Genomic DNA, 57,067 nt, shown 5'->3' on the forward strand with positions numbered 1-57,067 from the left:
GTGGCGCTCCGGAGGTGGGGTTCGCCGAGGCGACCGCGATCGGGGCGCGGGCACCGGCGGTGTAGTCGATGCGGTAGACGCCGGAGTTGTCGTTGTTGCCGCCGAAGCCGCTGCCCCACTCGATCAGGTACAGCGCGCCGTCCGGGCCGAACTCGAAGTCCATCGGCCGGACGAAGGTCATCTGGTCGAGGATCCGGTTGATGTCGACGAGGGACTTACCGTCCCGGGTGACCTGCATGGTGTACATCCGCGACTGGTTCCACTCGCCGAACATGGCCTTGCCGTCGAAGTACGCCGGCCACTGGCGGCGCGACGAGATGGTCGGGTCGAACCGGTAGACCGGGCCGGCCATCGGTGCTCCGCCGCCGCCGATCTCCGGGAAACGGCTGTTGCCGCCGTAGCCGTAGTCGACCGTGGCCGGGATGGCCGCCGGCAGGTTGGTCAGACCTGTGTTGTTGGGGGAGTTGTTCACCGGCGCGGAGCAGTTGAACTTCGCCCCGCTCGGACCGGACGGGAACTGGTAGTCGTTGTACGCCTGGTTGTTGCCGTGGCAGTACGGCCAGCCGAAGTTGCCGGGCCGGTCGACGATGTTCCACTCCACCAGGCCCTCCGGGCCCCGGTTCGCGTTCGTGGTGGTGGCGTCCGGGCCGTAGTCGGCGACGTAGAGCACGTTGGTTACCGGGTCGATGCCGATCCGGAACGGGTTGCGCAGGCCCATCGCGTAGATCTCCGGCCTGGTCCGCGCGGTGCCCGGCGCGAAGAGGTTTCCGGCCGGAATGGTGTACGTGCCGTCGGCCTGCGGCCGGATCCGGAGCACCTTGCCGCGCAGGTCGTTGGTGTTGCCGGCGGTGCGCTGCGAGTCGTAGTCCGCCCGGCCGGAGCGCTCGTCCAACGGGCTGTAGCCACCGGACTCGAAGGGGTTGGTGTTGTCCCCGGTGGCCAGGTACAGGTTGCCGGCCGAGTCGAAGGTCATCGTCCCGCCCATGTGGCAGCAGGTGTTGCGCTGCGTGGGCACCTCCAGCACGACCCGCTCGCTGGACGGGTTGATCGTGTCACCGGTGACGGTGAACCGGGACAAGTTGTTGCGGGAACCGCCCGCGCTGGGGGCGTAGTAGAGCCAGACCCACCCGTTGCTGGCGAAGTTGGGGTCGAGGCGGATGCCCAGCAGGCCGTCCTCGTTGCCGGCGAAGACGCTCAGCCGCAGCGCGGTGACGGTCTGGCCGGTGTCCGGCTTGATGATCTGCACGCGACCGTCGCGCTCGATGTAGAACACCCGGCCGTCGGGTGCGATGTCCAACTCCATCGGGTTGCTGGTGTTGCTGTCCAGCGTCACCTTCTCGAAGCTGGCGGCCCGGCCGGCGCCGCAGTCGGCGTGCACCACCCCGGCCGCGGTCTGGATGCCACCGAGCAGGTGTTGCCGGAACTCGGCGTTGGTGAAGGACTCCTGGGTGTGCCCGCCACCGGTGTACCAGGACCGGCCACCGTCGAAGTTCTGGCACCAGGCGATCGGGTGGTCCTGCCCCATCGCCCCGCTGCCCGGGCTGTAGCTGCGCTCGTCGAGCGAGGCCAGCACCTGCACCTGACGGGTGCGGGGGTTGGTGCGGAAGTTGTACCACTCGTCGAACCGGGACCACCGCTCCGGCAGGTGCCGGGTCGACTCGTGGGTGGTGTCCTCGACCTTCACCGTGGCCGTCTGGTTGGCCGGGTGGCTGTTGAAGTAGGCACCGACCAGTTGGCCGTACCAGGCCCAGTCGTACTCGGTGTCGGACGCGGCGTGCACGCCGACGTATCCGCCACCGGCGCGGATGTAGCGCTCGAAGGCCGCCTGCTGGCTGCTGTTGAGTACGTCGCCGGTGGTGGACAACCAGATGACCGCCTTGAACCTGGCGAGGTTGGTGTCGGTGAAGGCGGCGCTGTCCTCGGTGGTGGTGACGGTGAACCCGTTCGCCGTGCCGAGTTGCTGGATTGCGGTGATGCCGGCCGGAATCGAGTCGTGCCGGAATCCGGCGGTCTTTGAAAAGACCAGGACGGAGTACGGCTCCGCCGCGGCCACCGGCGCGGCAGCCTGGGCGGCGGCCGGGCCGGCGATCGGGGCCGGTGCGGCGGCCAGGATGAGTACGAAGGCGAGTAGCGCCACGGTCACTGCGGCGAGCGGAGCTCGCCGCCGACTGGGTCGGGGCACGAGGATCTCCTCTGTCCGTGGGACGGTTCGGAGTGGACGGCGGTGGTCACTCCCGTCGGTCCGACCGCCCATACCTGACGAGCGAGGTCTGGGTGCCGACTCAGCCGATCCGATCACTCAATTTGCCGTAGTGAATCTAGTTTCGAGCAAGGTGGAGCCTTGTAACGTTTTGGTAACGGGGTCATTTTCTATTGGTGTGAGTCGCTGTATATCGGGGCCTTCTTCCGGCCGCGGTGCTGCCGCGAGTCCGTTCCGTAGGCCGTGGCGAGTCGGCATGACCGGGTGGCCCGCGCCGCCGCCGGCGGCGCGGGACGGGCTTGGCGGAGCCGGCGAAACGACGTACGGTGACACCCAACGAACCCACGGGAGCCCGGTGTACCGGGCTGAGAGGGGGGCTGTGAGCCCCCGACCGTCGAACCTGATCCGGGTAATGCCGGCGCAGGGAGGAGTGTTGCCGTGCCGTCCCTGGGACGACTGCATCTGATCACCGACACCCGACCCGGGCGGGATCCGCTCGCCGTGCTCCGCGCCGTGCTCCCGGTGGCCCACACCGAGCTGGTGGTGCAGGTCCGGGTCGAGGACACCGCGACCGACCGGCAGGCGTACGAGCTGACCCGACAGGTGCTTGCCCTCTGCGCCCCGTACCAGGTGCCCTGCCTGGTCAACGACCGGCTGCACGTGGCACTGGCGACCGACGCCGCCGGTGGTCACGTCGGCGCCGACGATCTGCCCGTGGCGGCGGCCCGGAAGGTGCTCGGCCCGGCCGCCGTGCTCGGTGCCACCGCCCGGGAACCGGCGAGCGCGCTCGCGGCGGTCACCGCCGGAGCCAGCTATCTGGGCGTGGGCCCGTGCCGCGTCACCGCCACCAAGGACGGGCTGCCGCCGCCGATCGGCGTGACCGGTGTCCGGGCGGTGGTCGAGGCGGTCGACGTGCCGGTGATCGCCATCGGCGGGGTGACGGCGGCGGATGTGCCCGAGTTGCGGGCCACCGGCGCGTACGGGGTGGCGGTGGTCGGTGCGCTCTCCGGAGCCACCGATCCCGCCCGTGCCGCCGCCGAGCTGGTTCGGGCGCTGACGTGTTGACCGGGCGCCCCGCCACCACCGGTCCGGTGCCGCAGCGCCGGCCCGATGTGGCCGTCGTGGGCGGCGGGCCGATCGGGTGGGCGGTCGCCTGGCGGTGCGCGGTGCGCGGGTTGCGGGTGGTCGTGCACGATCCGGCGCCCGGGTCGGGTGCCTCCCACGTGGCCGCCGGGATGCTGGCGCCGGTCGCCGAGGCGTACTTCGGCGAGCGGGAACTGACCGGCCTGCTCACCGAGTCGGCCGGGCGTTGGCCCGGGTTCGCCGCCGAACTGACCGAGGCGACCGGCACCGACATCGGCTACCGCACCGAGGGCACCCTGATGGTCGGGCTGACCGCCGACGACCTCGCCGAGGCACGTCGGCTCTGGGCGTACCAGCAGGGGCTGGGGTTGCCGGTGACCCCGCTGCGCCCGTCCCAGCTACGCGAGCGCGAGCCGGCGCTGGCGCCCCGGGTGCGCGGCGGCGCGCTCGCCGCCACCGACCACCAGGTCGACCCGCGCCGGCTGGTGCCGGCGCTGCGGCTGGCGGCGGAGCGGGCGGGCGCGGTGCTGGTCGCCGAGCCGGTGCGGCGGCTGTCCGACGTCACCGCCGGCGTGACGGTGGTCGCCGCCGGCTGCGGCGTCGCGGCCCTGACCGGCCTGCCGGTCCGTCCGGTGAAGGGACAGGTGCTGCGGTTGCGTGCGCCGGACGGCGGGCCGCCAGGCTTCCGGCACGTGATCCGGGGGTACGCCGACGGCGAGCACGTCTATCTGGTGCCGCGGGACAGCGGCGAGGTGGTCGTCGGCGCGACCGTCGAGGAGCGCTCCGACCTGGACGTCTGCGCCGGAGCGGTGCTGCGGCTGCTGCGGGCCGCCGTCGACCTGCTGCCCGAGATCGCCGAGTACGACCTGGTGGAGACGCTGGCGGGGCTGCGCCCCGGCACGCCGGACAACGCCCCGATCCTGGGGCCGTTGCCGGGGCATCCGGACGTGCTGGTGGCCGCCGGTCACCACCGGCACGGAATCGTGCTCACCCCGGTCACCGCGGACCTGATCACCGAGCTGATCACCGGCGACGGCAGCCCGCACACCCTGCTCGCGCCCTTCCGACCGGACCGGTTCGCCGACGCGTCGGGCGTCGTGGGCGCGGCGAGCACCTTTTCGCATCCGACGGAGGACGACTCGTGGAACTGACGGTGAACGGTGCCGGCCGCAGTCTGCCGGACGGGTTGACGGTGGCCGACCTGGTCCGCGACGTCACCGGCCAGCAGCGCGGCGTGGCGGTGGCGGTCAACGGTGAGGTGGTGCCGCGTACCGGCTGGCCGGCGACGGTGCTGCGCGGCGGTGACCGGGTCGAGGTGCTCAGCGCCGCCCAGGGCGGGTGAGCCGGATGGACGACGAGTCGACCGGCTTCGAGCTGGGCGGGGTGCGGTTCACCTCCCGGCTGATCCTCGGTACCGGCGGGGCGGCCAACCTGCACGTGCTGGAGCAGGCGATCCGGGCGTCCGGCACCGAGCTGGTCACCCTGGCGTTGCGTCGGGTCGAGACGGTGCCCGGCGGTTCCGGCGGTCTGCTGGACCTGCTCGACCGGTGCGGCGTCCGCCTGCTGCCCAACACGGCCGGCTGCTACACGGCGGGCGAGGCGGTGAAGGTGGCCCGGCTGGCCCGGGACGCGTTCGAGACCGACTGGGTCAAGCTGGAGGTGATCGGCGACGAGCGGACGCTGCTGCCCGACGGGGTGGAACTGCTGCGCGCCGCCGAGGAACTGGTCGACGACGGGTTCACCGTGCTGCCGTACACCTCCGACGACCCGGTGCTGGCGCGGCGGCTGGCCGACGTCGGTTGCGCGGCGGTGATGCCGGCCGGTGCGCCGATCGGATCCGGCCTGGGGATCAACAATCCGCACCACATCCGGCTCATCCGGCAGGACGTCAACGTGCCGGTCATCCTGGACGCGGGCATCGGCACCGCCTCCGACGCGGCGTTGGCCATGGAGCTGGGCTGCGACGCGGTGCTGCTGGCCAGCGCGGTGACCCGGGCCGCCGACCCGGTGGCGATGGCCACCGCGATGCGGTACGCGATCGCCGCCGGCCACCTCGCCCACGGCGCCGGCCGCATCCCCCACCGCTTCCACGCCCTCCCCTCCACCCCCGACGAAGGCCGCCCCGACCTGTGACCGCGCGGACTGATCTCGTCGATCTTGGCCGGGGAGCGCCCCGCCAGGGGCCGGTTGGTACCAAGATCCAAGTGCCCTCGGGGGTCGTGCTGCTGACGGATCGGCGGGTGGCGCGGGGAGGGCTCGTCCCGGTGGTGGCGGCGGCCGTGGCCGGGGGAGTGCGGTGGGTGGTGCTGCGGGAGAAGGATCTGCCGCGCGTCGAACGCCTCGTCCTCGCCGCCGAGCTGCGATCGATCCTCACCGAGGCGGGCGGAACCCTTGTCGTCGGCGGCCCCGACCCGCTGCTGGACGGCGATCCGGGCCGCACTCCGATCGCCCTCCACCTGCCGGCGGCCGGCCCCTACCCACCGCCCCCCGCCGACCTGGTCGGCCGCTCCTGTCACGACGTCGCGGAGCTGCGTCGACTCACCACGGAGGACTACGTCACCCTCTCGCCGGTCTTTCCCACCCGGACCAAGCCGGGCTACGGACCGCCCCTGCTTCCCGCAGGGCTGGCCGAGCTGATCCGGCGGAGCCCGGTGCCGGCGCTGGCCCTCGGCGGCATCGAGACCCCCGCCCAGGTACGTGCCTGCGTCCAGGCCGGCGCCTCCGGCGTAGCCGTCCTCGGCACCATCATGCGCGCCCAGGACCCACAACAGACCGCCGCCACCCTCACCGCCGCTTTCCACGACGTCACCGCCCCGACTCCCAAGCCGCCGACCCGGCACGTGCCGGCGGGGAATGGCCACGACGGGGCGGCGGCCGACCGTGCCCACGCAGGGATCAAGCCTGACCACCCGGAGTGGGCACGGTCGGCCGCAGCCCTCAACCGCAACCCCAGAGCAACAACCCCCGACCAGAAGGAACTGCCGTGACCCCCACCACCGTGCTGACCGTCGCCGGTTCCGACTCCGGTGGCGGCGCCGGCATCCAGGCCGACCTGAAGGTCTTCGCCGCGCTCGGCGCGTACGGCACGAGTGTGCTGACGGCGGTCACCGCGCAGAACACCCGGGGCGTGGACGCGGTGCTGCCGCTGCCCCCGCACCTGGTCACCGACCAGCTCGACAGTGTGCTGTCGGACTTCGCGGTGCGGGCGGTCAAGACGGGGATGCTGGGCACCCCGGCCGTGGCGGCCGCCATCGCCGATGCGGCGGCGGCCGGCCGGCTGCCGCAGCTGGTCGTCGACCCGGTCCTGGTGGCCACCAGCGGTCACCGGCTCGGCGTGGTGGAGGCGGTGGAGCGGTTGCTGCCGTACGCCCGGGTGGCCACACCGAACAGCGCGGAGGCCGCCGCGCTCACCGGGACGGCGGTGACCGACGTGGCGGAGATGACCGCGGCGGCGCGGGCCCTGGCTGCCGGTGGACCGGAATGGGTGGTCGTCACCGGCGGCGACGTGGACGCCGGTGCGGAGGCGGTGGACGTGCTGCACGGCCCGGAGGGGACGACGGTGCTGCGTGCCCCGCGTGTGCCGACCCGGCACACCCACGGCACCGGTTGCTCGTTCTCGGCGGCCGTGACGGTGCGGCTGGCGCTGGGCGACCCGGTGCCGGCGGCGGTCGAGGCCGCCAAGGAGTACGTGACCCGGGCGCTGACCGGCGCGCGGGACTGGGAGCTGGGCGCGGGCCGTGGGCCGATGGACCACTTCGGCTGGTCCGCCTGAACAGGGAGGCTGTCATGCAGACACGTCGCAAGGTGTACGTCGAGGGATCACGGCCGGACATCCGGGTGCCGTTCGCGGAGGTGGAGCTGACCGGGGACAACCCACCGGTACGGCTCTACGACACCTCGGGTCCGGGCTCTGATCCGGAGGTCGGACTAGCGCCGTTGCGGGGACCGTGGATCGCCGAGCGGGCCGACGTGGCGCCGGTACGCGGCGGCGGAACCCCACTGGCCGGCTCGGACGGCAAACGGCCCACGCAGCTCGCGTACGCCCGCGCCGGTGTCGTCACGCCGGAGATGGAGTTCGTGGCGATCCGGGAGGGGATGGCGCCGGAGTTCGTCCGGGACGAGATCGCGGCCGGCCGGGCCGTGCTGCCGCTGAACATCAACCATCCGGAATGCGAGCCGGCGATCATCGGCAAGGCGTTCCTGGTCAAGGTCAACGCGAACATCGGCACCTCGGCGGTGACCTCGTCGGTGGCCGAGGAGGTGGAGAAGCTCACCTGGGCCACCCGATGGGGCGCGGACACCGTGATGGACCTGTCCACCGGCAAGCGGATCCACGAGACCCGCGAGGCGATCGTGCGCAACTCCCCGGTGCCGATCGGGACGGTGCCGATCTACCAGGCGCTGGAGAAGGTCGGCGGTGATCCGGTGAAGCTGAGCTGGGAGGTGTTCCGGGACACCGTGATCGAGCAGGCCGAGCAGGGTGTGGACTACATGACGGTGCACGCCGGGGTGCTGCTGCCGTACGTCCCGCTGGCGGTGGACCGGGTCACCGGCATCGTGTCGCGGGGCGGTTCGATCATGGCGGCCTGGTGCCTGGCGCATCACGAGGAGAACTTCCTCTACACCAACTTCCGGGAGCTGTGCGAGATCCTGGCCCGCTACGACGTGACCTTCTCCCTCGGTGACGGTCTGCGGCCCGGCTCGATCGCGGACGCCAACGACGAGGCACAGTTCGCGGAGCTGCGTACCCTCGGCGAGCTGACGAAGGTCGCCTGGGAGTACGACGTGCAGGTGATGATCGAGGGGCCCGGGCACGTGCCGATGCACAAGATCAAGGAAAACGTCGACCTTCAGCAGGAGTGGTGCCACCAGGCGCCGTTCTACACGCTCGGTCCGCTGACCACCGACATCGCGCCCGCGTACGACCACATCACCTCGGCAATCGGAGCCGCGATGATCGGCATGTTCGGCACCGCGATGCTGTGTTACGTCACGCCCAAGGAGCACCTCGGACTGCCCGACCGGGACGACGTGAAGGCCGGGGTGATCGCGTACAAGATCGCGGCGCACGCGGCCGACCTGGCGAAGGGACATCCGGGTGCGCAGGCCTGGGACGACGCGCTGTCGAAGGCGCGGTTCGAGTTCCGCTGGGAGGACCAGTTCAACCTCTCGCTGGACCCGGAGACCGCGCGGTCGTACCACGACGCGACGCTGCCCGCCGAGCCGGCGAAGACGGCGCACTTCTGCTCGATGTGCGGGCCGAAGTTCTGCTCCATGAAGATCACGCAGGACCTGAAGGAGTACGCCGCCCGCGGCATGCAGGACAAGTCCGACGAGTTCGTCGCCTCCGGCGGACGGGTCTACCTGCCGCTGGCCTGACCGGTCGGGATGGGTGAGACCTGAGTGCCTCATGTCCGGGTGACGTGATCACGTCACCTGGACACGAGGCGCCGCACTCCTACCGTCCCCGGCAGTCACCGACGGTGAAGTCCGGACGCGGTGGATGGTGGCCGACGGGTGCGCGGGCGAGGGTCTCAGCGTCGGTGGTGCCGACCCGTCGACCGCAGGGAGCGGCGTGGTCCCTTCTGCGGAGTCGCCTCGTCGTCATCGAGCGGTCGGCTGAGCCCGGCTACCCAGTCGACGTACTCCTCGTCCTGAGCCGGCAGCGGTTCGTCCTGCTCGGTCGCGGCATGCTCCCCGGACCGGGACCTGCCACGCCGGAACAGTCCACGCCGGCCCTTCTCCGCTTCGGCGTCCGGTTGGACGTCCTCGGCCCGGACGGCGGGCGGCTTCGTGAAGGCGGCCGTGAGGTCACGGGCGGTGGCCGCCGGCTCGATGGAGACCTCCGGGGTGTCGGGGAGCGCCGCCGAGCTGCCCGGAGTCGACGGCGTCTCGGGCCCGGCCGTGGCCCGGGTGAGATCGGGCAACACGAACCGCTGCCGAGATCGTGGCAGCGCCTCGGGTGACACCTCCGCCGCCGACTGGCCTCCGGCATCATCCGCTGGCGCTGGCGCTGGCGCTGGCGCTGGCGCTGGCTCGGCGGTCGGCGCGGCCTGCGCCGTCGCGGGCGTCGGGTCCACCGACGGGGCCGGTGCCCGGGGCGTGGGGGTGCGGGGCGTCGGGGTTCTGCCGCTGGAAGCGACCGGCGACTCGGCCTCCACCGCGCTGGGTGCCGCCTGGGGAAGGTCGCTGCCGTCGCCCACCGGCGCCGGCTCTGTCGACGCACCGGGCTGCCCGTCGCTCCCCGCCACCGCCTGTCCGTCGAATACCGACCCGGCGGTCTCACGCGCCGGCTCGCCGCTCTGTGTTGGCTCGTCGCTCTGTGCTGGCTCGCGGCTCTGTGCTGGCTCACCGGCTTCGGTTCGCCGCGCGGCTCCGCCTGCTCGCTTGGCAGCGTCGGTTCGGCTTGCGGTGTCGCCGGCATGCGCGACACCGGCATCAGCAGGGCTGGTGTGGTCGGTGCGGTTGTCGCCGCGTGCGCTGTCGGCGGAGGGCCCGCCGTCGGGCGGCTGCCCGCCGTTGCCGGTCGCCGGTGCGGATGTCGTCGGTGCGGTGCCGGCGGTGGCCGGGCGGCGTCCAACCGCACCACCGGCGGTCGGTGTGGTCGTGACGGCGGACGGCTCGGTGTGCGCGATCGGCCAGTGCCAGTGCGGCGGTGACCCGTCCGACGTGACGTCGCCCCGGGGGCCGCCGTCGGAGCGGGTTCCGCCGGTGGGCCGGTCGGCCTCGGGGTCGCCGTCGACCACCACGACCGGGCGTGCCGGGCCGGCCGCCGGGTCCGCGGGTGCGCCGGCCGACCCGGGCAGCGCGGGGGTCGTCGGCAGCGGTTGCAGGATGGCGGTCGGTTCGATGGCGGTCCCACCGGGGGGTGCGGCGGCCCGATGGGCGAGTCGGCCGGTGGCCGGCCAGGGCAGCAGGGCTGCCGCGGCGGAGCCGAGCGCGCCGACCACCACCGCGATCAGCGCGGCGTAGTAAGGGGTCAACTGGTACCGATCGCTCGTGTCACCCGGTCCGGCGGCCAGGTAGGCGAACGCCACCAGCACCGGTCCGGCGACCCCACTGGGCCCGCTGACCAGTGGGGGATGGCCACGCCAACGGGCCACCGTCGCGGTCACCGCGCCGGCCAGCAGGGTCACCAGTGGAAGGATCAGCAGCGCCAGTTGCTGCGCGGTGCCGGCGGCGAGCCAGGCCGGCTCCAGCACGCCGAGGCGTACCGGGGTCAGTGGTCCGTTCGCCCCCAACGACGGGATCACGGACAGTAACGCGAGGAACCAGACCGCCGCGGCCACCGCTGCCATGTTCCAGGCGAACGGAGGCCGGACCAGGACGGCCAGCGCGGCACCGGCGCCGACCACCGCGCCGAGGCCGGCGCAGATGGCCACGGCCCATACCGGGTCGACCGAGACGAGTTCCGCGCTGCGGGCCGGCTGCATGCACAGCGGCGCCACGACCGTGGCACCCAGGGCGGCGCTGCCCGCGACGGCCAGTTGCCGGGGGGTGCCCGTGAGCTGCCCACCATGGCGGGCCAGCCGCTCGGTGAGCACGGCGCCGATCACGGCGGCGTTCGTGGCGAACCAGCCGGCCCAGACGAGCTGGGCGGGCCACTGGTTGATGCTCGCGCCGGTGAAGCTTCCGGTGAGCCGGACGATGCCGAAGCCGAAGGCGAGGCCGAGCTGACCGGCGCCGGCAAGGAGGCTGACGCCGAACGCGGTGAACAGTAGTCGGCTCGATGTCCGATGGGCCATGACGGGCACGTTACGGTCCGTCGCCACCGATCGCCACCGGCACGCCGTGGACGGACGTACGACCTGCTCGCGGCGGGTCTACTTGAGCTCGACCAGCCGGGCCAGGTATGTCGTGTCGCCGACGTTGGTGAGCATGTGCACCGCCCCCGGATCGCGATAGACCACCCCGCCGGTCGGCTCGTCGGCGTCGATCTTGACACCGTCGACCGTCTGCACGACGTTCTTCGCGCCCTGAACGGCCACCACCAGGTAGGGGAGGTCGTGCCGGTGCAGCGGCTGGCGCTCACCGGGCTCCAGCCGGATGTGCCAGACCCGTACCCGGTCGTTGTCGAAGACGACTTCCTGTCCGACCGGGCCGAGCACGGCTTCGGTGTCGGGCGTGGGAACGTCGGCTGTCGGCTCGGTCATCGGGTTCCGTCCATGTGGGGGAGCACCTCGGCGGCGATCAGCTCCAGGTGGTCCAGGTCGGTGAGGTCGATCAGGCGTAGATGCACCCGGGTGGTGCCGATCGCGGCGAACTCGCCGATCCGGTCGACCAGCTGCTGCGGTGAGCCGACCACCGGATCCTCCGGCGGTAGGGCGCTCTTGACGTGCAGCGGCGCCGCTCGCCGTCGGGCCTCGCTGTCGGTACGCCCGATCGCCACCACGATGCCGGCGGAGAGCGTCAGCGGCCGGCGCCCGCTGCCGGCGCGGTCGACCCGCTCACTCGCCTCCTGAACCCGCTCGTACGCCTCACGGGCCTGTTCGACGCTGGTGAAGGGGACGTTGAACTCGTCGGCGTAGCGGGCGGCGAGCTCCGGGGTGCGCTTGGGACCGCGCCCCCCGACGATCACCGGCGGGCCCGGGGTCTGCACCGGCTTGGGCAGGGCCGGCGAATCGGTGAGCCGGTAGTGGTCCCCGACGTAGCTGAACGTTCCACCGGACGGGGTGCGCCACAGCCCGGTGATCACTTCGAGCTGTTCGGCGAGCCGGTCGAATCGTTCGCTGGTGCCGGGGAACGGGATGCCGTACGAGATGTGCTCGCGGGCGTACCAGCCGGCGCCGATGCCCAGCTCGACCCGACCGCCGCTCATCTGGTCGACCTGAGCCACCATCACCGCGAGTGGACCGGGCAGCCGGAACGTCGCCGAGGTGACCAGGGTGCCCAGCCGGATCCGGTTGGTTTCCCGGGCGAGCGCCGCCAGGGTCAGCCAGGCGTCGGTCGGACCGGGTAGGGCCGGTTCGTCGCCCATGGCCTGGTAGTGGTCGGCTCGGAGGAAGGCGTCGAAGCCACCCTGCTCGGCGAGCCGGGCGAAGCGGAGCTGGTCGTCGTAGGTGGCGCCCCGGTGCGGTTCCGTGAAGACAGCCACCCGCATGTTCATCGTCCCTCCGTACCGGCTCCCGCCGGCTGTTCGCGTTCCATCAGCAGTTCGTGCAGGTCGGCACTGACCCGGGCGACGTCGGCCAGATGGGCGTTGCGGCCCAGGGTGCGCGGGCGCGGGATGGTCACCTCGACGACCTTGCGGACCCGGCCCGGGCGTGGGCTCAGCACCACCACCCGGTCGGCGAGCAGCACCGCCTCGTCGATGGAATGGGTGACGAAGACGACGGTCGCGCCGTTGCGCATGTGCACCCGCTGGAGTTCGCCGGCCAGTTCCTCGCGGGTGAGCGCGTCGAGCGCGGAGAAGGGTTCGTCCATCAGCATCACTCGGGGGTCGCCGATCAGCGACCGGCACAGCGAGACCCGCTGCTGCATGCCACCGGACAACTCGTGCGGCAGCCGCTTCTCGAAGCCGGACAGCCCGGCCACCTCGAGCAGGTCCCGCGCCCGGTCACGGTGGGCGGCCCGCTTCCAGCCGAAGATCTCCACCGGTAGCAGGACGTTGTCCAACACGCTGCGCCACGGCAGCAGGGCTGGCCGCTGGAACAGCATGGCGATGTCCCGGCGCGGCCGGGTGACCGGTTTGCCGGCGACGGTGACCTCCCCGGAGGTGACCGGGATCAGGCCGGAGATCAGCCGCAGCAGAGTGGACTTGCCGCACCCGGAGCGGCCGAGTACCGCGACGAACTCACCCTCGGCGACGTCCAGGTCGATGCCGCGCAACGCCTCGACCTGGCCGGCGCGGCCGTCGAAGGTGCGCGACACCTCGGAGAGTCGGATCATCGCCGACGGGCCTCCCCTGAGTGGAAAGTCAGGAACGGGCAAAGGCTATCGGCCTCGGTCCCGTATCGCACCGTCCGGGGTGGACATCACTTTGTATCCGTTCCGCAACCCGGTACGCCTGGCGTCGCAAAGGTGGGGTTCTCGTACGCTGTGCCCGCGAGAGTCCCCCTCGATACGCGGTGTCGGCTTCCATCCGGCTGCCGGTGCCGCCCCGACAACTCCCTTCCGGCGGCCCCGACGCCCCGGTTGGAAAGGACAAGGTGCACTGATGAGAAGGCTGACCCGTACGGTCGCCGCGGCCACGATGGCCACCGCGCTCGCCCTGGTCTCCGCGTGCAGCAGCGGCTCGGACGACGCTGACGGCAACGACGTCGGCTCGTCCCTGGAGCAGGTGACCTACCTCACCTCGTTCGGCAACTTCGGGCGCGACGCCTACGCCTGGGTGGCCAAGGAGAAGGGCTACTTCAAGGACGCCGGCTTCGACGTCGAGATCAAGCCGGGGCAGGGCACCGGCTCCGTGATCCAGACGGTCGTCGGCGGTCAGGCGCACTTCGGCCCGATCGACCTGACCGGTGGACTGCTCCAGCTCGGCAACGGTGACGCCAAGGACTTCGTCGCGGTGGCCGCGATCCAGCAGCGCACCATGGCGGCCATCGCCACCGTCGACGGCACGGGCATCACCACCCCGAAGGACCTGGAGGGCAAGACTCTCGCCGACACCCCCGGCTCGGTGGTCCGCAACCTCTTCCCGACCTACGCCCGGATGGCCGGCATCGACTACACCAAGGTGAAGTGGGTCAACGGCGAGGCGCAGACCCTGATGGGCACGCTGGCCTCCGGTTCGGTCGACGGCATCGGGCAGTTCGTCGTCGGTCAGCCGACCATCGAGGCGGTGACCAAGAAGAAGGCCGTCCTGCTGCCGTACAGCAACGTGATGCAGGACCTCTACGGCAACGTGCTGATCACCTCCAAGCAGTACGCCACCGAGAAGCCCGAGCAGGTCAAGAAGTTCACCGAGGCGCTGCTCAAGGGCCTGGAGTACGCCCTGGCGAACCCGCAGGAGGCGGCCGAGATCCTGGCCAAGAACGCCGAGGCGGTCGTGCCCGCCGCAGCGGCCGCCGAGCTGCAGTTGATGGCGGGCTACGTCCGTTCCAGCAACTCCGGCACGGCACTGGGCACGCTGGACAGCGGCCGGGTCGCCAAGAGCATCGCGATCCTGCGTGGCGCCGGCGCTCTCAAGTCGGACCTCACCCCTGACCAGATCATCGACTTCAACCTGGCACCGAAGGCCTGAGGCCGCTCGGTACCGCACGGAGTACGCCGCACCGCCTTCGTCGGTGCGGCGTACTCCGCTCCCCGCTCATGACGATGCACCGAACGCAGGAGGATCCGATGACCGACGTCCGTCCACGGCAGCCGGAGGCGACGCTCGCGCCCGAGCAGTCCCCGGCCGCACCGCGTGGCCGACGGTGGCGGGCGGGTGGCCTGCGCTCGGGTACCGCGGCCGCGCTGCTACCGGCCGCCGGGCTGCTGGTCGCGCTCGGTGGCTGGTGGCTGGTGGCCCGGCTGGAGCTGATCCACCCGGCCGCCCTGCCGCCGCCCGGTGACGTGCTCACGGCGTTCTCCGCTCGGCCGGCCCGACTGCTGGAGCACACCGTCGCCACCACCGGCGAGATCCTGCTCGGCTTCGCCCTCTCGGCGGTGGCCGGGGTGCTGATCGGCCTGGCGCTGGCGGCCTCCCGGACGGTCGAGCGGATGTTCACCCCGCTGCTGGTCGCGGTCAACGCCGTTCCGAAGATCACCCTGGGGCCGCTGCTGGTGGTGGCGCTCGGCTGGGGTCAGAAGCCGATCCTCACCATGGTCTTCCTGCTCTGCTTCTTCCCGATCGTGCTGTCCACCGCCACCGGGCTCACCACCACTCCGGCCGAACTCGCCGAACTGGTGCGGTCCTGGAACGCCTCCCGTTGGCAGGCGTTCCGCAAGGTCCGCTTTCCCGCCGCACTCCCGCAGATCTTCGTGGGCCTCAAGGTCGCCATGCCGCTCGCCGCGATCGGTGCCGTGATCGGTGAGTTCCAGGCCGGTGAGGGTGGTCTCGGTTACGTCATCCAGCAGTACGCCGGCATCGGCGACACCGCTACCGCGTGGGCCGCGATCATCCTGGTCGCCCTGGTCAGCATCGTGCTCTACGCCGCGCTGGTGCTCGTCGAGCGGCGTAGCCTGCCCTGGCTGCGGGAGACCACCTCCAGCCGCTGACCACACCAGCCATGCAAGAGATCACGGTCGATCGTCCCCCCGGTTCGCAGGTGTGGCCGCACCGCGACCGGCGGAGGGATCAAGCCTGACCGCCCGGAGCCGGTTGCGGTGCGGCCACACCCACCGCAACCGGCGACCGACCGATCAGCCGGCCAGACGCCACCGGCCGTTGCGGGCGATCAGGGTCGTCAGCGCCTGCGGCATCAGCCCGGAGTGGTTGTCCGGCGTCATCCGGATCGGACCGGACAGGCCGTCCAGCTGGGACGTCTCCAGCACGTCGCGCAGGCGTTTCCGGTCGACCTCGCCGATGGGGCCGCCAGCCCGCAGCTCCGCGTCGGCGATGAGCTGGATCGCGTCCGCGGCGAACGAGGCGGAGCCGTGGTAGCCGCCGTACCGGGCGGTGTAGTCCTGGAACCACTGACGGCGGGCGGCCTTCGCGGGGGTGGTGGCGATCACGTCGTCGATCACCATCGTCTGGGTGAAGACCAGGGTGGCCCGTTCGGCCGACCGGGCGGCCGAGCCGAGGAAGAGGTCGCCGGCGGCCGAGGCGTCGAGGAACAGGGCGCCGGTGTAGTCGGCCCGCTCGACCGCGCTGGCGGCGAGCATCGCCTGCTCCGGTGGGGTCCAGATGACCAGGGCGTCGGGATCGGCCCCGGTCAGCCTGCCGGCCTGCCCGTCCAGTTCCGTGTCGGTGCCGCGGACGGACGCCTCGGCCAGCACCCGGATGTCGACCTTGTCGAACTCGCGGCGCAGCGCGGCGGCACCCTCCTGGCCGTAGGCGTCGTCGCTGCGCAGGAGGCCGACCGTGTCGATGTTGCGGCGGCGCAGTTCGACGGTGAGGGCCGCGGCGTTGTCGTCGGCGTTCGGGGCCAGTTTGAACATGTAGCGGCGTTCCGCGACCGGGTTCACCACGGCACCGGCCGCCGCGAGTGCCACGGTCGGTATCTGGTTCTCATTGACCGTGCGCACCGCACCGAGGGCGCATTCGTTGCAGCCGCCCATGATGATGGCGGTGACCCGCTTATCGTTGCTGAAGTCGACGATGTTGCGCAGTGACTCACTGGCGTCGGAGCGGTTGTCCTTGAACAATAGTTCGACCGTACGGCCGTTGAGTGCGCCCGAGGCGTTCAACTGATCGCGCTTCAGTTCCAGGGCTTGCCGGTACGCCTCGCCGACCCCGGCCGAGGCGCCGGAGAGTTCCAGGTCGGCGGCGATCACGATCGGGCTCGTGTCCTGCTCCTCCCCGCCGAACTGGCAGCCGACGAGGGTGGTGGCGAGCAGGGTCGACACGAGCGCCGTAGCGGTCGCGGAGCGGAACGGGGTCAACTGGGTCCTCCTGATGCGGCACGGGCGGGGCCCGGTCACCGGCGGCTCATCCGTCCTCTGTGGATAATGAGACGGCTCTGCCGTACCGTGTGCGCGAAGCCTGCAAAACCTTGCCAATGCCGGGCTCTGCGGTCAAGCGGGTCAGCGAAGGCGTTTCGGGACACCGATCCCACATGTTGGTGTAACCAAATGTTTTCAAATGCTCACTGTGGCGACACGTGTGGCCACTCTGGAGTTACATGCCCTGTTCAGGGGCGCTGTGGAAATGTAGGTATTAGTTGACCGGATCACGGGTTGCGTGCCGTCCGACCGTTTCCTGCCCTCCTGCGGCTTCCCAAACACGATCTCGTCTGATGAAATCGCGGCCGTGCCGCGCGTGGCGCCGGCTGTCGCCCGGCGCCCGGGTCGGCGGTTCTGGCGGGAAGAAAACGACGGAGGCGATGTCGTGAGCACCGGACCGACGACCCTGCCCGCCAGTGGTGACGCCGCGCCGCGGAGCGGCGGTCGGCTGCCCCGGCTGCGCGACGCCCGGATCCGGTCCAAGCTGGCGCTGATCCTGGTGGTCCCGGTGGCGGCGGTCATCGCACTGGCCACGGTCCGCCTGGTCTCCGTCGGCGAAGGTGCCTACGACGCGAGTCAGTCCCGCGCCCTCACGGCGCTGTCCATCGACGTTTCCGCGCTGACGAACGACCTGCACGCCGAACGGATGGCGGCGGCGGCCTACCTCGCCGCACCGCAGCAGCGGGCCGACGCGTACAACCTGCGGGTCCGCGAGACCCAGCAGCGGATCGACGAGTACCGCGCGGAGCGGGCCCGGGTCGGCGACGCACCCGCGGCGATCCGCGACCGGCTCGCGGCCATCGACGCGCACCTGGACACCCTCGACGGCACCCGGCAGGAGGTGCTCGCCCGCCAGCAGATGGAGGTCGCCGAGGCGGTGCTGCGCTACGGCGTGGTCCTCGACGACCTGGTCGCCTACGGCGACGGGCTGGCCCAGCTCCCCGGCGGCGAGGAGGTCGGTGACACCCGGCGGGCGGTCGCCGCCTTCGCTCGGGCGAAGGCGGCCGTCGCCGAGGAAGAGGCGGTCGCCTTCACGGCACTCAGCGCCGGCCGGCTGGACAACGAGCAGTTCTCCGCCTTCGTGGCCACCCTCACCGGGCAGCAGGAGGCGCTGGTGGCCTTCTCGCTCGCCGCCGACCCGGTGCAGCGTGCCCTGGTCGAGAGCACCGTCTCCGGTGACGCGGTGGTGCTGGCCGACCGGATCGCCACCGACCTCAGCAGGTCGGTCAACCAGCGTGCGCCGTTCACCGCGCAGGAGGCCACGGCGGCGATCGGCGCGGTGAACGAGCTGATGCGGTGGGCCGAGATCGAGCTGCAGAACCGCCTGCTGGCCCAGGCCGAGCAGGCCCGCTCGGACGTCATCCTGCAGGCCGTCGTCGAGACCACGCTGGTGCTGCTCACCCTGATCATCGCGGTGACCCTGGCCGTGGTGCTGGCCCGCTCGCTCAACCACTCCCTGCGTCGGCTGCGCGAGGGCGCGCTCTCGGTGGCCAACCACGATCTGCCGGAGGCGGTGCGTCGGCTCCAGGGAATGGGCAACGTCAGCGACGGCAGCGTCGATGAGATCGTTCGCGAGGTACGTGACCCGATCCAGCTCAACAACCGCGACGAGGTGGGGCAGGTCGCCCTGGCCTTCAACGTCGTGCACCGGGAGGCGGTCCGGGTCGCGGCCGAGCAGGCGGCCCTGCGGAGCAGTGTCTCGGCGATGTTCCTCAACCTGGCCCGACGCAGCCAGACTCTGGTCGACCGCATGATCGGCGAGCTGGACGCGATCGAGCGCGGTGAGGAGGACCCGAAGCGGCTCGCGCAGCTCTTCGAACTCGACCACCTCGCCACCCGGATGCGCCGCAACGACGAGAACCTGCTCGTGCTGGCCGGGGCCGACTCGGCCGTGCCGCGCCGCGACGACGCCCTGCTCGTGGACGTGCTGCGGGCCGCGCAGTCCGAGGTGGAGCTCTACAACCGGATCGAGTTCGGCACCGTCGACACCGACGTGTCCGTGGCCGCCCACGCGGTGAACGACGTGGTGCGGCTGGTGGCCGAGCTGCTCGACAACGCCACCCGCTTCTCGCCGCCCAACACCACCGTGGTGGCCGACGGACGGCGCATCCGGGACTACGTGCTCATCCAGATCGAGGACCGTGGTCTCGGCCTCTCCGACGAGCAGTTGGACTCGCTCAACCGCCGGCTCGCCGCGCCCTCCGCAGTCGACGTCGCGGCGTTCCGCCTGATGGGTCTGGCGGTGGTGAGCCGGCTCGCGGCCCGCTACGGCATCCGGGTCGAGCTGCGTCGCAACGTCGAGGGCGGCACTGTCGCGCAGGTCACCCTGCCCGCCGCCACCGTGGTGCTGCCCAGCCTGCGCGGTCGCGACCAGGCGATCACCCGACCCCGGCAGCCGCTCGCGGTCGAGCAGAACCCGCTCGCGTCGGTCGGCCGCGGCGATCCGGCCGGCGTCACCGGGCGCAGCACCACCGCGACCCTGGTCGACCGGTGGCACAACGGCACGGGCGCCGGCACGCCCTGGCCGGGAACGGAGGCGGCCCCCGCCGACCCGCCGCCGACCCGTACGCCGCCGCCGGCCTTCAACGGGTTCAACGCGGGTTCGCCGACGGTCGCGCAGCCCACCCTCGACCCGCTGTCGCACCGAGGCGCCGGCAACCACGGCCAGCACGCCGATCCCGGCCTGCCGGTGGGACCGGTCGCGGGTGCGGGCGGCACCGCGTCGGCGGGATTCTCGCCGGCCGCCGGTCAGCACCCCGGTGGCGGCGATGTCGACGGCTCCGGCTTCCGTGGGCTCGGTGCCAGCCTGGCCGCCACCGCACCACCCCCGACGCGCCCGATCACCGTGCCACCCGAGCAGTCCTCCGATTCGCCGATCTTCCGGGAGATGGAGGCGGTCTGGTTCCGGTCGCACGGCAACGACGTCACCACGATCTTCAGCCGGCCGCAGTTCGACGAACCAGCCCCGCAGGCGGCCGCCAGCCCACCGGCGCCACCTGTCGAGCCGACCAGGGGACGGAGTCCGTTGCCCACCCGCACGCCGGGTGCGGCCGCCGCCGCGACGCCTGCGCCGCCACCGTCGTACACTTCCTCGTCCGCCAGCACGGCTGGTCCGGCGCCGAGCGCGCCGCCGACCTCGCCCGCGCCACCACCGCCGTCCGCGCCACCGCCGTCCACCCGGCAGCCCGAAACCGGCCAGCCGGAGGACGACGCCTGGCGGACGGCGGCCGACGAGGGCTGGTCACGGGCCAGCCGGGCGGCCGAGCCCACTCCCGCCGGCACGACCCGGTCGGGGCTGCCCAAGCGGGTGCCCCAGGCACAGCTCGTGCCCGGTGGCATCGAGCCGCGCGGGCGTGAGCACGGCCGCCGGACCCCCGACGAAGTACGCGGTCTGCTGTCGGCGTACCACCGTGGTGTCCAGCGTGGTCGGACGGCTGGAGCGAGTCAGAACAGCACCTCGATCAAGGAGACGAGCCGATGAACAGGCCAGCGGCCATACAGGACATGGGTTGGCTGCTCAGCAACTTCGCCGACAGCGTGGCCGGCATCGCCCACGTCGTGGCGGTGTCCGCGGACGGGCTGTTGCTCGCCTCCTCCCGGGACCTGCCGACGGATCGGGCGGATCAGCTCGCCGCGATCACCTCCGGCGTGGTGAGCCTGACCGAGGGGGCCGCCCGGATGTTCAGCGCCGGCGGGGTCCTGCAGACAGTTATCGAGATGGACAGTGGCTACCTGTTCCTGATGTCCATCAGTGACGGGTCGTCGATGGCGGTGCTCGCGGCGCGTAGCTGCGACGTCGGCCAGGTGGGCTACGAGATGGCACTGCTTGTGGAACGGGTCGGTGCGGCGTTGGTACCGCTGCCCCGGGACGCGGTGCGGTCGTAACGGGTGCACCGGACCGGCGGAAGGCGGAGGAGGTGATCGCGGATGGATCGGCAGCGTGACCCACGGGGTGCGCTGGTGCGGCCGTACGCGGTCACCCGGGGCAGGACCGAGCCGTTGCAGGACATCGCCCTGGAAGCGGTGTTGGTGGCCAGCCCCACGCAGATCGCCGAATCACGTTTCGCCGGGCACGACAAGCATCGCATCGCCACGGTCTGCGAGGGCCGGCCCGAGTCGCTGGCGGAGATCGCCGCGTACACCCGGCTACCGCTGGGTGTCGCCCGGGTGCTGGTCGCCGACATGGTGGCCGAGGGCCTGCTGACGCTACAGACGGCCGCTCCCGCCACAGGTTACGAGGAGCGGATGGAAATGCTGGGAAGGGTGCTGAGTGGACTTCGCGAGCTATGACCCCGCCGGGGCCCGCCAGAGCCGGGGAATCATCTCCGCGAAGATCGTCGTCGCGGGTGGCTTCGGTGTCGGCAAGACCACGCTTGTCGGTGCGATCTCCGAGATCACACCGCTGACCACCGAGGCGGTGATGACCTCGGCCGGCGTCGGCATCGACGACCCGTCCAAGGTGCCGGGCAAGGAGACCACCACGGTCGCCATGGACTTCGGCCGGATCACCATGGCGCAGGATCTGATCCTGTACCTCTTCGGCACGCCTGGGCAGACCCGGTTCTGGTTCATGTGGGACGAGATCATCCGAGGTGCGGTGGGCGCCGCGGTGCTGGTGGACACCCGCCGGATCACCGACGCGTTCGCCCCGCTCGACTACTTCGAGAACCGCAACCTGCCGTACGTGGTCGCGCTCAACCGCTTCGACGGCGCACCTCAGTACGAGTTGGACGAGGTGCGCGAGGCGTTGGCCATCTCGCCGGACGTGCCGTTGGTGATGACCGACGCCCGGCAGCGCGATTCGGTCAAGCGGGTCCTGGTGACCGTCGTCGAGCACGCCATGGCACGGCTGCAGGCCGAGCACGACCGCGGCTTCCCGACCCCGGTCGGATAGGCGGTGACCCGCCGGCCCGGTCGCGGCCGGGCCGGCGGGCTCAGTCGACGCGGAGGCGGTAGCCCCGCTTGACCACCGTCTGCACGACGCGTGGCGCCTTCAGGCCGGCCCGTAGCCGGGCCACCGCCATCTCCACCGCGTGCTCGTCGGCCCCACGTGGCAGCGTCCGCAGCAGGGCGGTACGCGACAGCACCCGGCCCGGCGTCTGCGCCAGCGCCCGCAGCACCGCCATCGGCGCCGGGGCCAGCGGTCGCAACTCGCCGTCGACCACCGCCGCGTGACCGCGCAGGGTGAGCAGGTGCCCGGCGACCTTGATGGTCACCGTACGGCGCGGCAGTTCGTCGACGATGGTGCGGACCAGCGCGCCGAGCCGAGCCCGGCTCGGCGCGCTCACCGGCACCCCGCGTCGGACCAACGGCTCGGCGGTGACCTGTCCGACGCAGCTGGCCAGCACGTCCGTGCGCAGCGCGTCCAGCACCGCCTCGGTGCGATCGCCGGAGGCGCGCAGCAGCGCCTCCACCGCCGGTGCCGAGGTGAAGGTGACCGCGTCGACCAGCCGCCCCGCCACCAGGTCGACGAGCCGGTGCAGCGGCGCCGGATCGGTCGGTGGGGCCCAGCGGTAGACCGGGATCTCGATGACCGTGGCGCCGGCCTCCTCCAGCGCGCGGGTGCACTCCGGTTGCCGCTCGCCGTGCAGCTGCATGGCGATCACCTGACCGGACACCCCCCGTCGACGTAGGTGATCGACCACCTCGTCGCAGCTCTCCGAGGCCGGTGACCACTGGTCGAACAGACCGGCCGCCCGGATCGCCCCCCGAGCCTTGGGCCCCCGGGCCACCACGTACGCGTCACCGAGGATCCCGCGCAGCGGCTCCGCGAGCCCCCAGCCCTCGGCAGCCTCCAGCCAGCCACGCATTCCGATGCCGGTGTTGGCCATCAGGATGTCGGGCGGCCGTTCCAGGCAGGCACGGGTGGCCTCGCGCAGCTCGGTGTCGTCCGCGAGCGGCACGATCCGCAGGGCGGGAGCGAGCACCACCCGCGCACCCCGCCGTTGGAGCAGCGCGGCGAGCTCGTCCCGCCGCCGGTCGGCGGTCACCCCGATGGTGAAGCCGGCCAGTTCCTCGCGCATCAGCCCTCCTGTCGCAGCCGCACCTCGACCATGCCGTTGTGGCAACGGATCTGGTGCCGAGCGACCGAAACGCCCGGCAGGTCGAGACAATCCCCCGTGCGCAGGTCGTACACCTGCTTGTGCAGCGGCGACGCGACCGTCGGCACCTCGCCCCGACTGCCCACGATGCCGCGGGACAGCACGTACGCCCCGGAGACCGGGTCGAGGTTGTCGATCGCGTACAGCCCGTCCGCGGTCCGGAAGATCGCCACCTGCACCCCGGCGACCAGGGCGGCGACGCCCCGGTCCCGGTCCAGGCGATCCAACGGGCAGACGGTGACCCAGCCCAGTGCCGTCGCGGCGGTCATCGGCGCACCTCCGGAAGGCCGAGCGCGACCGGTTGACGGCCCTGCGCCTCGGACGCATGCCCACCGACGGGTACCGGTTGTCCGCGCTCGGTGACGAAGGTGATCGACGGGTCGGGGACCTCCGGCGCGTTGACGAACGAGGTGAACCGGCGCAGCCGGTCCGCGTCGGACAGCACGTCGCGCCACTCGTCCGAGTACGACACCACGTGCCGGGCCATCGCGGCGTCGAGTTCGGCGCAGAGGCCGAGCGAGTCGTCCACGATCACCGCTCGGAGGTGGTCCAAGCCGCCGTCCATCGCCTCGATCCAGGCGGCGGTGCGTTGCAGCCGGTCGGCGGTGCGGATGTAGTACATCAGGAACCTGTCGATCAGGGTGACCAGCGCCTCGGTGGACAGGTCGGTGGCGAACAGGTCGGCGTGCCGGGGCCGGAAGCCACCGTTGCCGCCGACGTAGAGGTTCCAGCCGGTTTCCGTGGCGATCACACCGAAGTCCTTGCTGCGGGCCTCGGCGCATTCCCGGGCGCAGCCGGAGACCGCAGATTTGATCTTGTGTGGGGCGCGGAGACCTCGATAGCGCAGCTCCAGGGCGACGGCCAGGCCGACCGAGTCCTGCACGCCGTAGCGGCACCAGGTTGAGCCGACGCAGGACTTCACCGTGCGCAGCGCCTTGCCGTACGCGTGCCCGGACTCGAACCCGGCGTCCACCAGCCGACGCCAGATCTGCGGTAGCTGGTCGACCCGGGCGCCGAACAGGTCGATCCGCTGCCCACCGGTGATCTTCGTGTAGAGGTTGAAGTCGCGGGCCACCTCGCCGATGACGATCAGCTTCTCCGGGGTGATCTCCCCGCCCGGTATCCGGGGCACCACCGAGTAGCTGCCGTCGCGTTGCAGATTGGCCAGGAAGTGGTCGTTGGTGTCCTGCAACGAGGCCTGCTCGCCGTCGAGGATGTGGCCGTTACCGAGCGAGGCGAGGATCGAGGCGACCACCGGTTTGCAGATGTCGCAGCCCTGTCCCCGGCCGTGCTCGGCGATCAGCCGGGAGAACGTCCGGATGCCGCGTACCCGGACGATGTCGAACAGCTCCTGCCGGCTGACGTCGAAGTGCTCGCAGAGCGCCTTCGACTGGACCACGCCGGCCGCGTCGAGCAACTGCTTCAGCATCGGTACGCAGGAACCGCAGCTCGTCCCGGCCCGGGTACACGCCTTCAGGGCGGCCACGTCGGCGCAGCCGTCCGCGATGGCCGTGTCGATGTCCCCCCGGGTGACCGCGTTGCAGGAGCAGACCTGGGCGGTCGCGGGCAGCGCGCCGGCCGTGGCACCCACCGCGTCGTCGCCGGCCAGCAGGGCCAGCGGTGCGGCCGGCAACGGCCCGCCGACACTGGCGCGCAGCGTCGGATACGCGCCGGCGTCGCCGACCAGCACCCCGCCGAGCAGCGTGGACGCGTCGTCGGAGAGGACCAGCTTGGCGTACACCCGGGCGGCCGGGTCGGTCCAGGTGACGTCCAGGCAGCCGGGCGTCGCCCCGTGCGCGTCGCCGAAGGAGGCGACGTCGACGCCGAGCAGCTTGAGTTTGGTGGCGGTGTCCGCACCGGGGAAGGTGGCGGCGCCACCGACCAGCCGGTCGGCCACCACCTCGGCCATCGCGTAACCGGGGGCGACCAGGCCGTAGCAGGTGCCGTCGACCGCCGCGCACTCGCCGACCGCGTAGATCCGCTCGTCCGTGCTCCGGCAGGCGGCGTCGACCAGGACCCCGCCGCGCGGACCGATGTCGAGCCCGGCGGCCCGGGCCAGCTCGTCGCGGGGCCGGATGCCGGCGGCCACCACCACCAGGTCGGCGTCGAGCACCGCGCCGTCGGCGAGTTCCAGGGCGGCCACCGCACCGTCCGCGCCGGACCGCAGCGCGGTGGTCGCCACGCCCAGGTGGCAGGCCACGTCCAGGTCCTCGACATAGCGGCGGAGCATCGCGCCACCGGCGGTGTCCACCTGCACCGGCATCAGCCGTGGGGCGAACTCCACCACACTCGTGGTCAGCCCGAGCAGGCGCAGCGCGTTGGCCGCCTCCAGGCCGAGCAGCCCGCCGCCGATCACCGCGCCGGTGCGGCGGTCCTTGGCGTACCGGCGGATGGCCGCGAGGTCGTCGAGCGTGCGGTAGACGAAGACGCCGGCCAGGTCCGACCCCGGCACCGGCGGCACGAACGGGTACGACCCGGTGGCGAAGACCAGCACGTCGTACGGGTGCTCGCCGGTGGTCGTGGTGACCACCCGCCGGTCCCGGTCCACGCCGGTGGCCGGCTCGCCGAGGCGCAACTCCACCCCGTCGTGCGCGGTGTGCAGGTTCAGGTCCTGCTCGTCGGCACCGTCGAAGTACGCCGAGAGCCGCACCCGGTCGTACGCCGGGCGGCTCTCCTCGGCGAGCACCGTGACCCGCCACAGTCCCTGTGGGTCGCGGGCCCGCAGCGCATCCACGAACCGCTGGCCGACCATGCCGTTGCCGATGACGACCACGTTGCCGCCGGTCATCGCCCCACCTCCACGGGATCCGTTCTGGACAACCAGTCGACGATGCCGGCGACCGCGTCGCGGCAGCTGCCGCAACCGGTGCCGGCCCGGGTGGCCGCGACCACGGCGTCGACCGTGCGGGCTCCGTCCCGCCAGCAGCGCACGAGGGCGCCCTTGCTCACCGTGTTGCACTGGCAGACGGTGGCCGCGTCCGGCATCAGCGCCGGTGACGCGGCGGGTGCCGCGACCGCCCCGCCGACGGCGCGGCCGAGCAGCAGCGCCCGCCGGTCGGTGGGCACCGGATGGCCCCGGTCGAACAGCTGGATCACCGTGCCGACCGAGGGGTTGTCGCCGAGCAGGATCGCGGCGGCCAACCGTTCGTCGTGAATGCGCAGCCGGGCGTAGGTACCTCGGGCCGGGTCCGCGAAGGTCAACTCCTCGCCGGGGCCACCTGTCGGGTCACCCATCGCGGCGAGGTCGATGCCGGCCGCCTTGAGCCGGGTGACCACGGGTCGCGGCCGGTACCGGGCCTGTGGGTCCTGCCCGGTCACCAACTGGGCCACCACCCGCGCCTGCGCCCAGGCCGGTGCCACCAACCCGGTGAGCGTGCCGTCGTGCTGCGCGCAGTCACCGATCGCGGAGATCCGCCGGTCGCTGGTGCGCAGCCGGTCGTCGACCAGCACCCCCCGTTCCACGGCCAGGCCGGCCGCGGTGGCGAGGGCGGTGTCGGGGCGTACGCCGCAGGCGAGTACCAGCAGGTCGGCCTCGAGCGACCGACCGTCGGACAACTCCAGCCGTACCCCTGCGGCGTCGGCGCGTACCGCGGTCGGCTCCACCGCCACGTGGGTGGTCACGCCGAGAGCGGCGAGGGTGCCGGCGAGCATGGCACCGGCGGCCGGATCGAGTTGACGGTCCATCAGGTACGGCACCCGGTGCACCACGCCCACGTCGAGCCCGCGCAGTGCCAGCCCTCGGGCGGCCTCCAGGCCGAGCAGCCCGCCACCGAGCACCAGGGCGCGCCGGGCGGTGCCGGCGAGGGCGAGGATGCGTCGGCAGTCGTCCAGGGTGCGGAACGGGATCACCCGTTCCGGCAGGTGCTCCGGGTCGAGCCCGGGCAGCGCGGGCACCACCGCCCGGCTGCCGGTGGCGAGGACCAGGTGGTCGTAGGGGATCCGGTCGCCGTCGTCGGTGCGTACCTGGCCGGTGGCCCGGTCGATCGCGCTGACCGTCACCCCGGTGCGCAGGTCGACGCCGCGACCGGCAACCTCCGCCAACTCCACGTCCGACTCGCCGATCTTGCCGGTGAGCAGGGTGGACAGCATGATCCGGTTGTACGCGGGGTGCGGTTCCGCGCCGAGCACGGTCACCTTCAGGTCCTCGCCACGGGCGTGCAGTTCCGCCGCCACCCGGGCGCCGGCCATCCCGTTGCCGACCACCACGACCCGCTCGCTGTGCCCGGTCATGCCCGCTCCACCCGTACCGCGCAGATCTTGAACTCCGGCATCCCGGAGACCGGGTCGACGGCGTCGTTGGTGACGGAGTTCGCCCGTGCCGGCCCGCCCCAGTGGAACGGCGCGAAGACGGTGTCCGCCCGGATGCCCGGGCTCAGCCGGGCCGGTGCCTGGAACTCGCCGCGCCGCGAGAGCACCCGTACCGGCTCGCCGTCGGTGACGCCAAGCCGCTCGGCGAGATCCGGATGCAGCTCCACGAACGCCTCGGGCGCGGCCCGGCGCAGCGCGGCCACCCGGCGCGTCTGGGTGCCGGACTGGTACTGCGCGAGCACCCGGCCGGTGGTGAAGTGCAGCGGGTAGTCGGCGCACACCTCCTCGGCCGCCGGTCGGTGCTCCACCGGGTGGAACCGGGCCAGCCCGTCGGCGGTGGCGAAGCGCTCGGTGAACAGTCGGGGGGAGTCGGGCCCGTCGTCGTCGGGGCACGGCCAGAAGACCCCGTCCGCGGCGTCGATCCGGTCCCAGCTGATCCCCGCGTAGTCGGCGATGCCGCCGGCCGAGGCCCGGCGCAGCTCGGCGAAGACAACGCGCGGGTCCGCCGCCTTCGCCTCGCTCGGTTGGCCGTCCGCCGTCGAGTCGGTGGGCCGCTCGCGCGCCGGGCGATCAGCAGGTGTCGACCCTCGCAGCCGGGCGGAGAGGGCGGCCAGGATCTCCAGGTCGGTGCGGACGCCGGCCGGAGGCGGACGCAGCGCCCGGCGGCGCAGCACCCGTCCTTCCAGGTTGGTCATCGTGCCGTCCTCCTCGGCCCACTGGGCGGTGGGCAGCACCACGTCGGCCAGCGCCGCCGTCTCGGAGAGCAGGAAGTCGGCGACGACAAGCAGGTCCAGGTCGCGCAGGCGGCCCTCGACCCGGGCGGCCCGGGGTGCGGAGACCACCGGGTTCGAGCCGAACACCAGCAGCGCCCGTGGCCCCTGGTCGGTGCCGAGCGAGTCGAGCAGCTGATACGCCGGCACGCCCGGCCCGGGCAGCTCGTCGGCGGGCACCCCCCAGACCCGCGCGACGTGGGCGCGGGCCTCCAGGTCGTCGATCTTGCGGTACCCGGGAAGCTGGTCGGCCTTCTGCCCGTGCTCCCGGCCACCCTGGCCGTTGCCCTGCCCGGTCAGGCAGCCGTAGCCGGAGCCGGGGCGGCCGGGCAGACCGAGCGCGAGGGCGAGGTTGACGAAGCCGGTGACGGTGTCGACGCCCTTGGCGTGCTGCTCGGCGCCGCGGGCGGTGAGGATGATCGCCCGCGCGGCGGTGCCGAGGGCTCGCGCGGTCTCCTCCAAATCGGCCACGGGCACCCCGGAGAGCGCTTCGGCGCGGGCCGGCCACCAGCCCGCCACGGTGCGGCGCACCGCGGTGAACCCGGTGGTACGGGTGGCGACGTAGTCACCGTCGACGTAACCCTCGGTCAGGGCGATGTGCAGCAGCGCGTTGGCCACCGCCAGGTCGGTGCCGGGCAGCGGTTGCAGGTGCAGGTCGGCCTGCCGGGCGGTGGCGGTCACCCGTGGGTCGATCACGATCAGCTTGCCGCCCCGCTCCCGATGCTCGGTCAGCCAGCGCACCAGCGGCGGCATGGTCTCCGCCGGGTTCGCGCCGACCAGCAGCAGCGTGTCGGCCCGACCCAGGTCGGACAGCGGGAACGGCAGCCCCCGGTCCACGCCGAAGGCGCGCATGCCGGCGGCCGCGGCCGAGGACATGCAGAACCGTCCGTTGTAGTCGATGTGCCGGGTGCGCAGTGCCACCCGGGCGAACCGACCCAACGCGTACGCCTTCTCGTTGGTGAGCCCACCGCCGCCGAAGACGGCGACCGCGTCGCGGCCGTGCTGCTCCTGCACGTCGCGAAGGCCGGTGGTGATCCGGTCCAGCGCGGCTTCCCAGGTGGCCGGGCGCAGCTCGCCGGTGGCCGGGTCGCGCAGCAGGGGACTGGTCAACCGTTCCGGATGGCTGAGCAGCTCCGGCGCGGTCCAGCCCTTCTGGCAGAGACCGCCCCGGTTGGTGGGGAACTGGCGAGGTAGCACGCTTACCGCGTCGTCCTCCTCGCGCAGGACCATTCCGCACTGGAGGGCGCAGTACGGGCAGTGGGTCGCCACCTCGCGGGGCTCGCGCCCCGGTCGCGTCGCCGGCCGTGCACCGTCTGTCATGTCGGCAAAGCGTGCCGTTGGGCAGTTTCCGGTCCGCGTCCCGTTTGTTTCGGTCCTGTCAAGAGCCGCTCACACCGCACCTCGGCTGGGGGATGGCTCGCGAGGTCTACAATGTGGAACGGATATCCTGGATTGTGGGAGGATGGCATGAGTGTCGCTCAGGCGTTCGACGGCGGCGGATGGCTACGACGCCGCCCGCCGCAGCCTCGTGCCCTGCTTCGACGCGTTCTACACCACGGCCGTCGAGGTGGCCGCGCCACCGTTGCGGGCCGCCCTGGCAGCGGGGCGTACGCCCGAGGTGCTCGATCTCGGCGCCGGGACCGGCCTCCTGTCGTCGCTGCTCTCCGCCGCCGTGCCCGGCGTGCGGCTGACCCTGGTGGACGCCGCGCCGCAGATGCTGGCCGTCGCCGCCGAGCGGTTGGCCGGCCGGGGCGTCGCGCATCGGGTGGTGGTGGCCGACCTGGTCGATCCACTGCCGGCCGGGCGGTACGACGCGGTGGTCAGCGCGCTGGCCATCCACCACCTGGACGACCCCGCCAAGCGCGACCTCTACCGTCGGGCGGCCGCGGCGTTGGTGCCCGGCGGAGTCTTCGCCAACGCCGAGCAGGTGGCCGGCCCGACCCCCGAACTGGACCGGCGTTACCACGACGCCTGGCTGACGCAGGTCGCGGCGCTCGGTTCCGACGCCGCCGAGGTCGCCGCCGCCGAGCGACGAATGGCCTACGACCGCCCCGCCCCGGTGACGGAGCAGTGCCGCTGGTTGACCGAGGCGGGCCTGGCGGACGTCGACTGCTTCTTCAAGGCGTGGCGCTTCGCCGTCATCGGCGGCCGCGCCCTGGGCTGAACCGGCGCCACGAGGTCGCAGATACATGTTCGGCTGTGGGCTCCGGCGGCGAGGAACACTTCGGGGATGACTAGTAGTCATACCAGCGGGTAGTCTGCTGGAATGACAGCCAAGGTGACTCTGTCGTTCGCCGACGACACGATCGCGGATGCCCGGCGGTTCGCCAAGCGGGAAGGGCTCTCGCTCTCCGCCTGGATGGACCAGGCGGCCCGGGAGAAGGCGTTGCGCGAGGTCTTCGCCGCGCACGCCGCCGCGGTCGGCCGGGCCGGGCTGGACCTGGAATCCGCCTCGCTGGCCGATGCCCAGGAGGTCGGCATGGTCGACGACCTGCTCTTCGGTGGTCCACCGCGTGCTGCGTAGGGGCGAGGTCTGGCGGATCGAAGGGGCCCGGGAGCGCCTCGGTCTGGTGATCAGTTCCGATGTCTACAACTCCACGGCGGTGCCCATCGTGATCGTGACGGAGGTGGTGGAGACGGCGCTGCTGCGCGACTCGCCGCTGGCGGTGTCGATGGGCGACCGGGTGGTGATGCCGGACCGGATCTCCTCGCCGATGAAGAAGTGGTTCACCGAGTGCGTGGACGTCGCCGACGCGGAGACGATGCGCCGGGTGGACCGGGCGTTGCGCATCCTCCAGCAGCTCTGAGCCGACCCGTTCCTCACCGCCGTCGTCGGCACGTGGTGCGATCCCCGTTGCCGGGCCGACCCGAACGGCGAACGCCGCGGTAACGGCGGCTCCCTAGCTTCTGCGGCATGACCACCACGAGCGAGCAGCCGACGGTAATCGAAGAGGAGAGCCTGGACCGCCGACCAGGTCGGTGGATCGGGCACTGGGCACCGGAGGATCCGGCCTTCTGGCGGCGGATCGGTCGCGGTGTCGCCCAACGCAACCTGATCTGGTCGATCTTCGCGGAGCACATCGGCTTCTCCGTGTGGTTGCTCTGGAGCATCGTCGTCGTCCGGCTCGGCGACGCCGGATGGCAGCTGACCACCAGTCAGGCGCTCTGGTTGACCGCCGTGCCCAGCGGGGTCGGCGCGCTGCTGCGACTGCCGTACACCTTTGCCGTACCGGTCTTCGGCGGTCGCAACTGGACCGTCATCTCCGCGCTGCTGCTGATCGTGCCCTGCGCCGGGCTGGCCTGGGCGGTCGAGCATCCGGAGATCGGCTTCGTGTCGTTGCTGCTGATCGCCGCCACGGCCGGGTTCGGCGGTGGCAACTTCGCCTCCAGCATGGCCAACATCTCCTTCTTCTATCCGGAGCGGGAGAAGGGGTGGGCGTTGGGGCTCAACGCCGCCGGCGGCAACATCGGGGTGGCCGTCGTGCAGTTCGTGGTGCCCCAGGTGATCGTGCTGGGCGGCGGGCTCGCGCTGGCCCGGGCCGGTCTGATGTACATCCCGCTGGCGGTGATCGCGGCGGTCTGCGCGTACCTGTTCATGGACAACCTGGTCGAGGCGAAGGCCGACGTGGGGCCGGTCTGGTCGTCGCTGCGGCACCGCGACACCTGGATCATGTCGCTGCTGTACATCGGCACCTTCGGCTCGTTCATCGGCTATTCGGCGGCCTTCCCCACCCTGCTCAACTCGGTGTTCGGCCGGCCGGACGTCGCACTGGCCTGGGCGTTCCTCGGCGCGGGGGTGGGCTCGCTCTGCCGGCCCTTCGGCGGCCGGCTGTCCGACATCGTCGGCGGGGCCCGGGTCACGGTGGCCAGCTTCGTGCTGATGGCGGTCGGTGCCCTGGGCGCGCTCTGGTCGGTCGAGCAGCGCAACATGGGTCTGTTCTTCGTGGCGTTCCTGCTGCTCTTCGTGGCCACCGGCGTGGGCAACGGCTCGACCTACCGGATGATCAGCAGGATCTTCCAGGTCAAGGGCGAGGAGCGGGGCGGCACGCCGGAGATCATGCTGGCGATGCGCCGGCAGGCCGCCGGTGCTCTGGGCATCATCTCCGCGGTCGGTGCCTTCGGCGGTTTCCTGGTGCCGATCTGTTACGCCTGGGCCCGGTCGACCTACGGTGGCATCCAGCCGGCGCTGCGCTTCTATGTCGGATTCTTCCTGGTGCTGCTCGTGATCACCTGGGTCGCGTACCTGCGTCCCGGCAGTCGGATGGCGCGCGCCGGGGTGTGACGGTCGTCATGCCGGCCTCCGCGCGCCCCGCCGGTCGGACCCCGTTTTGACCGGCCGGCGGGGCTGCGGGTATCGTTGCCTGCTGTTGTACGACATCTGTGGGCGTGCCGCCTGAGGTACGCTTGGTCGTTCGTGCGCGCTGGTCCGGCTGGGATGTCCTGGTCACCTCGGCGCGCTACCCCAGACCGACGACGAGACAAGGTAGACCTGTGCGTACGTACAGCCCGAAGCCGGGTGAGATCGAGCGTCAGTGGCACGTCATCGACGCCTCTGATGTCGTGCTGGGCCGCCTGGCCACCCACGCCGCCACGCTGCTGCGGGGCAAGCACAAGCCGACTTTCGCGCCGCACGTCGACACGGGCGACTTCGTCGTCGTCGTGAACGCGGGCAAGGTCGCGCTGACCGGCAACAAGCGCCAGCAGAAGATCGCTTACCGGCACTCCGGTTACCCGGGTGGCCTGAAGCAGGTCGGCTACGAGGAGCTGCTGGCCAAGCGCCCCGAGCGGGCCATCGAGCTGGCGGTGAAGGGGATGCTCCCGCACAACAAGCTCGGCCGTCAGCTCATCAAGAAGCTGAAGGTCTACGCCGGTGCCGAGCACCCGCACGGCGCGCAGCAGCCGGTGCCGTTCGAGATCAAGCAGATCGCGCAGTGAGCGCGGGCGAAGGAAGCAGCATGACCGACATCACCGCCACCGAGGTCGCCCCTGAGGCCACCGAGGCGCCGGCGCCCGTCGCGCGCGCGCCTCGTGGTGACCGCCCGATCCAGACCGTGGGTCGGCGCAAGGAGGCCATCGTCCGGGTGCGCATCGTGCCGGGCACCGGCAAGATCACTTGCAACGGGCGTGACCTGGAGGCGTACTTCCCGAGCAAGGTGCACCAGCAGCTGATCAAGGATCCGCTGGTGACCGCCGAGAAGCCCGAGGCGTTCGACGTCATCGCCAACCTGCGCGGCGGCGGCACCACCGGCCAGGCCGGTGCGCTGCGGCTGGCCATCGCCCGGGCGCTGATCGTCAGCGAGCCCGACGACCGCCCGGCGCTGAAGAAGGCCGGCTTCCTGACCCGGGACGCCCGGGTCAAGGAGAGCAAGAAGTACGGCCTCAAGAAGGCCCGTAAGGCTCCCCAGTACTCGAAGCGCTGATTTCCAGCCGCACCTTGTACTTCTGACGGACGGCCGGTCCGCCTCCCCTCGACGGGGAGGTGGGCCGGCCGTTTCCGTTGCCGCACGACAAGGCGTTTCTCCTAGCATCGGCAGTTCATCGGAGGTTTGTGGGTATGGGCCGGTTGTTCGGCACGGACGGCGTACGCGGGCGGGCGAACGCCGACCTCACCCCGGAGTTGGCACTCTCGGTGGCCGTCGCGGCCGCCCACACCCTCGCCGAGTCGGATCGTGGCCGCGCTCCACTGGCCGTGGTGGGCCGGGACACCCGGGCCAGCGGCGAGATGCTCGAGGCTGCCGTGGTGGCCGGCCTGACCAGCGCGGGCGCGACGGTGATCAGGGTCGGCGTGCTGCCCACCCCGGCGGTGGCGTTTCTCACCGCGGAGACCAAGGCGGACCTCGGCGTGATGCTGTCGGCCTCGCACAACCCGATGCCGGACAACGGGATCAAGCTGTTCGCCGCCGGCGGGCACAAGCTGCCCGACGAGATCGAGATGCGGATCGAGGCGGCCATCGAGGCCAACGCCACCACCGCCTGGGCGCGCCCGGTCGGCGCGGGGGTGGGCCGGGTGCACGACCTGCTCGACGGCGCGAGCCATTACGTGCAGCACGTCGCCGGGACGGCGCCCCACCGTCTCGACGGGATCAAGGTCGTGGTCGACTGCGCCAACGGCGCCGCCGCCGAGGTGGCCCCGGCGGTCTACCGGGAGGCCGGCGCCGAGGTGATCGCGATCAACGCCGAGCCGGACGGGCTCAACATCAACGACGAGTGCGGCTCCAACCACATCGAGGCGCTGCGCCAGGCGGTGGTGGAGCACGGGGCGCATCTCGGCATCGCCCACGACGGTGACGCCGACCGGTGCGTGGCGGTGAGCGCCGACGGCGAGGAGGTCGACGGCGACCAGGTGATGGCGATCCTGGCGCTGGCCATGCGGGAGGCCGGCACGCTGACCGGTGACACCCTGGTCGCCACCGTGATGAGCAACCTCGGTCTGCGCCTGGCCATGTCCGCGGCGGGCATCCGACTGGTCGAGACCAAGGTCGGTGACCGGTACGTGCTGGAGGAACTGCGCGCCTCCGGGCTGGCCCTCGGCGGCGAGCAGAGCGGGCACATCGTGATGCCGGCGTACGCCACCACCGGGGACGGGGTGCTGACCGGACTGCACCTGATGGCCCGGATGGCCGCCACCGGCCGTACGCTGGCGGATCTCGCCAGTGTGGTGACCAAGCTCCCGCAGGTGCTGATCAACGTGCCGGTGGGTGACCGCACCGTCGGTGCCGCCGCACCGGCGGTACGCGCCGAGGTCGAGCGGGCCGAGGCCGAGCTGGGCGAGACCGGCCGGGTGCTGCTGCGCCCGTCGGGTACCGAACCGCTGGTCCGGGTGATGGTCGAGGCCGCCACCGAGCAGACCGCCCGCGACGTCGCCGAGCGCATCGCCGCCCACGTCCGCACCGCCAGCCCGGCCTGACCCTGACCGCCCGCCAGTGATCGGCTCCACCGTGGTCGGACGGACGTCCCCCTACTGTGTAGGGTGCCGTGGGACGATGACCGCCGGCCGCCGTAGGAGCGGACACCACGTATCACGGGGGTGACTGTGTCCCACCCAGGGTCTCCTGGTTTCGTCGGGCAACCCGTCGACAGTGCGGTGGACGAGGCGCCGCCCAGCGCACCGCAGACCTGGCTCGGGGCCCGCTGGGGCCGGCTGCTCATGATCTTGATTGTCCTGGGGCTGATCATCGGCTCCGTGGCGACACCGTGGTCCGAGGTGACAATCGAGGTACTGGGCAGCAGGGCCGGCTCGCTCCTCTACCAGGACTCCACAGTCGGGCTCAGCGTCACGGATATCGGCGGGTGGGGATGGGCCTATCTGCTCCTGGTTGGGCCGTTGGTGCTGCTGACGGTGGCCTCGGTGGTGTTGCCCGGGTACGCGGGACGGGCCGCCACGGTCGCGGCGGGTGGCGCCCTGCTGGCCATGTCGACGGTCCTGGTCGGTGCCGCTTATCGCCTCTCGTCGACGCCGGACGAGGGCGCCGCCCGCTGGGCTGAGGTGGTGCGCCAGGTGGCGCCCGTCCTGGACCGGGACTACGGGGCCATCTGGTTCGGCTACGAAAGCTCCGGGCTGACGTTCGCGGTGCTCGCCGTGGCGGCCCTCACCGCGGTGGTGCTGACCGGCTGGTGGCCGGGCTCCGGTCGGATCGTCGCTGCCGCGGCCGGCACCCTGGCGCTGCTCGCCGGCCTCGCGCTGCCCTGGCTGACCGTGTACGGCGCGACCGCGAACGAACTGGACCGGCGCAACGTCTGGTGGCCCACCTTCGGCACCGCGTCGGTGCTCACCATGGTCGGCACGCTGGCACTCGCCGCCCTGACCTGGTGGGCCGCGCTACGCCGGTCGACCCGGGGCCGGCTGCCCCTGCTGCTTGTCACGGTGCCGGTGGCCGGCGCGCTCGTCCTCATGCACGACTACCTCGGGCTGGACCCTGAGGAGTGGCAGGACGCGGCCGAGCGTGCCCGCTACCTCGCGGTCGCCGACGACATCCGTTCGGCAGCCGAGCTCGCGCAGCTCGCGCCCATGCTCTTCCTCGCGGCGATGGTGCTGGCCTGGTCGGCGGCGCGGCGGCGGGCCCGAGCCGCACGGTCACCGGTCGTCGCGGTGCCGACCGAAACCCGCCCGGCCCACGGTCCGGGCTGACGGCGCGTCGGTCACCGGACCTCGGGCAGCCGCCGCAGCCGGGTCACCGCCTCGGCCAGCACCTCCTGGCGTTTGCAGAAGGCGAACCGGATGAGCCGGCGACCGGCCTCGGGGTCGTCGTAGAAGACCTGCGTGGGTACCGCCACCACGCCGGACCGCTCGGGCAGCGTACGGCAGAAGTCGACGCCGTCGGTGCCGCCGAGGGCGGTGATGTCGGCGGTGACGAAATACGTGCCCTCCGGGGTGTACACGTCGAACCCGGCCGCGGTCAGCCCGTCGATCAGTTGGTCGCGGCGGACCTGTAGGTCGGCCCGGAAGGCGGTGAAGTAGTCGTCGGGCAGGGCGAGTGCCACCGCCACCGCGGGTTGCAGGGGCGCGGCGTTGACGTAGGTGAGGAACTGCTTGACCCGCAGCAGCGCCGACACCAGCGCCGCCGGCCCGCTGGCCCAGCCCACCTTCCAGCCGGTGCAGGAGAAGGTCTTGCCGGCCGAGGAGATCCGCAGGGTGCGCTCACGCATCCCGGGCAGCGTGGCCAGCGGTACGTGCCCGCTGGTGGCGTCGGTGAAGGCCAGGTGCTCGTACACCTCGTCGGTGACCGCGTACGCGCCGTGCTCCTGGCAGAGTTCGGCGACCAGGGTCAGCTCGTCCGGGGTGAACACCTTGCCGGTCGGGTTGTGTGGCGAGTTGAGCAGCACCAGCCGGGTCCGGGCGCTGAACGCGTTCCGCAGGTCGTCGGGGTCGAAGGCGTAGCGCCCGTCGACGCCGGGACGGAGGGTCACCGGTCGCCGGGTCGCGCCGGCCAGGGCGATCGAGGCGGCGTACGAGTCGTAGTAGGGCTCGAAGCAGACCACCTCGTCGCCGGGTTCGCAGAGGGCGAGGATGGCCGCGGCGACGGCCTCGGTGGCGCCGGCGGTCACCACCACCTCGCCGTCCGGGTCGTACTCCAGGCCCCAGAAGCGGCGTTGGTGCGCCGCCACGGCCGCCCGTAGTTCGGGGATGCCGGGGCCGGGCGGGTACTGGTTGTGGCCGGTGTTCAGGGCCTGCGTCGCGGCGGCGAGCATCTCGGGTGGGCCGTCGGTGTCCGGGAAGCCCTGCCCGAGGTTCACCGCGCCGGTACGCAGGGCGAGAGCGGACATCTCGGCGAAGATCGTCGTCCCGAACGGGCGCATCCGGGCCACCAGCGGGTCGACATCGTGGCTCGTCACGCCCGTCAGGGTACGGGTGTGACGAGCCGAACCGCCTGCCACCCGAGCGCGTGCTTTGTCGCTCCGATGGCCACGATCGCCGGGATCGCTCAAGTTCAGTGATTGTTTAACCCAGTTTCGAGCAGACATCGTGAGCGAAACTGGTTAGGCTGCGACCCATGTGTGGAATCGTGGGTTACGCCGGTGCCCGACCGGCGCTCGGCATCGTGCTCGACGGCTTGCGGCGGCTGGAATACCGCGGCTACGACTCGGCCGGCGTCGCCGTCGTCTGCGACGGGGCGCTGTTGACCGAGAAGAAGGCCGGCAAGCTGGCGAACCTGGAGAAGGTGCTCTCCGAGCGGGCGGCCGAGGACCCGGCCGGTTGCGGAGCGAGCCCGATCGGCATCGGCGACGGCACCACCGGCATCGGACACACCCGGTGGGCCACCCACGGCGGCCCCACCGACCGCAACGCCCATCCGCACCTGTCACCCGACGGGCGGGTCGCGGTGATTCACAACGGCATCATCGAGAACTTCGCCAAGCTCCGTGCCGAGCTGGAGGACGAGGGTGTCACCTTCACCAGCGACACCGACACCGAGTGCGCCGCGCACCTGCTCTCCGCCGCCCTGACCGATCTGCGAGCGGCGGGTCAGCCGGACGGGCCGCAGCTGTTGACCGCCGCCATGCGGGTGGTCTGCCAGCGACTGGAGGGCGCCTTCACGCTGCTCGCCGTCGATTCGGCGATCCCCGGCGCGGTGGTCGGTGCCCGCCGCAACTCACCACTTGTCGTCGGTCGGGGCGACGGGGAGAACTACCTCGCCAGTGACGTCGCCGCGTTCATCGAGCACACCAGGGACGCGGTCGAGCTGGGCCAGGACCAGATCGTGCTCATCACGGCCGAGAGCATCGAGATCACCGACTTCGAGGGGCAGCCGGCCAGCGGCAAGGACTTCCACATCGACTGGGACTCCTCGGCCGCCGAGAAGGGCGGCTACGACTGGTTCATGCTCAAGGAGATCGAGGAGCAGCCGCAGGCGGTCGCCGACACGCTGCTCGGACGGTTGACCGAGACCGGCGAGATCATGCTCGACGAGGTCCGGCTCAGCGACCAGGACCTGCGTGACGTCGACAAGATCTTCATCGTCGCCTGCGGCACCTCCTACCACGCCGGGATGGTGGCCAAGTACGCCATCGAGCACTGGACCCGGATTCCCTGCGAGGTGGAGCTGGCCAGCGAGTTCCGCTACCGCGACCCGGTGCTGGACCGGTCCACCCTGATCGTGGTGATCTCGCAGTCCGGCGAGACCATGGACACCCTGATGGCGCTGCGGCACGCCAAGGACCAGAAGGCCCGGGTGCTGGCCATCTGCAACACCAACGGCTCCACCATCCCCCGGGAGTCCGACGCGGTGCTCTACACCCACGGCGGGCCGGAGATCGCCGTCGCCTCCACCAAGGCGTTCCTCACCCAGGTCATCGCCTGCTACCTGATCGGGCTGCACCTGGCCCAGGTGCGCGGGGTCAAGTACGCCGACGAGGTGGCGGCCGTGGTCGACCAGCTCCACCAGGTGCCGGACAAGCTGCGCGAGCTGCTCGGGCGGATCGAGCCGGTCCGCGAGCTGGCCCGCGAGCTGCGTGCCGAGTCGACGGTGCTGTTCATCGGCCGGCACGTCGGCTACCCGGTGGCGCTGGAGGGCGCGCTGAAGCTCAAGGAACTGGCGTACATGCACGCCGAGGGCTTCGCCGCCGGTGAGCTGAAGCACGGCCCGATCTCGCTCATCGACGAGGGCACCCCGGTGATCTGCATCGTTCCCTCTCCGGTGGGTCGGGGCATGCTGCACGACAAGGTCGTCTCCAACATCCAGGAGGTACGCGCGCGGGGCGCCCGCACCATCGTCATCGCCGAGGAGGGCGACGAGTCGGTGGTCCGCTACGCCGATCACCTGATCCACGTGCCGCGTACCCCGACGCTGCTCGCGCCGCTGGTGACCACCGTGCCGTTGCAGGTGTTCGCGGCCGAGATCGCCGCCGCCCGGGGACACGACGTCGACCAGCCGCGCAACCTCGCCAAGTCCGTCACCGTGGAGTAGCCGGCGACCGGCACCGGCGGTCGACCCCGGCCGTCGGTGCCGGTCTCAGCGTCCCAGCATGACCCGGGCCATGCCGTCCAGCGCCGGATTGTCCGGATGCCAGTAGCCGGTGTGGCCGTACCGGCCGCTGGGGAACGTCCGACCGCCGAAGCCCGGCTCGGCCGGGTCGCGCCCGAACCACCGCTCGTCGCCCGGCCCGGTCAGCCAGCCGGCGATCATGCCGACCGGTGAGGCGCTGAGCGCCGCCCGCAGGGCGAGCTCGTCCGGCGGGCGGGTCAGCCGGATCACGTCGTCCGGTGCGGTGCTGGCCCACACCTGCCCGGTCGGCATGCCCAGCTCGGCGGCGTGCCCCACGCCGACCCCGGGTGAGCCGACGAAGACCAGCGCGTCCGCGGCGAGGCCATGGTCGCGAGCGGCGGTGCCCACCACCAACGAACCGTAGCTGTGCCCGAGCACGGTCTGCCGGGCCGGCGGGCCGTCGTGGGTGGCCCGCAGACCGTCCTGGAACCGGTGCAGTGCCTCCCCGGCCGCGCGGGCCTGCCCGTCCCAGGCCGCCTCGTGCAGGAAATCCGGGGCGTCGTAACCCAACCAGAGCACTGCCGAGGTCTGTGTCTCCGGGGCCAGTTCGGCGCCACGGGCCAGCACCCGCGCCGCCCGGCCCAGCTCGCCGGTGGCGTCGTCGAGCCCGGCGGTCATCCCGGGTACGTAGGTGAGCACGTCGGTGGCTCGGTCCGGGTTGCCCAGCGCCACCACCGCCCGTCCCTCGCCGCCGACGTCCAGACCCAGCAGGTACGCCCGTGGCTGCTGGGTCGACTCCAGCCGGGCGACGAGTCCGTCCAGCCCGGACAGCGCGGCCTCGACACCACGCAGCCCGGCCGCCTCCAACGGGCCTCGGGGCACCCGGGCCAGCAACTGCTCCCACCGTTGCACGAGGGTCGCGCGCCGGGCCGTGAGCAGCAGCCGGTTGGCCTGGTCACGGGCCTCGGCCGGCACCCCGTCGAGCCGCCCGGTCAGCTCCGGCTCGTGCACCACCAACCAGCGACGCTCGGCCGGGGTGAGCCCGGCCCACCAGCGCCGCACCGCGCCGGGCTCGGCGTTCGGCGGTGGACGGTACGACGGTGGCCGGGCCGTCCAGCCGGCACCAGCGGCCTCGGTCAGCCGGGCGAGGCGCTTCGTGGCCTCCCCGTCGGCCGTGGCGGCCAGGTCGAGGGCCTCCCGCAGGGCCGAGGCCACCTGAGCCACCGCCGGGGCGGTGCCGGCGGACGGCACCCGGGCGGGATCGGCGCGTACGCCACCCCTGCGGTCGATGAGCACACCGGTGGTGGCGGCCAACGTGACAGCCGCCGTCAGCCGGGCCCGGGCAGCCACCAACCGCGCGGCGAACTCGGCCAGCACCTGATCGGTCTCGATCGCGGCCGGAACCAGTGCGGCCAGTTCCTCGCGCAGCCCGGTCAGCCGGGCACCGGCCGACCCGGCGGCACTGCCGGACCAGCCGGTACGCAGGGCGGTGCCGCTGTCGGTGAGTTCACCGGCCCGCCGCTCGGCCACGCCGGCCAGGCTGGCCCAGGTCGATCCGGTGGCCCGCCACGCGGCCGGGTCGACCGTGGAGAGCTGGGCGTAACCGACAACCGGCCCGGGTGCGCTCATCGGGGCAGGACGGAGAGCCGGGCGGCGGCCCTGGCGTCCACCGACTCGTACGCCCCGGCGGCGGCGCGTACCGCGTCGCCGGTCTCGGCGACCCGGGCAGCGAGCCGACCGGACCAGGTGTGCACGGCCGCCTCCAGGTCGGCGAGCGCCCGCGCCGTCGACCATTCCCGGGCCGGTGCGCTCAGCCCTCGCCCACCGGACATCCCGTGCGCCAGCCGGTAGCTGGTGTCACCCAGCGACCGACCCACCCGGTGCAGCAGTTCCGGCCGGACGGCCAACGTCTCCTCGGCCATCGTTCCTCCCACCTGGCGTCGACACGACGCCGACGACGCTAGGCGGTGACGGTGTCGACGGTCGTGCCCTGTGGACAGCCGGCGTCCGGCGTACCCCTGGTTCGTCCACAGGCGTTGCCGCGGGCGCGGCCGACGGCTATCTTGCGGCCCCCGCGCCGGTAGGGTTGACCGGGTGATCGGGAAACGGGGTGCGGCATGAGACCGGTCTGGCGGGTGGCGGACGTACGGGCGGCGGAGGCCGCCCTGATGGCCACCGTGCCGCCCGGCACGCTCATGCAACGCGCCGCCGCCGGGCTGGCCCGCCGCTGCGCGTTGCTGCTCGCCGGGCGGGGCGGGGTGTACGCCGCGCCGGTGCTGCTGCTCGTCGGCTCCGGTGACAACGGCGGCGACGCGCTGTACGCCGGTGCCCGGCTGGCCGGGCGCGGTGCCGCCGTGTCGGCGTTGCTGCTCACTCCGGATCGGGTGCACGCCGAAGGGCTGGCCGCGTTGCGTGCCGCCGGGGGACGGGTCGTGTCGCGACCGCCGGCCGTGGTGGACGTGGTGCTCGACGGGATCGTCGGCATCGGCGGTCGCGGCGGCCTGCGGGAGACCGCCGAGCAGTTGGCGGCCAGTCTGCTGCGACACCGGGGGCGGGACGGCGAGCGGGCGACGGTGGTGGCGGTGGACGTGCCGAGCGGTGTCGCGGTGGACACCGGGGCGGTGCCGTTGACGCCGTCCGGCCGTCCGAACGCGGTGCGCGCCGACGTGACGGTGGCCTTCGGAGCCTTGAAGCCGGCCCTGGCGGTCGGTCCCGCCGCCGCGTTGGCGGGCGAGGTGGACCTTGTCGACATCGGCCTGACGCCGTGGCTGCGTGGCAGCCCCGCGTGGCACGTCGTGGAGTGGTCGGACGTGGCCGACTGGTACCCGAGGCTCGGATCCGCCTCGGAGAAGTACACCCGGGGTGTGGTCGGGGTGGCCACCGGCTCCGCGACGTACCCGGGTGCGGCGGTGCTCTCCGTCGGCGGGGCGCTCGCCGGTCCGACCGGCCTGGTCCGCTACGCCGGGGGCGCCCGGGAGGAGGTGGTCCGCGAGCATCCCTCGGTGATCGCCACCGGCCGGGTCGCCGACGCCGGCCGGGTGCAGGCCTGGGTGTGCGGGTCGGGGCTCGGCACCGACGAGCGGGCCGCGACCGAGCTGCGGACCGTGCTCGCCGCCTCGGTGCCGGTGGTGCTGGACGCCGACGCGCTGACCCTGCTTGTCGACGGCTCCCTGGCGGACCAGCTCCGGCGACGGGACGCGCCGATCGTGGTCACGCCGCACGACCGGGAGTTCACCCGGCTCTGCGGGGAGGAGCCGGGCGCCGACCGGGTCGCCGCCACGCTTCGACTGGCCGCCTGGATGAACGCGGTGGTGCTGCTCAAGGGCGATCGCACGGTGGTCGGCACGCCGGACGGGCGGGCGTACGTCAATCCGACCGGCACCCCCGCGCTGGCCACCGGTGGCACCGGCGACGTGCTGGCCGGACTGCTCGGCTCGTTGCTCGCGTCGGGGTTGCCGGCCGAGCGGGCCGCGGCGGCAGCGGCGTACCTGCACGGGCTGGCCGGCCGGGAGGCGGCCCGGGGCGGCCCGGTGACCGCGCCGGACGTCGCCGTCGCGCTGCGTCCGGTGGTGGCGCGGCTGCCCTGAGTACCCGCCGCGGTGATCAGCATGGAAAGTAGGGTGGGGGGCATGTGGCAGGCCGAGGTACGTGTCGACCTTGATGCGATCCGGGAGAACGTGGACCGGCTCCGCGCCGGCACCAGCGCGGAACTGATGGCGGTGGTGAAGGGTGACGGCTACGGCCACGGCATGGTCCCGGCGGCCCGGGCCGCGCTTGACGCGGGAGCGGACTGGCTCGGCGTCTGCACCCTGGACGAGGCGCTGGCGCTGCGCGCCGCCGGTATCGACGCCCCGGTGCTGGCCTGGCTGCTCGCCCCTGGGCTACCCCTGCACACCGGCGTGACCGCCGGTGTCGACCTGGGAGTGGCGAGCCTGCCCCAGCTCGACGAGATGGTGGAGGCGGCCCGCCAGGCCGGCCGCCCGGCCCGACTGCACCTGAAGATCGACACTGGACTGGCTCGGGGTGGTGCGACGGTCGCCGACTGGCCGGCCCTGCTCGACGCCGCCGCCAAGGCACAGGCCGACGGGCTGGTCGAGGTGGTCGGGGTGTGGAGCCACTTCGTCTACGCCGACCTGCCCGGTCACCCGACCACCGACCGGCAGTTGGCGGTGTTCCACGAGGGCCTGGCCATGGTCGAGCGGGCCGGATTGCGCCCGCGCTACCGGCACCTGGCCAACTCGGCGGCCACGCTGACCCGGCCGGACACCCACTTCGACCTGGTCCGTCCGGGGCTGTCCGTCTACGGCCTCTCCCCGGTGGCGGGCGAGACGTACGGCTTGCGTCCGGCGATGACCGCCCGTGCCCGGGTGATGCTGACCAAGCGGGTGCCGGCCGGTGCGGGCGTCTCCTACGGCCACACCTACACCACCGAACGCGAGGCGAACCTCGCCGTGGTGCCGCTCGGCTACGCCGACGGGGTGCCCCGACACGCCTCGAACCGTGGCCCGGTACAGCTCGGCGGGGCCCGGCGGACCATCTCCGGCCGGGTCTGCATGGACCAGTTCGTGCTCGACTGCGGCGACGATCCGGTGGCCGCCGGCGACGTGGCGATCCTGTTCGGCGACGGATCCGAGGGAGCGCCCACGGCCGACGACTGGGCCGAGGCGGTCGGCACCATCAACTACGAGATCGTCACCCGGTTCGGCAGCACCCGGGTCCCACGCGTCTACGACGGCGATCGGACATGACCGGTCTGCGCATCCCACGCCCCCGGACCACCGCCGGAAAGGCCGCCGGACTGGTCGGTGCGGCGCTGGGGGTGGCCGCGGCCGGGCTGGCCGCCGGGGTCGCCACGGAACGCGCCCTGGTCCGTCGGCTGAAGGCGGACCCCACCGACGCGCACGCCGACGAGGTCTTCGGCGACCAGCGGTACGACGAGGCGTACCGGCTGGAGATGCCCGACGGCACCGACATCCACGTCGAGGTGGTCGAGCCGACCCGGCCGGTCGACGGCAACCCGACGGTGCTGCTGGTGCACGGCTTCTGCCTGGACGTGGGCACCTTCCACTTCCAACGCAAGCTGCTCGCCGAGCGGGGTGAGCACCGGATCGTCGCGTACGACCAGCCGGGGCACGGCCGGTCGGGGCGACTGGAGAGCGGCGAGTACGACCTGACCGCCCTCGGCCGTACGCTGCGCCGGGTGATCGACGAGGCGGCTCCGGAAGGGCCCCTGGTGCTCGTCGGTCACTCGATGGGTGGCATGACCATCATGGCCCTGGCCGAGCTGTATCCGGAGATGTTCGGCGACCGGGTGGTGGGTACCGTCCTGATGGCCACCTCGGGCGGGCTGCTGGCGGAGACGAAGCTGGTCGCGCCCGCCCTGCTGGGCCGGGTGGGTGCGCCGGTGCTCTACATGGCGGGCAACGTCACCCGGTACGGCGGGGCGGTCATCGACCGGGCCCGCCGCTCGACCACGAACGTGGCCTGGTTGCTGACCCGCAGGTACGGCTTCGGCACCCGGTCGCCCAGCCCGGCACTGGTGTCCTACGTGGAGGAGATGAACTCCCGCACCTCCGCCGACACGGTGACCCGCTACCTGCGTACCCTGGCGACCCACTCCCGGTTCCCGGCGCTGGCCGCGCTGGCCGGCACGCCGGTGCTGGTGATCGTCGGAGACAAGGACATGATCACACCGCTGACCCACTCGGAGGAGATCGTCCGGCGGCTGCCGCACGCCGAGTTCGTCAGGATCCCCGACAGCGGTCATGTGGTGATGCTCGAGCACGCCGACGAGGTGAACGCCGCGTTGCTCCGCTTCCTCGACAGCTGCGGGCGGGACGGCCCGTGACCGGGTTCGTGCTGCCGACGGTCGCGGACACGTACGCCTTCGGGCAACGGCTGGCCGGGTTGCTGCGCCCCGGTGACCTGGTGCTGCTCACCGGCCCGTTGGGTGCCGGCAAGACGGCGCTGACCCGGGGAATCGGTGCCGGCCTGGGGGTGCTCGGTGACATCACCTCACCGACCTTCGTGATCGCCCGGGTGCACCGTCCGGACCCGACGAGCGGACGGGGTGTGGCGTTGGTGCACGCCGACGCGTACCGGCTGGGCGACGCGGCGGATCCCCGGGCCGAGATCGACGACCTCGACCTGGACGCCTCCGTCGACGAGTCGGTGACCGTGGTCGAGTGGGGCGAGGGCCTGGTCGAGCAACTGGCCGACGCGCACCTGCGGGTCCGCCTGCACCGGCACGACGACGACACCCGCACGGCGGAGCTGGAGCCGGTCGGCGGCGACTGGGCGCAGCGTCTCGGTGCCCTCGCCGCCCGGGGCTGAGCGCTGTCGTACCCGGTGCCTACAGTGCCCGCAGACGTTCCGACCGGTGAGAGGTTGCCGATGCCCGACGACACCCCCGCTCTCGACCTGCTGGCGCTGCTCCCCGACGAGTGGCGGGCGGTGCTGACGCCTCATCTCGACCCGGCGCGGATGTCCGCGTTGAGCGAGTTCGTCGCCGCGGAGTACGTTGCCGGCCCGGTCTTCCCACCGGTGGAGGACCTGTTCTCGGCCTTCCGGCTCTGCCCGCCGTCGGCCTGCCGGGTGCTGATCCTCGGGCAGGATCCCTACCACCGCGCCGGCCAGGCACACGGGCTCAGCTTCAGCGTGCGCGAGGGGGTGTCGGTGCCGCCGTCGCTGCGCAACGTGTTCAAGGAGCTGGGCGAGGATCTGGGCGTGCCGAAGCCGGGCAGCGGCAACCTCGACGGCTGGGCGGCACAGGGTGTGCTGCTGCTCAACTCGGTGCTGACCGTGCGGCAGGGTGCCCCCGGGTCACACGCCAACCGGGGCTGGGAGGAGTTCACCGACGCGACCATCCGGGCCCTCGACGCGCTGGAGTCGCGGGTGGTGTTCCTGCTCTGGGGCGGGTACGCCCGCAAGAAGGCGGCGCTGGTCGGCAACCCGCAGCACGTGGTCCTGGAGGCCGGGCACCCCAGCCCGATGAACCCGCGCGGTTTTCTCGGCAGCCGCCCGTTCAGCGCCGCCAACAAGGCGCTCGCCGACGCCGGCCTGCCCACCATCGACTGGGAGCGCTCGGCCGGCTGACCCGTGTGCTCCTGCCGCCACGCCGCCCGCACGTACCAGGTGGCGGCATCCGCTTGGTTGGTCGGTCGAGCCAGTCGGACGGCTCGCCTTGACTGACGTCGATCGTTGGATAACGATATCGAAAACATAGACGCCGGCTTACGTCTTCAGTCTGGGGGTCAGTGGCGACGCAAAGTGGCAGCGAAGCACCCATACAACCGACAATCCGGCAATCCGTGCAACCATGGCGCGGCATTGACGCGTGGTGACCGTCCCTCAACCACACGCGAGCCGCCGATCACGTCACACTCACACCGCCTCTCGCAAGGAGAAGTACACCACCATGAACGAAGTCCCCACACACCGTAAGAGTCGCCGACGCGGCCGCGTCAGGATGCTGGCTGCCGCCGCCTTCGCCGCCGTGTTGGCCACCACCGGCACCGTCGCGATCTCGGCCAGCCCCGCCCAGGCCGAGGCCGACCGGCAGGTCTGCTCGAACACGGAGGGCACCCACAACGGGTTCTTCTTCTCGTTCTGGAAGGACAGCGGCGACGCCTGCATGGTGTTGCGTGAGAACGGCCGCTACTCCAGTTCGTGGAGCAGGAGCACCAACAACTGGGTCGGTGGCAAGGGTTGGAACCCGGGCACCCGGCGCACGATCACCTACTCGGGTAGCTACAACCCGGGTAACAACAACAGCTACCTCGCGCTGTACGGGTGGACCCGTAACCCGCTGGTCGAGTACTACATCGTCGAGAACTTCGGCAGCTACAACCCGAGCAGCGGTGCCACCCGGCTGGGTAGCGTCACCACCGACGGGGGCACCTACGACATTCTGCGGAGCCAGCGGGTCAACCAGCCCTCGATCGATGGCACCCAGACGTTCTACCAGTACTGGAGTGTCCGGCAGCAGAAGCGCAGCAGCGGGACCATCACCACTGCCAACCACTTCGACGCCTGGGCGCGTGTTGGTCTGAACCTGGGCAACCACTACTACCAGATCATGGCGACCGAGGGTTACCAGAGCCAGGGCAGCTCGGACATCACCGTCCGGGAAGGCGGCAGCTCCGACCCGGGCAACCCGACCACCCCGCCGCCCAGTGGCGGGTCCGGCCAGATGATCGTCGGTCAGCAGTCCGGCCGGTGCCTGGACGTGCCGAACTCCAGCACGAGCAACGGCACCCAGATCCAGTTGTACGACTGCCACGGTGGCTCGAACCAGCGGTTCACCCACACCTCGGGCCGGCAGCTGACGGTGAACGGCAAGTGCCTGGACGTGCCGAACTCCAGCACGAGCAACGGCACCCGGATCCAGTTGTATGACTGCCACAGCGGCGCGAACCAGCAGTGGAACATCAACTCCAACGGCACGATCACCGGAGTGCAGTCCGGGTTGTGCCTCGACGCCGGTGGCACCGGTAACGGGGCGATGATCCAGCTGTACAGCTGCTGGGGTGGAGCAAACCAGCAGTGGAGCCGACGCAACTGATCGGTCGATTCGGGGCCAGGCGCTGACGCGCCTGGCCCCGAACCTTCGTGAGAACCACGACCCGGCGGCTATGGCGGGCGGGCGTTCAGGGGCCAAAGGCGATACGGCTAGGCTGGGTCATTGTGCTCGTACTGGTGGTGGACAGCTCGACCCCGGCGGTGACCGCGGCGCTCGTCGAGGTCACCGCGAGCGGCGTCACGAATCGGGCGCACCGGTGCACCGTCGACGCTCGGGCGCACGGCGAACTGCTCGCCCCGCAGGTCGACGCGGTGCTCGCCGACGTCGCCGCCAGGCCGGCCGACCTGCACGCGATCGTCGCCGGGGTCGGCCCGGGGCCGTTCACCGGGCTGCGGGTGGGGCTGGTCACCGCCGCCACCATGTCCCAGGTGCTCGACATTCCCGCGTACGGTGTCTGCTCGCTCGACGCGATCGGCCACCCGGCGGCGGCCGGCGAGCCGGTGCTGGCGGCGAGCGACGCGCGGCGCCGGGAGATTTACTGGGCGGTTTACGACGGTGCCGGCCAGCGCCTGGTCGGGCCGGAGGTCGGCGCGCCCGCGGTAGCCGCCGAGCGGGCCCGCGCGTTGGCCGTCACCGTCGCGGTCGGCGACGGCGCACACCGGTACGCCGATGCCCTCGGGCTGCCGCTGCGACCCGAGCCGCGCTACCCGGACGCGACCGCGCTGGCCACCCTGGCCGCCGAGCGGATCCGCACCGGCGCGCCCGGTGATCCGTTGACACCGCTCTACCTGCGTCGCCCGGACGCGGTGGCGGCGACCGCGCGCAAACCGGTCCTGCCGTGAGCCGCGGGCAGAGCGGTCTTGTGGTGAGTGAGGTGCGACTCGGCCGGTTCCGCTGGTGGCACATCGACGAGGTGTTGCCGATCGAGGCGGACCTCTTCGGTGCCGAGCAGTGGTCGGCACCGATGTTCTGGAACGAGTTGGCCCACGGGCATTTCTACCGGGTCGCGACCGACGGCGAGGGCGCGGTGCTCGGTTACGCCGGGCTCGCGGTCGCTCCGCCCGACGAGGCATGGGTGCAGAACATCGCGGTCCGGCGGGACGCCCAGCGCCGGGGGATCGGCCGGCTGCTGCTGGAGGCGTTGCTCGCCGAGACCACCCGGCTCGGGGTACGCGCCGTGCTGCTGGAGGTCGCCGCCGACAACGGACCGGCCCAGCGGCTCTACGCGACGTACGGTTTCGAGCCGATCGGCGTGCGGCGCGGCTACTACCAACCGAGCAACACCGACGCGCTGGTCATGCAGCGCACCCAGGACTGAGACCTGCCATGGCTGACGAACCACTGATCCTCGGCATCGAGACCTCGTGCGACGAGACCGGCGTCGGTGTCGTGCGCGGGCACACCCTGCTCGCCGACGCGCTCGCGTCGAGCGTGGACCAGCACGCCCGATTCGGTGGGGTGGTGCCGGAGGTGGCCAGCCGGGCGCACCTGGAGGCCATCGTGCCGACGATGCGGCGGGCGCTGACCGAGGCGGGGGTGACGCTCGCCGACATCGACGCGATCGCGGTCACCGCCGGCCCCGGTCTGGCCGGGGCGCTGCTGGTCGGGGTGGCTGCGGCCAAGGGGTACGCGGTCGCCGCCGAAAAGCCGGTCTACGGGGTCAACCATCTCGCCGCGCACGTCGCCGTGGACACGCTGGAGCACGGCCCGCTGCCCGAGCCGGCGATCGCGCTGCTGGTCTCCGGCGGCCACTCGTCGCTGCTGTTGGTCGACGACCTGGCCCGGGGCGTCACCCCGCTGGGCGCCACCATCGACGACGCGGCCGGCGAGGCGTTCGACAAGGTGGCCCGGCTGCTCGGCCTGCCCTTCCCCGGTGGGCCGTACATCGACCGGGAGGCCCGGGCCGGCGACCCGGCGGCGATCGCCTTCCCGCGTGGCCTGACCGCCGCCAAGGATCTCGTCACGCACCGCCACGACTTCTCCTTCTCCGGGTTGAAGACCGCGGTGGCCCGGTGGGTGGAGGCGCGCCAGCGGGCCGGCGAGCCGGTCCCGGTCCCGGACGTCGCCGCGTCCTTTCAGGAGGCGGTCTGCGACGTACTCGTCAACAAGGCGCTGGACGCCTGCCGTGGCCAGGGTGTCGAGACGCTTGTGATCGGCGGGGGAGTGGCGGCCAACTCACGGTTGCGGGCGATGGCCGAGCAGCGGGCCGCCCGGCACGGCATCCGGGTCCGCGTGCCCCGGCCCGGCCTGTGCACGGACAACGGCGCGATGGTGGCGGCCCTCGGCTCGCACCTGGTCGCCTCGGGTGTCGCACCGAGCCGGCTCGACCTGCCCGCGGATTCGGCCATGCCGCTGACCACGGTCAGCGTCTGAGGGGACGGCGACGTGATCGTACGGATGTGGGAGGCCCGGGCGGAGCCGTACGCCCTCGCCGACCTGATCACCTGGGTCTGCGACAGCGCGCTGCCCGAGTTCGAACACGACCCGCTGCACGTGTCCAGTGAGGTCTTCTCCTCCACCGACCACCGGGTTGTGGTGATCTCCAAGTGGCGCAGCAGCCCTCGGCCGCTGCCCGACCCGCCGGTCATGCTGCTCGCGCGGCAGCCGCATTCCTGGGACTTCACCCAGGTTGACCGCTGAGGCGTTCAGCGCGCCAGGTCGGGTCAGCGGATGGTCACCGTGGTGGTGGCGGTGGAACGGTCGATCTCGCTGGTCCGGGCGCTGACCCGTAACGTCCAGTCACCGGCGACCGGGAAGTGGATCTCGGCGCTGCCGTGGTGCGGCTCCAGCGCGAAGACGTCGACGGTGATCGGCTCGATGCCGGCCTCCGGCAGGGCGGCGGTTACCGTCCACTCCGCCACCGGCAACTCCTTCGCCTGCGGGGTGTAGACGTAGGCGTGCAGGCTGTTCGTGGTGCCCGCGACCGCCGGATAGATGTCGAACTGCAGGGTGAACAGGTCGGTGGTGAGTGACTGCGCGACGCCCTCCCGGCTCACCCCGTCGGCCGCGGTACCGACGGACCGGCCGGGCGGGGTCTGCACCAGCACCGCCGTCAGGGCCAGCACCACCGCCGTCACGGCGAGCTCCACGCCGGCCGCCCGGGCGACCCACCGGGGCCGGACCGCCGCGACCCGTCGCCTGATCAGTCGGCGTTGCCCGGCCGCCACCGCCAGCACCCCGGCCAGCAGTGCCGCCTTGGCCAGCAGCAGACGACCGTACGTGCTGCCCCACAGGGCGGCGGGCCGGCCGAGTTCGATCACGGCCTGACCGAGGCCGGCGGCGACCAGCCAGGCCACCGCGAGGGTGGCCAGCCGGGACCAGGCCGGCAGGATCCGGGTGAGTACCCGCTGGTGGGTGCCCCGGAGCAGAAACACGGTGAGCGCGATCAGTCCGCCCAACCAGGCGGTCACCCCCGCGACGTGCAGGGTGCCCAGGGCGATGCTCACCGGCGGCAGCGGCGAGGCGACCGGATGCCCGGCCAGTGGCCAGGTGACGAACCCGGCCAGGCCGACGGCCGCCAGTGCCGCACCCCGCATTCGTCCGGCGACGCCCCGACCGGTCGACGAACGCTCACCAACGCGCCGCAGCACCGCCGGCAGCAGGGCCGCCGCCAGGCCGATCAGCGCCAGCCGGGCGGCCAGCACCACTCCGACGTCGCTGTCGGCGACGGCCCGCAGGTCGGCCGGGGAGAGCTGCCCGACCGGCGCACCCACCACCTGGGCGGCCTGCCCGACCCAGGTGCCGAGGGTGCCGGCGGCAACCAGACCGAGCCCGACCAGCGCGGTGGCCGTGGCACCTCGACGGGAGCGACGGCGGGGCCACATGGTGGCCGCGAGCAGCGGCGGGCCGACCGCCAGGAGCAGGCCCAGGTACCCGAGGTACTTCGCGGCCGGGACCAGCACCCCGGCCGGTGACTCGGACTCCGCCAGGGCCGGCTCGGGCGGGGTCGCCGACGGTGCCCCGGCGGCGAAGGTGAAACTGCCCGCCACCGGGTGACTGTCGGCCGAGATGACGCGGTAGCTGACCAGGTAGGTGCCGAGTGGACGATCCGAGGGCCGCAGGGCGATCCGGATGGTCCGGTCCCGGACCTCGGGCTCGCCGACGTTGATCCGCTTGCCGTCGGGCGCGAGGACCTGCACTCGGCCGGGGACCACGGCGATGGTCTCGCTGAAGGTGACCAGCACCTCGCGGGGCGCGTACCCGAGCACCTCGTCGCGCTGCGGGGTGGTGGCCACCACCACGGCGTGCGCCGCCGCTGGACCGGCGGGGCCCAGGGCGGCGCACAGCGCGGTGAGCACCAGCCCGAGCAGGGCAGCGGCTCGGGTGCGGGCGGTCATCGATCGGGCGGTGGCGGTCAGCTACGACGGAACATGCGGTACGTGAGGAAGCCGCCGGTGCCCAGGGCGCCGAGGAAGATCGCCCAGATGAGCGTGTTGCTGACGCCGATCTGCGGGCCGGTGTTCGCCTGCGCGGCGGCGAGCAGGCCGTCGTTGCCCGGTGCCGGTAGCGCGGCGGGCGGCAGCTCGGCGTAGCGGACGAGGCCGGTGCTCTCCAGCATCCGCATGTGGTCACCGACGAACGTGTTGGCCGAGTTGGCCAGGTCCCGGATCACCTCGTTGCGGGTGCTGGCCCGCACCGCGCCGATGACCGGGAAGATCTTGCCGTGGGCGACCCGGAGCCGGGTGACGAAGATCTGGTCGAAGCGGGCGCCCCGGGCGTCCTTCATCTCGGTGAGCCAGCCCTGCTGTTCGGCGGTGGGCGCGTTGGGGATGACCGCACCCAGCTTGTTGGCCGCGTCCACGGTGATCCGGTCAAGCTCCTCGTGCTGCCGGGCGATCTCGGCGCCGACCTCGCGGACCACCCGGGAACTGCCCTTCTCGGCGGCCATCTGCCCGGCCGGCATCTCCCACAGACCGGCCAGTCGCACGCCGTCGAGCAGGGCCTGGTCGGCGGCGGCGAGTTGCTGGGCGGCGGGCGCGGCCAGCGCCACGCCGGGCAGGACGACGAGAGCTGCGACGATCGTGGTGAGCAGCACCGCCAAGCGACGGGACCGGTTGCCCTGCCGGCGACGAGCGGAATCCAGCGGTGCCATGTCTGCGGCGCCTCCTCGGACGAGAACCGATCGTTGAGCGTCGGACGTCCGCACCCCGTCGGCCGTCCGCAACCTGGTACGGATTGTGTGGCCGATCAGTTCAGCGGAGGGCGAAACCGGTTCGCGAAATCTGGAACTGGAGGTCAGCTGACGTCGAGCGGATCGGCAAGCAGCCGGTCGAAGGCGAGTTCGGCCGCGCCGACCAGGGGAGCGTCCTCGCCGAGCTTCGGCGTACGCAGCCGGACGTGCTCCAGGCAGGCCGGCAGCCCGTTGGAGTTGAGCCGGCTGCGCACCTGGGCGGCGGCGGCCAGGTAGAGGTCGCGCATGGTGCCGCCGAAGATGACCATCTCCGGGTTGAAGATGTTCACCAGGTTGGCGACGCCGAAGCCGAGCCAGTCACCGGCCTGGCGTACCGCGATCTGGGCCTGGGCGTCCCCGCGGTCGGCGGCGTCGAAGACCGCGAGCATCGCGTCCCGGCCCCGGGCGTCGGAACGGCCGGCGGCCCGGAGCAGCCCGTGCTCACCGATCTCGGTCTCCCAGCACCCCCGGTTGCCGCACTCGCAGCGGGCCCCGTCGCGGACCACCACCATGTGCCCCACCTCGCCGCTGTAACCGCCGTGCCCGGTCAACCGCCGGCCCGCGGCGATGATCCCGGCGCCGACGCCGACGTCACCGTAGAGGTAGATGACGTTGTCGCAGCCCGCCGCCGCACCACGGGCGTGCTCGGCGAAGGCCGCCACGTCGGCCACGTTCCCGACCGTGACCGGCACGTCGACCCCGAGTTCCGTACCGAGCGCGGTGCCGATCGGTTCGTCCACCCATCCGGTGGTGGGTCCGAGCCGGACCAGCCCGTCGTCGCGGCGGACCATCCCGCAGACCGCCACCCCGGCACCGACGCAGAGGGCGTCCTCCGGCAGCGCCTGCCGCATCTCCTTGACCGCGCCGGCCAGCAGCGGTGCGGCCTCGGCGGCGGTCAGGCCGCGGGGGCGGTCCAGCTCCCGGCGGTCGATCACCGCGCCGCCGAGCCCGACCCGCGCGGCCCGCAGCCGGTCCACCTCGATGCTGTACGCGTACGCGAAGACCCGGTCCGACTCGGGCCGGACGACCAACGACGGTCGTCCGGCCCGGCCGGTTTCCTTCGGCGCCCCCTCAGTCACCAGGCCGGCCGCGGCGAGGTCGGCGGTGAGCGCGCCGATGGTGCTCCGGTTCAACCCCAGTGCGGTGGTCAGTTCCGCACGAGTGGTGGCACCGTGCACGTGTACGTAGCGCAGCAGGGCACCGAGATTCTGTCGACGAATCTCGTCCTGGCTCGGTCCCACGCGCATCGGTTGTGACTACCTTCGGTGCGGTGGATCAGCGACTACCGCTGGCGGCGGCCCGCCGGCGCGACAGCGCGTCGACGCTGGCCGCCAGGAGCAGGACCACGCCGGTGACCACGTACTTGACGCCCGAGCTGTAGCCCATCAGGCCCATGCCGTTGTCGATCACCGCGACCACCGCGCCGCCGAGCACCGCGTCCAGCACCCGGCCCTTGCCGCCGAAGAGGCTGGTACCACCGATCACCGCCGCACCCACGGCGTAGAGCAGCACGTTGCTGCCGCCGGTGTTCGGGTCGACCGAGTTGGCCCGGCTCGCGGCCACGATGCCGCCGATCGCGGCCATGGTGGAGCAGATGACGAAGACCGAGATGCGGATCCGGTCCACGTTGATACCGGCCCGGCGGGCGGCCTCCTTGTTGCCGCCGACCGCGTAGATGTGCCGACCGTAGCTGGTGCGATGCAGCACGAAGGTCCAGACGACGAGCAGCACGGCGATGATCGGCACGACGATCGGCACACCCTTGAGCGAGCTGATCAGCACGTTGCGGCTGCGCTCCAGGTTGAGCACGTAGACGGCGAGACCGAGGATGACCGCCAGTCCGCCGATCCGGGCGAGCACCACCACCATCGGGTCGGTGACCAGACCCCGCGCGGCGCGGTTGCGGTAGCGCAGCAGTTGCACGGCGGCGTAGCCGGCGACGGCCACGGCGGCGAGCGTCCAGCCGAGCAGCGGCGGCAGGTTGCGGTTGGCGATCGCCACCAGCACCGAGTCGCGCACCGAGATGTTGCGGCCCTCCTCCATGAGCAGCAGCACCACGCCCTGGAAGGCCAGGAAGCCGGCGAGGGTGACCACGAAGGACGGAATGCCGATCTTGGCGACCAGGAGGCCGAGGATCGTACCGATGACCACGCCGGTGAGCACGGCGGCGGCCACCGCGACGTACCAGGGATATCCGAGCACGGTGACCACGTTGGCCAGCACCGCCGCGCAGACGCCGCTGGCGAAACCGGCCGACAGGTCGATCTCCCCCAGCAGCAGGACGAAGACCAGGCCCATCGCGATCAGAGTGACCGCCGCACCCTGGGTGAACAGGTTGGCGAAGTTCCCGGCGCTGAGGAACGAGGGCCGCATGATCGCGAAGACGGTGCAGAGAACGAGCAGGCCGAGTACGGCGGGCAGGGCGCCGATGTCGCCACCGCGTACCCGTCGCCAGTAGCCGCGGACGTGACTGCCGACGGAGGGCGTCGACGTGACGGCGGCCGGACCCTCCTGCTTGACGGCGGTGGTGCTCATGAGACGCCTCCCGTGGTGCTGCCGGCCGGCGCCGCGCCGTTGCCGTTGGTGGCCGGTTCGCCGGTGAGGCCGAGCCCGCCGGAGCGACCGGCGGTGATCAGCTCGACCACCTGCGCGTGAGTGATGTCGGTGGTCTTCACCTGGGCGACCATCTGGCCGAGGTAGAGCGCGGCGATCCGGTCGGAGACGGCGAAGACGTCGTTCATGTTGTGCGAGATCAGCACGACGGCCAGACCGTTGTCGGCCAGCCGCCGGACCAGTTCGAGCACCTGGGCGGTCTGCGCGACGCCGAGCGCGGCGGTCGGCTCGTCCAGGATCACCAGCTTGCTGTTCCAGAGCACCGCCTTGGCGATCGCCACCGTCTGACGCTGGCCGCCGGAGAGGCTGGAGACCTGCTGACGCAGCGACTTGACGGTGCGTACGGAGAGCCCGGCGAGGGTCTCGGCCGCCATCTGTTCCATGGTCGGCTCATCGAGGATGATGCCGCTGCGCTTCTCGCGGCCGAGGAACATGTTCTGCACGATGTCGAGGTTGTCGCAGAGCGCCAGGTCCTGGTAGACGACCTCGATGCCGAGCGCCGCGGCGTCGCGTGGGCTGTGGATGTTCACCGGCCGGCCGTCGAAGACGAACTGCCCGGCGTCGGTCGGGTAGATGCCGCTGATGCACTTGACCAGGGTCGACTTGCCGGCGCCGTTGTCACCGACCAGCGCGGTGACCTCGCCCGGATAGGCGGCGAAGGCGACATCGCGTAGAACCTGGACGGGACCGAAACTCTTGTCGATCCCGCGTAGCTCCAGCAGAGGGGTCGCGGACACGGGGTTCTCCTTTGTCGCGGAGGGAGATCGGGGCCCGTCCAGCGGCGGCACGCCGCCCGGCACGGGGTTACCGTGCCGGGCGGCGGCGCCTAGGCGGGTGAGGTCAGCTGATGCCCGCTTCGGTGCAGAGCTCGGCGAAGTTGCCGGTGCAGACCTCTTCCTTGGTCACGAAACCGTCGGCGATGACGTCCTTGACGTTCTCCTTGTAGATCGCCTGCGGGGTGAGCAGGACGGCGGGGACGTCACGGTTGCCCTCCGGGTCCTTGACGGTCTGGCCGGTCTCCTTGCGCTCGCCCTTGGCCAGCGCGATGGCCAGCTCGGCGGCGGCGTCGGCCTCCTGCTTGACGGCCTTGTAGACGGTCATGCACTGGTCGCCGGCGAGGATGTTCTGCAGGCCCTGGGTGGTGGCGTCCTGGCCGGTCACCGGGACCTTGCCGTTGAGCCGGTTCTTCTTCAGCACCGAGATGGCGGCGTTGCCGAGGCCGTCGTTGGCGGCCAGCACACCGTCGATCTTGCCACCGGTCTGGGTGAGCATCTGCTCGAAGATCGTGGCGGCCTGGGCGTTGTCCCAGTCCGGCACGGACTGGTCCGGGCCCTTGACGTACTCGTTCGCG

General features: G+C 72.2%; 51 protein-coding genes, 1 pseudogene and 1 riboswitch (2 of these 53 only partly in view). Of the genes and pseudogenes, 32 read left to right on the forward strand and 20 right to left on the reverse strand.

Annotated features, from left to right (window positions below):
* Window positions 1-2,182: the 5' end (the start) of a ThuA domain-containing protein gene (locus O3597_RS00855; RefSeq protein WP_281603006.1), read on the reverse strand. 2,480 nt of this gene lie to the left of the window's left edge; the window shows 2,182 of its 4,662 coding nt (coding positions 1-2,182); its start codon is at window positions 2,180-2,182; its stop codon lies beyond the left edge, outside the window.
* A 352-nt stretch (window positions 2,183-2,534) separates the two neighbouring features.
* Window positions 2,535-2,644: riboswitch (TPP riboswitch) on the forward strand.
* Here O3597_RS00855 and thiE point away from each other — a divergent pair.
* The 7 genes and pseudogenes from thiE (at window position 2,639) to thiC (ending at window position 8,662) form a co-directional block, all read left to right on the forward strand.
* Window positions 2,639-3,265 carry a thiamine phosphate synthase gene (thiE, locus tag O3597_RS00860; RefSeq protein ID WP_281603007.1) on the forward strand — a complete coding sequence of 209 codons (627 nt, stop codon included), beginning with the start codon at window positions 2,639-2,641 and terminating at the stop codon, window positions 3,263-3,265. (Overlaps the previous riboswitch by 6 nt.)
* Window positions 3,259-4,434 carry a glycine oxidase ThiO gene (thiO, locus tag O3597_RS00865; RefSeq protein ID WP_281603008.1) on the forward strand — a complete coding sequence of 392 codons (1,176 nt, stop codon included), beginning with the start codon at window positions 3,259-3,261 and terminating at the stop codon, window positions 4,432-4,434. The genes thiE and thiO overlap by 7 nt, the downstream gene beginning before the upstream one ends.
* Window positions 4,425-4,625, forward strand: a complete 201-nt coding sequence (thiS, locus tag O3597_RS00870) for a sulfur carrier protein ThiS (RefSeq protein ID WP_099849631.1) — start codon at window positions 4,425-4,427, stop codon at window positions 4,623-4,625. Before thiO ends, thiS begins: the two co-directional genes overlap by 10 nt.
* Before the next feature lie 5 nt (window positions 4,626-4,630).
* Window positions 4,631-5,416, forward strand: a complete 786-nt coding sequence (locus O3597_RS00875; protein WP_164447867.1) for a thiazole synthase — start codon at window positions 4,631-4,633, stop codon at window positions 5,414-5,416.
* A 65-nt stretch (window positions 5,417-5,481) separates the two neighbouring features.
* Window positions 5,482-6,081: pseudogene (locus O3597_RS00880) on the forward strand (thiamine phosphate synthase); the annotation flags it as partial.
* A gap of 185 nt (window positions 6,082-6,266) precedes the next feature.
* Entirely contained in the window at window positions 6,267-7,055 is a 789-nt protein-coding gene (gene thiD / locus O3597_RS00885; RefSeq protein WP_281603009.1) for a bifunctional hydroxymethylpyrimidine kinase/phosphomethylpyrimidine kinase, read from the forward strand.
* Window positions 7,056-7,069: 14 nt separating this feature from the next.
* Window positions 7,070-8,662, forward strand: a complete 1,593-nt coding sequence (thiC, locus tag O3597_RS00890) for a phosphomethylpyrimidine synthase ThiC (protein WP_281603010.1) — start codon at window positions 7,070-7,072, stop codon at window positions 8,660-8,662.
* Between the two features lie 155 nt (window positions 8,663-8,817).
* On the opposite strand, the gene O3597_RS00895 is transcribed toward thiC, so the two are convergent.
* From O3597_RS00895 to O3597_RS00910, 4 genes are all read right to left on the reverse strand, one after another.
* Window positions 8,818-11,028, reverse strand: a complete 2,211-nt coding sequence (locus O3597_RS00895) for a hypothetical protein (protein WP_281603011.1) — start codon at window positions 11,026-11,028, stop codon at window positions 8,818-8,820.
* A gap of 78 nt (window positions 11,029-11,106) precedes the next feature.
* Window positions 11,107-11,436 carry a cupin gene (locus O3597_RS00900; RefSeq protein WP_281603012.1) on the reverse strand — a complete coding sequence of 110 codons (330 nt, stop codon included), beginning with the start codon at window positions 11,434-11,436 and terminating at the stop codon, window positions 11,107-11,109.
* A complete protein-coding gene (locus O3597_RS00905; protein ID WP_164447942.1) occupies window positions 11,433-12,383 on the reverse strand; it encodes an LLM class F420-dependent oxidoreductase in 951 nt (316 codons plus the stop codon). Before O3597_RS00905 ends, O3597_RS00900 begins: the two co-directional genes overlap by 4 nt.
* 2 nt (window positions 12,384-12,385) lie before the next feature.
* Window positions 12,386-13,171 (reverse strand): ABC transporter ATP-binding protein, encoded by a 786-nt coding sequence (locus O3597_RS00910; protein ID WP_164447863.1) that lies wholly within the window; start codon window positions 13,169-13,171, stop codon window positions 12,386-12,388.
* 268 nt (window positions 13,172-13,439) lie between these two features.
* Here O3597_RS00910 and O3597_RS00915 point away from each other — a divergent pair, with 268 nt between their 5' ends.
* Together O3597_RS00915 and O3597_RS00920 are read left to right on the forward strand one after the other, a co-directional pair.
* Complete coding sequence (locus O3597_RS00915) at window positions 13,440-14,465, forward strand: ABC transporter substrate-binding protein (RefSeq protein ID WP_164447862.1); 1,026 nt, start codon at window positions 13,440-13,442, stop codon at window positions 14,463-14,465.
* A gap of 98 nt (window positions 14,466-14,563) precedes the next feature.
* Window positions 14,564-15,424, forward strand: coding sequence for an ABC transporter permease (locus tag O3597_RS00920; protein ID WP_164447861.1), 861 nt, complete (start codon window positions 14,564-14,566; stop codon window positions 15,422-15,424).
* Between the two features lie 144 nt (window positions 15,425-15,568).
* Here O3597_RS00920 and O3597_RS00925 read toward each other — a convergent pair whose 3' ends face one another.
* Window positions 15,569-16,750, reverse strand: a complete 1,182-nt coding sequence (locus tag O3597_RS00925) for an ABC transporter substrate-binding protein (protein WP_164447860.1) — start codon at window positions 16,748-16,750, stop codon at window positions 15,569-15,571.
* A gap of 445 nt (window positions 16,751-17,195) precedes the next feature.
* Between O3597_RS00925 and O3597_RS00930 the strand changes: the two genes are divergently transcribed.
* Genes O3597_RS00930 through O3597_RS00945 form a run of 4 tightly spaced genes read left to right on the forward strand, consistent with a single transcriptional unit; the run spans window position 17,196 to window position 21,704 of the window.
* The gene (locus tag O3597_RS00930) at window positions 17,196-20,291 is read left to right on the forward strand and encodes a sensor histidine kinase (RefSeq protein ID WP_281603013.1); all 3,096 of its coding nucleotides are present in this window, start codon (window positions 17,196-17,198) and stop codon (window positions 20,289-20,291) included.
* Window positions 20,288-20,695 (forward strand): roadblock/LC7 domain-containing protein, encoded by a 408-nt coding sequence (locus tag O3597_RS00935; RefSeq protein WP_099849649.1) that lies wholly within the window; start codon window positions 20,288-20,290, stop codon window positions 20,693-20,695. The genes O3597_RS00930 and O3597_RS00935 overlap by 4 nt, the downstream gene beginning before the upstream one ends.
* 42 nt (window positions 20,696-20,737) lie before the next feature.
* Window positions 20,738-21,100, forward strand: a complete 363-nt coding sequence (locus tag O3597_RS00940) for a DUF742 domain-containing protein (protein ID WP_164447859.1) — start codon at window positions 20,738-20,740, stop codon at window positions 21,098-21,100.
* A complete protein-coding gene (locus tag O3597_RS00945; RefSeq protein ID WP_093403661.1) occupies window positions 21,081-21,704 on the forward strand; it encodes an ATP/GTP-binding protein in 624 nt (207 codons plus the stop codon). The genes O3597_RS00940 and O3597_RS00945 overlap by 20 nt, the downstream gene beginning before the upstream one ends.
* A 40-nt stretch (window positions 21,705-21,744) precedes the next feature.
* Here O3597_RS00945 and O3597_RS00950 read toward each other — a convergent pair whose 3' ends face one another.
* The 5 genes from O3597_RS00950 to O3597_RS00970 are packed head-to-tail and all read right to left on the reverse strand — an operon-like array spanning window position 21,745 to window position 29,309.
* Window positions 21,745-22,833 carry a uroporphyrinogen-III synthase gene (locus tag O3597_RS00950; RefSeq protein WP_164447858.1) on the reverse strand — a complete coding sequence of 363 codons (1,089 nt, stop codon included), beginning with the start codon at window positions 22,831-22,833 and terminating at the stop codon, window positions 21,745-21,747.
* Complete coding sequence (gene nirD / locus O3597_RS00955; protein WP_164447857.1) at window positions 22,833-23,180, reverse strand: nitrite reductase small subunit NirD; 348 nt, start codon at window positions 23,178-23,180, stop codon at window positions 22,833-22,835. Before nirD ends, O3597_RS00950 begins: the two co-directional genes overlap by 1 nt.
* Window positions 23,177-25,699: a nitrite reductase large subunit NirB gene (gene nirB, locus O3597_RS00960; protein ID WP_281603014.1), complete on the reverse strand. Its 2,523-nt coding sequence runs from the start codon at window positions 25,697-25,699 to the stop codon at window positions 23,177-23,179. Before nirB ends, nirD begins: the two co-directional genes overlap by 4 nt.
* The gene (locus tag O3597_RS00965; RefSeq protein WP_164447855.1) at window positions 25,696-27,141 is read right to left on the reverse strand and encodes an FAD-dependent oxidoreductase; all 1,446 of its coding nucleotides are present in this window, start codon (window positions 27,139-27,141) and stop codon (window positions 25,696-25,698) included. Before O3597_RS00965 ends, nirB begins: the two co-directional genes overlap by 4 nt.
* Window positions 27,138-29,309, reverse strand: a complete 2,172-nt coding sequence (locus O3597_RS00970; RefSeq protein ID WP_281603015.1) for a molybdopterin oxidoreductase family protein — start codon at window positions 29,307-29,309, stop codon at window positions 27,138-27,140. Before O3597_RS00970 ends, O3597_RS00965 begins: the two co-directional genes overlap by 4 nt.
* Window positions 29,310-29,460: 151 nt before the next feature.
* On the opposite strand from O3597_RS00970, the gene O3597_RS00975 reads away from it, so the two are divergent.
* The 8 genes from O3597_RS00975 to O3597_RS01010 all read left to right on the forward strand — a co-directional run bounded on the left by O3597_RS00975 (window position 29,461) and on the right by O3597_RS01010 (window position 36,117).
* A complete protein-coding gene (locus tag O3597_RS00975; protein ID WP_281603016.1) occupies window positions 29,461-30,153 on the forward strand; it encodes a class I SAM-dependent methyltransferase in 693 nt (230 codons plus the stop codon).
* Between the two features lie 102 nt (window positions 30,154-30,255).
* A complete protein-coding gene (locus tag O3597_RS00980; protein ID WP_210829640.1) occupies window positions 30,256-30,513 on the forward strand; it encodes a hypothetical protein in 258 nt (85 codons plus the stop codon).
* Window positions 30,491-30,796 carry a type II toxin-antitoxin system PemK/MazF family toxin gene (locus O3597_RS00985; protein WP_216592867.1) on the forward strand — a complete coding sequence of 102 codons (306 nt, stop codon included), beginning with the start codon at window positions 30,491-30,493 and terminating at the stop codon, window positions 30,794-30,796. Before O3597_RS00980 ends, O3597_RS00985 begins: the two co-directional genes overlap by 23 nt.
* A gap of 107 nt (window positions 30,797-30,903) precedes the next feature.
* The gene (locus O3597_RS00990) at window positions 30,904-32,271 is read left to right on the forward strand and encodes a nitrate/nitrite transporter (protein WP_281603017.1); all 1,368 of its coding nucleotides are present in this window, start codon (window positions 30,904-30,906) and stop codon (window positions 32,269-32,271) included.
* 209 nt (window positions 32,272-32,480) lie between these two features.
* Entirely contained in the window at window positions 32,481-32,924 is a 444-nt protein-coding gene (gene rplM, locus O3597_RS00995) for a 50S ribosomal protein L13 (RefSeq protein WP_093411456.1), read from the forward strand.
* Window positions 32,925-32,944: 20 nt separating this feature from the next.
* Complete coding sequence (gene rpsI, locus O3597_RS01000; RefSeq protein ID WP_018784602.1) at window positions 32,945-33,409, forward strand: 30S ribosomal protein S9; 465 nt, start codon at window positions 32,945-32,947, stop codon at window positions 33,407-33,409.
* Between the two features lie 134 nt (window positions 33,410-33,543).
* On the forward strand, window positions 33,544-34,896 hold the full coding sequence (glmM, locus tag O3597_RS01005) for a phosphoglucosamine mutase (protein WP_281603018.1): 1,353 nt from the start codon (window positions 33,544-33,546) through the stop codon (window positions 34,894-34,896).
* Window positions 34,897-35,022: 126 nt separating this feature from the next.
* Window positions 35,023-36,117 carry a hypothetical protein gene (locus O3597_RS01010; protein WP_164447848.1) on the forward strand — a complete coding sequence of 365 codons (1,095 nt, stop codon included), beginning with the start codon at window positions 35,023-35,025 and terminating at the stop codon, window positions 36,115-36,117.
* 11 nt (window positions 36,118-36,128) lie between these two features.
* On the opposite strand, the gene O3597_RS01015 is transcribed toward O3597_RS01010, so the two are convergent.
* Window positions 36,129-37,322, reverse strand: coding sequence for a pyridoxal phosphate-dependent aminotransferase (locus O3597_RS01015; RefSeq protein WP_281603019.1), 1,194 nt, complete (start codon window positions 37,320-37,322; stop codon window positions 36,129-36,131).
* A 158-nt stretch (window positions 37,323-37,480) separates the two neighbouring features.
* Here O3597_RS01015 and glmS point away from each other — a divergent pair, with 158 nt between their 5' ends.
* Window positions 37,481-39,394: a glutamine--fructose-6-phosphate transaminase (isomerizing) gene (gene glmS / locus O3597_RS01020; RefSeq protein ID WP_164447846.1), complete on the forward strand. Its 1,914-nt coding sequence runs from the start codon at window positions 37,481-37,483 to the stop codon at window positions 39,392-39,394.
* A gap of 45 nt (window positions 39,395-39,439) precedes the next feature.
* On the opposite strand, the gene O3597_RS01025 is transcribed toward glmS, so the two are convergent.
* Together O3597_RS01025 and O3597_RS01030 are read right to left on the reverse strand one after the other, a co-directional pair.
* A complete protein-coding gene (locus O3597_RS01025; RefSeq protein ID WP_281603020.1) occupies window positions 39,440-41,041 on the reverse strand; it encodes an alpha/beta hydrolase in 1,602 nt (533 codons plus the stop codon).
* A complete protein-coding gene (locus O3597_RS01030) occupies window positions 41,038-41,334 on the reverse strand; it encodes a type VII secretion target (protein ID WP_164447845.1) in 297 nt (98 codons plus the stop codon). The genes O3597_RS01025 and O3597_RS01030 overlap by 4 nt, the downstream gene beginning before the upstream one ends.
* Before the next feature lie 195 nt (window positions 41,335-41,529).
* On the opposite strand from O3597_RS01030, the gene O3597_RS01035 reads away from it, so the two are divergent.
* From O3597_RS01035 to O3597_RS01080, 10 genes are all read left to right on the forward strand, one after another.
* On the forward strand, window positions 41,530-42,999 hold the full coding sequence (locus O3597_RS01035; RefSeq protein ID WP_281603021.1) for an NAD(P)H-hydrate dehydratase: 1,470 nt from the start codon (window positions 41,530-41,532) through the stop codon (window positions 42,997-42,999).
* Between the two features lie 42 nt (window positions 43,000-43,041).
* Window positions 43,042-44,160, forward strand: coding sequence for an alanine racemase (gene alr / locus O3597_RS01040; protein WP_164447941.1), 1,119 nt, complete (start codon window positions 43,042-43,044; stop codon window positions 44,158-44,160).
* A complete protein-coding gene (locus O3597_RS01045) occupies window positions 44,157-45,260 on the forward strand; it encodes an alpha/beta hydrolase (protein ID WP_281603022.1) in 1,104 nt (367 codons plus the stop codon). Before alr ends, O3597_RS01045 begins: the two co-directional genes overlap by 4 nt.
* Entirely contained in the window at window positions 45,239-45,745 is a 507-nt protein-coding gene (tsaE, locus tag O3597_RS01050) for a tRNA (adenosine(37)-N6)-threonylcarbamoyltransferase complex ATPase subunit type 1 TsaE (RefSeq protein WP_281604438.1), read from the forward strand. The genes O3597_RS01045 and tsaE overlap by 22 nt, the downstream gene beginning before the upstream one ends.
* A gap of 60 nt (window positions 45,746-45,805) precedes the next feature.
* On the forward strand, window positions 45,806-46,507 hold the full coding sequence (ung, locus tag O3597_RS01055) for a uracil-DNA glycosylase (RefSeq protein ID WP_164447843.1): 702 nt from the start codon (window positions 45,806-45,808) through the stop codon (window positions 46,505-46,507).
* 322 nt (window positions 46,508-46,829) lie between these two features.
* A complete protein-coding gene (locus O3597_RS01060; RefSeq protein ID WP_281603023.1) occupies window positions 46,830-47,975 on the forward strand; it encodes a glycoside hydrolase family 11 protein in 1,146 nt (381 codons plus the stop codon).
* A gap of 122 nt (window positions 47,976-48,097) precedes the next feature.
* On the forward strand, window positions 48,098-48,775 hold the full coding sequence (tsaB, locus tag O3597_RS01065; RefSeq protein ID WP_281603024.1) for a tRNA (adenosine(37)-N6)-threonylcarbamoyltransferase complex dimerization subunit type 1 TsaB: 678 nt from the start codon (window positions 48,098-48,100) through the stop codon (window positions 48,773-48,775).
* 23 nt (window positions 48,776-48,798) lie between these two features.
* Window positions 48,799-49,251, forward strand: a complete 453-nt coding sequence (gene rimI / locus O3597_RS01070; RefSeq protein ID WP_281603025.1) for a ribosomal protein S18-alanine N-acetyltransferase — start codon at window positions 48,799-48,801, stop codon at window positions 49,249-49,251.
* Window positions 49,252-49,259: 8 nt separating this feature from the next.
* Window positions 49,260-50,306 carry a tRNA (adenosine(37)-N6)-threonylcarbamoyltransferase complex transferase subunit TsaD gene (gene tsaD, locus O3597_RS01075; RefSeq protein ID WP_164447842.1) on the forward strand — a complete coding sequence of 349 codons (1,047 nt, stop codon included), beginning with the start codon at window positions 49,260-49,262 and terminating at the stop codon, window positions 50,304-50,306.
* A gap of 12 nt (window positions 50,307-50,318) precedes the next feature.
* Window positions 50,319-50,573 (forward strand): hypothetical protein, encoded by a 255-nt coding sequence (locus O3597_RS01080; protein ID WP_281603026.1) that lies wholly within the window; start codon window positions 50,319-50,321, stop codon window positions 50,571-50,573.
* A gap of 23 nt (window positions 50,574-50,596) precedes the next feature.
* Here the strand turns inward: O3597_RS01080 and O3597_RS01085 are convergent, their stop codons facing one another.
* The 6 genes from O3597_RS01085 to O3597_RS01110 form a co-directional block, all read right to left on the reverse strand.
* Window positions 50,597-52,270, reverse strand: a complete 1,674-nt coding sequence (locus O3597_RS01085) for a copper resistance protein CopC (protein ID WP_281603027.1) — start codon at window positions 52,268-52,270, stop codon at window positions 50,597-50,599.
* A gap of 17 nt (window positions 52,271-52,287) precedes the next feature.
* Complete coding sequence (locus tag O3597_RS01090) at window positions 52,288-53,025, reverse strand: DUF4142 domain-containing protein (protein WP_281603028.1); 738 nt, start codon at window positions 53,023-53,025, stop codon at window positions 52,288-52,290.
* 143 nt (window positions 53,026-53,168) lie between these two features.
* On the reverse strand, window positions 53,169-54,350 hold the full coding sequence (locus tag O3597_RS01095) for an ROK family transcriptional regulator (protein ID WP_281603029.1): 1,182 nt from the start codon (window positions 54,348-54,350) through the stop codon (window positions 53,169-53,171).
* A 28-nt stretch (window positions 54,351-54,378) separates the two neighbouring features.
* The gene (locus O3597_RS01100; RefSeq protein ID WP_164447837.1) at window positions 54,379-55,638 is read right to left on the reverse strand and encodes an ABC transporter permease; all 1,260 of its coding nucleotides are present in this window, start codon (window positions 55,636-55,638) and stop codon (window positions 54,379-54,381) included.
* Entirely contained in the window at window positions 55,635-56,453 is an 819-nt protein-coding gene (locus tag O3597_RS01105; protein WP_164447836.1) for an ATP-binding cassette domain-containing protein, read from the reverse strand. The genes O3597_RS01100 and O3597_RS01105 overlap by 4 nt, the downstream gene beginning before the upstream one ends.
* A 103-nt stretch (window positions 56,454-56,556) precedes the next feature.
* On the reverse strand, window positions 56,557-57,067 hold the 3' end of the coding sequence (locus tag O3597_RS01110; protein WP_281603030.1) for a substrate-binding domain-containing protein. Its footprint extends 584 nt past the window's final position; only the last 511 of its 1,095 coding nucleotides appear in the window; its start codon lies off the right edge, out of view; it ends in the stop codon at window positions 56,557-56,559.

Source organism: Verrucosispora sp. WMMA2044 (assembly GCF_027497155.1).
Taxonomy (GTDB): Bacteria; Actinomycetota; Actinomycetes; order Mycobacteriales; family Micromonosporaceae; genus Micromonospora; species Micromonospora palythoicola.

Bases quoted from the DNA above. Each gene is read 5' to 3' on its own strand.
- O3597_RS00875 (WP_164447867.1), top strand. From the start codon at position 4,631: ATGGACGACGAGTCGACCGGCTTCGAGCTGGGCGGGGTGCGGTTCACC.
- thiC (WP_281603010.1), top strand. From the start codon at position 7,070: ATGCAGACACGTCGCAAGGTGTACGTCGAGGGATCACGGCCGGACATC.
- O3597_RS00895 (WP_281603011.1), bottom strand. From the start codon at position 11,028: ATGGCCCATCGGACATCGAGCCGACTACTGTTCACCGCGTTCGGCGTC.
- O3597_RS00900 (WP_281603012.1), bottom strand. From the start codon at position 11,436: ATGACCGAGCCGACAGCCGACGTTCCCACGCCCGACACCGAAGCCGTG.
- O3597_RS00905 (WP_164447942.1), bottom strand. From the start codon at position 12,383: ATGCGGGTGGCTGTCTTCACGGAACCGCACCGGGGCGCCACCTACGAC.
- O3597_RS00910 (WP_164447863.1), bottom strand. From the start codon at position 13,171: ATGATCCGACTCTCCGAGGTGTCGCGCACCTTCGACGGCCGCGCCGGC.
- O3597_RS00915 (WP_164447862.1), top strand. From the start codon at position 13,440: ATGAGAAGGCTGACCCGTACGGTCGCCGCGGCCACGATGGCCACCGCG.
- O3597_RS00920 (WP_164447861.1), top strand. From the start codon at position 14,564: ATGACCGACGTCCGTCCACGGCAGCCGGAGGCGACGCTCGCGCCCGAG.
- O3597_RS00935 (WP_099849649.1), top strand. From the start codon at position 20,288: ATGAACAGGCCAGCGGCCATACAGGACATGGGTTGGCTGCTCAGCAAC.
- O3597_RS00940 (WP_164447859.1), top strand. From the start codon at position 20,738: ATGGATCGGCAGCGTGACCCACGGGGTGCGCTGGTGCGGCCGTACGCG.
- O3597_RS00950 (WP_164447858.1), bottom strand. From the start codon at position 22,833: ATGCGCGAGGAACTGGCCGGCTTCACCATCGGGGTGACCGCCGACCGG.
- nirD (WP_164447857.1), bottom strand. From the start codon at position 23,180: ATGACCGCCGCGACGGCACTGGGCTGGGTCACCGTCTGCCCGTTGGAT.
- nirB (WP_281603014.1), bottom strand. From the start codon at position 25,699: ATGACCGGCGGCAACGTGGTCGTCATCGGCAACGGCATGGTCGGCCAG.
- O3597_RS00965 (WP_164447855.1), bottom strand. From the start codon at position 27,141: ATGACCGGGCACAGCGAGCGGGTCGTGGTGGTCGGCAACGGGATGGCC.
- O3597_RS00970 (WP_281603015.1), bottom strand. From the start codon at position 29,309: ATGACAGACGGTGCACGGCCGGCGACGCGACCGGGGCGCGAGCCCCGC.
- O3597_RS00980 (WP_210829640.1), top strand. From the start codon at position 30,256: ATGACAGCCAAGGTGACTCTGTCGTTCGCCGACGACACGATCGCGGAT.
- O3597_RS00990 (WP_281603017.1), top strand. From the start codon at position 30,904: ATGACCACCACGAGCGAGCAGCCGACGGTAATCGAAGAGGAGAGCCTG.
- rpsI (WP_018784602.1), top strand. From the start codon at position 32,945: ATGACCGACATCACCGCCACCGAGGTCGCCCCTGAGGCCACCGAGGCG.
- glmM (WP_281603018.1), top strand. From the start codon at position 33,544: ATGGGCCGGTTGTTCGGCACGGACGGCGTACGCGGGCGGGCGAACGCC.
- glmS (WP_164447846.1), top strand. From the start codon at position 37,481: ATGTGTGGAATCGTGGGTTACGCCGGTGCCCGACCGGCGCTCGGCATC.
- O3597_RS01025 (WP_281603020.1), bottom strand. From the start codon at position 41,041: ATGAGCGCACCCGGGCCGGTTGTCGGTTACGCCCAGCTCTCCACGGTC.
- O3597_RS01030 (WP_164447845.1), bottom strand. From the start codon at position 41,334: ATGGCCGAGGAGACGTTGGCCGTCCGGCCGGAACTGCTGCACCGGGTG.
- O3597_RS01035 (WP_281603021.1), top strand. From the start codon at position 41,530: ATGAGACCGGTCTGGCGGGTGGCGGACGTACGGGCGGCGGAGGCCGCC.
- alr (WP_164447941.1), top strand. From the start codon at position 43,042: ATGTGGCAGGCCGAGGTACGTGTCGACCTTGATGCGATCCGGGAGAAC.
- O3597_RS01045 (WP_281603022.1), top strand. From the start codon at position 44,157: ATGACCGGTCTGCGCATCCCACGCCCCCGGACCACCGCCGGAAAGGCC.
- ung (WP_164447843.1), top strand. From the start codon at position 45,806: ATGCCCGACGACACCCCCGCTCTCGACCTGCTGGCGCTGCTCCCCGAC.
- O3597_RS01060 (WP_281603023.1), top strand. From the start codon at position 46,830: ATGAACGAAGTCCCCACACACCGTAAGAGTCGCCGACGCGGCCGCGTC.
- tsaD (WP_164447842.1), top strand. From the start codon at position 49,260: ATGGCTGACGAACCACTGATCCTCGGCATCGAGACCTCGTGCGACGAG.
- O3597_RS01085 (WP_281603027.1), bottom strand. From the start codon at position 52,270: ATGACCGCCCGCACCCGAGCCGCTGCCCTGCTCGGGCTGGTGCTCACC.
- O3597_RS01090 (WP_281603028.1), bottom strand. From the start codon at position 53,025: ATGGCACCGCTGGATTCCGCTCGTCGCCGGCAGGGCAACCGGTCCCGT.
- O3597_RS01095 (WP_281603029.1), bottom strand. From the start codon at position 54,350: ATGCGCGTGGGACCGAGCCAGGACGAGATTCGTCGACAGAATCTCGGT.
- O3597_RS01100 (WP_164447837.1), bottom strand. From the start codon at position 55,638: ATGAGCACCACCGCCGTCAAGCAGGAGGGTCCGGCCGCCGTCACGTCG.